Source organism: Paraliomyxa miuraensis, from assembly GCF_026337845.1.
Classification (GTDB): domain Bacteria; phylum Myxococcota_A; class Polyangia; order Nannocystales; family Nannocystaceae; genus Paraliomyxa; species Paraliomyxa miuraensis.
Window position 1 is genome coordinate 1 of the sequence record NZ_JAOVZF010000141.1, and the last position, 57,671, is coordinate 57,671.

A 57,671-nucleotide genomic window follows, 5' to 3' on the forward strand; every position below is an offset into this window, starting at 1 on the left:
TCCAGCGCCTCAAGGGCCTGGGTTACGAGGTCGAGCTCCGCCCGGCCGCTTGACCGAGCCTCCGACATCCGGTTTCTTGCTAGCGTGTCCGCCCCGCCCTCAATGCTCGTGCGTCCTTCGGGACCGTGCTGGATCCTGACGCTCGATGCCTCGACCCCGCGCAGCGCGATCGCGGTGGGCCGCGTGGACGTGGACGCCGGCACGCATGCGCGGGTGGCCAGCGACGACGAGGCGGCCGAGCAGGCCTCGGCGCAGCTGATGCCCCGCGTGGAGCGGGTGCTGGCTCGAGCCGGCATCACGCCGCGCGCACTGGCGGCGGTGGCCTGTGGGCGCGGGCCCGGCACGTTCACCGGGACGCGGGTGGCGGTGGCGAGCGCCAAGGGGCTGGCCTACGGCCTGGGAGTGCCGGTGGTGGGCGTGAGCACGCTGGCCGCGGTGGCCGCGAGCGCCGAGCACGAGGGCCCCGTGCTCGCACTGCTCGATGCGCGCAAGGGCGAGGTCTACGGCGGGCGCTTCGAGTGCGCGCGCCTCGATGGCGGCGAGGGGCTGCCGCGGGTGAGCGCCGTGGGAGACGAGCGGGTGGCCCCGCTCGCCACGCTCGTGGAGGCGCTCGCCCCGAGGTCGCCGACGCTGCGGGTGGTGGGCAGCGGGGTGGAGCCCTACCGGGACGCGCTGCCGCCCTCGCTGCTGGCCACGGCGCGCTCGCTCCCGGGGCCGACGTCGGCGGGTCTGTGGGCAGCGACCGTCGATGCGTGGGCGAACGGGCGGCTCGAGGACCCCGCTGCGCTCGAGGCGGTGTACCTGCGGCAGAGCTACGCGGAGATCGGCATCCATCCGCCCAAGCGGCCGTTCGTCAAGAGCCCGTTCGTGTAGCGCCGCGGCTCTGGTAGACCACCGGCATGCGCAAGGGACTGTTCGTCGCGATGGAGCTCGTCGACGGGTTCACCGCGCGTCGGTGGGTCACCCAGGCCGAGCGCACCCCGACCCGGGACCCGGACCCCGGACCATCTCGCCCTGCTCGGCGCCCTCGGCCGGCGTCGCCGTCGGGCCGTCAGGGCGTGAACATCATCGTGCCCAGGGTGCCGGTGCTCAGCAGCACGTCATCGGCTCCGTTGCCATCGAGGTCGGCGGTGGCGGCCCAGGAGATGCCGTCGTTGGTGGTACCCAGCAGGCCGGACACACGCGAGACCAGGGGACCAAAGGAACCATCGCCAAGGCTGGGCACGACGTAGACCTGCAGGTCCGACAGCGGCCCGCTGTTCTGTCGAACCAGGAGGTCCGCGAGGCCATCCCCGGTGAAGTCGCCGGTGGTCAGCAGGGTCGAGTAGCCGAGGTCGACCCCCACGTCGGTGATGACGATGGGACCGAACGTGCCGTCGCCGTTGCCGGGCATGCACATGACGTAGGGACCGCGCGCGACGAGCACGATGTCGACGATGCCATCGCCGGTGACGTCGACGACCTCGAAGTCACCAGACATCAGGTCGACGCCCATCGGCTGGGGCGCGCTGGACACGATCGCGGGGCCGAGGTTGCCCATGCCATCGCCGGGGAACGTGATCGCGACCAGATCCTCGGACGGGAACCCGCCCACCGAGTCGCCGGCGATGACGAAGTCGCCATGGCCGTCCCCGGTGACGTCCACGAGCGCGCTGGCCGAGGGACCGGAGAAGCTCGTTCCCATGGGGATGACGGCGGTGGCGGTACCGTCGGTGAACCCGCCCGCCCCGTCGTTGAGGAGCAGCGTGATCGGCATGTCCGCGTTGGCCACGCCCGACGTCCAGATCGCGCCCATCCGCATGAGCTCGGGGTACGTGTCGCCGTTCATGTCGCCCTCGACGGTCGAGAGGGAGCCGGGGTAGGCCGAGTTCGACTGGACCGGGGTGGGCAAGGGGTCGAATCCGTCGGTGCGCAGGTACACGAGCGTGATGCCCATGCCGCCGTCGACGATGATGTCGGCGATGCCGTCGGCGTTCATGTCGGTGACCCGCGGGATGACGTCCGCGACGTAGATCTGGTCGACGAGGGTGAATCCGCCGGCCCCGTCGCCCGCAAAGAACGACCACTCGCCGCCCGAGCGCGTCACCGCGTCGAGGTTGCCGTCGCCGTCGAGGTGGGCGAGCGCGAGCCCGTACACCCCCAGGCCCGAGGCATCGGGTACGAGGGTGGCGCGTGCGTGGCAGACGTCGTCGAGGATCGGCGTCTGCACGGGGTTTTCGACCCAGGGGCAGGTGTCCATCGCGTTCGCGACGTCGTCGAGGTCGGTGTCGATGACGAGATCGAGGTCCGGTGGAGTCTGCGCGAGCCCGAGGGCGGACAGCCGCGCTTGCAGCAGATCGTGGGCGCGATCGGTGTAGAGGGCCTGCTCGGCGTCGTCGAGCAGCTGCACGCGGGCCGGGTCGAGCGCGCCGTCGTCGGCGAGGTCGTTGGCCACGGTGTTGATGAAGGCTTGCAGCGAGCCGTCCATCCCGCCGCCGGGCCCGGCCTCGATCGCTGCGGCCTGGACCAGGGTCGCGCTCATGGCGAACAGGTAGGCGTTGGCGAGCGTATCGCCGCCGAGGAGATTCATGTGGATGCCGGCATCGCCTGGATCGATTCCTGGGGGTCCGATGTCGAGCGCGGTCACCAGTTCCTGCTCGGCCTGCGCGATTGCGGTGGGGAGGTCGGTGGAGTCGAGGAGGGCGAGGGCCCGGCGCTCGGTGAGGTGCGTGACGAGGTTGACGTAGGCCGGCTGCGTGCCCGCGACCTCGATGGTGTACACGGCCCGAAGGCTGATCGGCGCGTTGGAGACGGCACCGGTCAGCTCGTTGTAATAGAAGCCGTCGCCCACGAGCCCGACGGGGCCGGCGTGCGTGAACGAGACCTCGAACTCGCCGACGTCACTGGAGGTGACGGTCGGAAACACCTGGCCGGTGGGATTGCCCGCCTCGTCGAGCAGCGCGACCTCGACGGTCGATCCGATCACGAGTGGGCCCTTTTGGATCGCGCCGTCGAGCGTGACCTCCACCGGGGCGCCCGAGTCCTCGGTGTCCCCGGTGCTGTCGGGGTCGACCGTGCCTCCGGAGCTTCCCGTGTCGTCCGTGGACCCGGTGGTCGGCATTTCGGTCGAGCCCGTCGGGATCCCGGTCGAGCCCGTCGGGATCCCGGTCGAGCCCGTCGTCTCGGTGTCGATGGCGACCGCGCCGTCGTCCCCGCACGCGCCCATGCACGTGGCGAGGAGCACCAGCCCCCAGCACCCCCACCCCCACCACCCGCCATGGATCAGACCAACGCCCGCGCTCGGAATCCGCATCGTCATCCGTGCCTTGTACGCGATCCCGTCCGCGACGAGCCAGACAAGAGGGACAAGAGAGCCGGTGCACCCAGGATCCTCCATCGCGTCTGGCGCGCTCATCGCCGCGGCACCGCGGCACCGAGGACCCCCAATGTTGGTCGACCTGATGCTTGGGAGCAAGGCCGCGGTCCGGCCGCGGGCGGGCTCACGGCCGCAGCCCGAGCGCGGCCTGGAGCGCCTCGCAGCGCGCCCATACGGCCCGGGCGAACGCCGGATCGGTCGCCCGCGGATCCATGGCCTTGCGGAGCATCGAGTGCAGATAGACGTGCTCCTCCATCTCGAGCGAGGGATCGCAGGCCAGTGACACCACCGGAGCGGCCGCCTCATCGGGTGACCGGAAGAACGCATGCATCACCGGACGTAGCACCGGCATGATCCACGGCGGAGCCTCGCGGGCGATGTCGGTGTCGACCGGCCCCGGGCACAGCGCGTGGGCGCCGAGCCACGCCTCGCGGGGTCCATTCGGCTCCGTCGGCGATCGGGCTCGCTCCCGCAGCGCGGTCACCAAGGCGCACAGCAGCAGCTTGGTCGCGGCGTACTGTCGCATTCCATCGCGAACCCCATAGTCGACCCAGGTCGGCATGGTCGCCGGATCCACGCCGTCCGCGGAGCGATGCACCTCGGAGCTCACCACCACCACCCGCGGTCGTGGTCCGTCCCCTGGTCCACCAGGATCGGCCGGTCGCAGCACACCGTCGGCGAGCCACCGTGACAGCAACCGATGGTTGGCCACCACATGCACGCCTAGCATCACCTCCAGCCCTTGCGCGGTGGGCCGGGCACGCTTTGGCATGAGCCCGGCGTTGAGCACCACCACGTCGAGCCGCTCGCCGCGGCGGAGCAGCTGGTCGCACAGGGCATCTACCGTGTCGAGGTCGGCCAGGTCGACGAACAACCCCTCCACTTGCGGATTGCCGGTCTGCTGGGAGAGCCGTCGAGCGGTGGCTTCGGGCTCGGTACGACACGCCACCAGCACCCGAGCTCCACGCTCGGCCAGCGCTCGCGCGGTGGCCAGCCCCAGACCCCGATTCGCCCCGGTGACCAGGCACGTGCGTCCATCGAGCCGCACGTGCGATGGAACCGGTGACAGGGCCTCGCCGGTCCGATGCCGCACGAGATCCAGCAGTCCCGTTGCCGTGGCTCGCAGGGCATCGCGATGACCCAGGCCCGTCGTCGTCGAGTGGAGGGGCGCGGCGACCGGGGCCCGGGGGGTCATCGGGGCGCTCGCTGGCTCGGGAACCAGAGCGCGCAGGAAGCCGAGCTCTCGATCGACGTCGGCCCGCGTGAGCCCAAAGTCCTCCAGCGCGTAGCGGTGCACGCCGTGTCGGTGCTGTACGTTGTGCGCGTCCGCAGCCTGCATCGCCGCCCTGGCTTGGGCCGACAGCGGCCCGCCCAGGTGCGCATGGATCCGCTCGAGCTCTCCGACTGGATCCCCCACCAGCGCCTCGTAGCCCACGTCGCAGAAGCGCTCGGGATGGCGTTGCCGGGTCGCCACCGCGCGCTGCCCCATCCGCCGTACCTTGCGGAGCCAGTGCCGACCCACCTCGTGGGGGTCGACGTGGTCGCTGAAGACTCCGCGCCCGTGCGCCACCATGCTGCAGAACGACGCCATGGTCTGCCGCGGGTCGCGATGCGTCTGGATCACCGTCGTGTCCGGGAAGATCTCGAGCAGCGCGTCGAGGTGCTCGAGGTGCTCGGGCGTCTTGAGTACCCATCGCCGACCAGGCCGCTGCCAAGTGAGCACCTGTAGCAGACGACGCAGCAGCGCATAGGCGGGGCGATCGTCCTGGGCCTCGAGCCAGCGCGCGTAGCTCGGCACGTGCATCGTGGCCTCGGGGGTCTGGCTCATGAACGACAGGTCGAGCAGCAGCACGTCCTCCTCGGGCTCGTCGGTCTCCACCGGATGCACGGCGAGGAAGTCGGGCGCGAGGTAGCGCAGCGCGGCCTGGGCCAGCCGCGCGCGCCGCCGCCGAAGGTGCCCCTCGCCTCGGGCCTCGCCCGGGCGGGGGAGCGGATCGAGGGCCTCCCACGAGCGCAGGGCTCGGGTCTCGGGATCGGCTGCGAGCAGGCGGTGGAGCTTGGTCGTGCCCGAGCGCTGAACCCCGGCCACCACCACCAGCGGCGGAACCGGCTGCTCGACGATCTCCGGGTAGCGCTCCAGCAGCGCGCGCAGCCGCAATCGGGTGCACAGCGCCTCCACGAGGCGTGCGTGCTGCACCACGTGACCGGTGGGGGACAAGCGTGCCTCGTCCCGGATCGACGCGAGCAGCACATCCAGCGCGGGCACGAATCCCTCATCGTCGAAGTGCTGGAGGCCGGTGCGGCGTTTGGCCGCCTCGATCAGTGCCGAGGTCTCGAGCGGGCGTAGGCGTGCCGGAGCACCCGTAGCCTCGCCCAGGCGATCGAACCATGCGATCGCGCGCGGCCGGTAGGGACGGGCATAGTCCCTCGATGTCTCACGCCGCGGATCGCCGTCGGCCCTCCGTCGCGTCATCATCGAACCTCGGACGTGGGGGCGGACGTGGTCTCGCGCAGGGCTTGCAGCTCCGCCATCGTCACCACTCGAGTACGTGGCGTGGGGTGGTGCTCGGCGCGAACCCAGCGAAAGCACATCGTGCCCGACTCGTGCCCCACCGTCTCGATCCAGTTGGGCAGGCCCGGATCGCGATGCGCGACCACGATTCTGACCGAGCCATCGGGCTGCCGGACCGCGGTGTGCTTGTTGACGTGGATCCGGTGGTGGCGATAGTCGAGTGATTCCATCCAATAGTTGTTGAGCTGGAAATTCCAGTGCTCGCAAGGCGGTGGTTCGGTCTCGATCACCAGCGCATGCTCGGGGGGCAGCGCCCAGTGGCTGTGGTAGTACGCGATGTTGGGATCTCCGCCGGCCCGGTTCGACGTCTCCTGGTCGAACCGGGGGAGCAGGTTGGAGTGCTCTTGAAAGTCACGCGCCCACTTGGCGAACAGCAGCGACGCTCCGGCCACCAGCGAGCTGGTATTGCGCAACCCTTCCACCAGGTCGCGTGGGGTCAGGTGACGCGCCACGGCCTCTTCGCTCGTGCACATGATCTCGAGCTGCGCCGGTACCTCTCGCTCGCGATCGAGGAAGGTCTGGCGCACGATGAGGGTCCCCGTCTGCTCGGTCATGGGGAGCCAGTTGCCTCCCTCCTTGCCGTCCTCCTGCTGGGGTGGCTCACGGGCCGACAGCGTGATCTCGAAGCGCCCCTCCGCGTCCATCCGCAGCTGCGAGCCCTCGAGGTATCCGGTCGGCGGCAGCCCTCCATTCTTCCCGTAGTGCCCGTGCTGGGTGCCGAAGCCGAGGTAGTGCACCGTGTTGCGCCGCCCCGTGATCCGATACTCGAGCCGCCCGTCGAGGCGCGCCGTCAGATAGTAGTTGTCGGGGTTGTCGCTGCCCATCTTGACCGTCTCGTGCACCACCCGGTGCAGCACGGGCGCGGCCGGGTCGGCGTGCTCGACGAACGCCTCGAGCCCGGCCCGGGTCAGCCGGCTGAGGTAGCGGATCCCCTCGGCTCGATCGAGTACGGTGCGGGGCGTGCCGGGAAACGACAGCGAGGCACCGGCGGCCTTGAGGGCGTCGCAGAATTCCTCCCACGCTCGCCCGCTGACGACCTCCGCCTCCGCTTCATCGTCCGGGCTGGGGCCCCAACGCTCGGCCCACCACTGGGTGGCGCGGCGATAGGCATCGAGCGCGGCGAACATTCCCTTGCGCATGCGGGATGGTCTACCAGAGCCGAGGCCCTGGGCTCCACCGGTCGAGCAGAGCCGGGTCCCATGGGGGCGTCGAACGAAGCGTCCGGGAGCAAGAACGCGTGGCTCTGCGCCCATGCGCTTTGCCAGGGCTGGTCGTCACCGATATCGCTCGCGGGTCCCGGCGTGGCTCATGCCGGTGATGCATGCGCTCTTGCGATCCCCCGACGAGGCTGCCGCTCCCGCAGAGTTGCTGGCCTGCGACCGTGTTCGAGGCCGAGGAGCACGTCTACCTGCACCTGACGCAGCGCAATGGACTTGGGTCCGCAGGTGGCCGATCCCGCGTTCGCCGAGCCGTGTGGGCGCTCCGAGGCGTTCCATGCCTCGTTCGGGCTGCGTTCCTGAAAGTGGCCGTGACCGAGGCCGGCGGGCTTGCCCAGCGACGCAGGAACCGATGTTCAGTGCACATGCCGCGTTTCCCGGGCAACGACGCTGATCTAGAGTAGGGGCTGGCACTCATGAAGTTTGGTTGGCTCCACATCTCGGACCCTCACCTCGAGCCCCACGATGACTACGGGCGAGACGTCGCGCTGCGCCATCTCGTCCACGCGGTCAGACGAGAACGTGAGAGAGGACGGGAGATCGATGCCATCTTCATCACAGGAGACATCATCTCGGGAGGACGCTTCAAGGCATATGAGCAAGCGACACGCTTGCTGGACGACCTACTGGACGCAGCGGGTCTGTCTCGAGACCGACTCTTCGTCGTGCCGGGCAATCACGACGTGGATCGCCAGCAGGGGATATTCCTGGCGCGAACGCTGTCGAGCATCGAGGAGTGCGATCGATACTTCGATCACGAGCAAAGAAAGTATCACTTCGATCGATTATCCCGATATTCGGAGTGGTATGATGAATATTTCGAAGGAATTCGGAGCTTCTCGCGTGACACGACCTGTGGTCCGGTCGAGACATTGTCGGTGCGAGGAAGGAGCATCGGGGTAATCCCCATCAACACTGCCCTCTTCTGCTGGAAAGACCCCGACCACGAGAAGCTATGGATCGGGCGGCGGTGCATCGATCGGGCGATTGATGCTCTCCAGGGTATCGCTCCCGACCTGGCGATCGCCCTTATGCACCATCCTCTGGAGTTCCTCCATACCGAAGACCGAGTAGCCATCACCCGTCGGTTGGAGGGGGCAATCGACATCGTCTTGCGAGGTCACCTCCACGACAATGGTACTCACGAGGTCACGAGTGCGCGCGGACGACTGATCCATCTGGCAGCGGGGGCCGCCTACCAAGGGGCCCGCCGTCGTCAGCTCGCACTGTTCGGCCGGGTCGATCGACAAGATGTGTACGTCCTGCCCTTTCAGTACTACGCGCATACCGAGGCTTGGCACGAGGATCCCTCGCTGTTTCCCGAGAGTGCCTCGAAGGAAGGACGTCTACCGCTGTCCCGCAGGGGCGCGCGAGTGTCCGCATCGGTGGGTCGAGTTGCCCCCTCGACGGCGACCAAGGCTTCCGGTGGGAGTTCGGTCGCGCTTGAACGCGAGCATTCCGTCGACACCCTCGCCGACCGAACTGCTGCCTCGGTGCGGCACGACAAGTCCATTCTCGGTGCGCTGGTGGCCATCACCGGTCTCCCCCCCGTGGGGGTGAAGCGTCACATCGCTCGTGCCGATGGGCGGGTCCGCCTGCGGAATCTGTTCGCCCACTGGCCGCAGTCGTCGCCGTCGCCCGAGGCCGATCCCGTGGCGCTAGGTAAGTGCACCGTCGCCTCGGTACGGCACGACAAGTCCTCCATCGCGGCTATCGCCTCGATCACGGGACTGGGGGAGTCCACGGTCGCCGACCAGCTCGCGCAGCAGGACGGTCGCTATCGCCTCCGGACCGTCTTCTCCGATCAGTGGCCCGACACGCAGGCCGATGATGAAGATGAGGAGGAACAAGAGGAATCGAATGTCTACTCGGCGGAGGAACTGGCGAGCAGGACCGTCGCTTCCGCCCGCGACGAGGACGACGTGCTTGATTCCCTCGTGTCGATTACCGGCCGCTCGCTTCGCAGGGTAAGGGAAGAGCTGATGGTGTCCGACGGCCGCAGCCGTCTGCGAACCGTGTTCTCTCGTTGGTGGCCCGAGCCGATCCAGACCGACGCGACCGAGCTCGACCTGGAAGCTTTGGGCTCGCTCAGGGCCTCCTGGGCTCGTGACGATGATGCGACCATCGCTGTCATCGCAGGCGTCACCGGTCTTGCAGAACGGACGGTCTCAAGCAAGCTCTCACGGGCTGACGGTCGATACCGCGTTCGGACCCTGTTTTCCCATCGATGGCCGGACGGTGCTGCGGAGGCGTCTTATGACGACGAAGAGGAGGACGACAACGAGCGTCTCGGAGCCGAGGAACTGGCCGAGTGGACCGTCGCGGCCGCCCGCGAGAACGACGACGCGCTCGAGTCCCTGGAGGTGATCACGGGCCTTTCGCTTCGCAGCGTCAAGCGCTGGCTTGGCGAAGCCAACGGTCGCTCGCTGCTGCGGAACGTGTTTGCCGATCGCTGGCCGGAGGACGAGGAGGACGAGGAGGACGAGGAGGACGAGGAGGACGAAGAGATCTCGTACTCGGCCGAAGACCTCGAGAACTGGAGGGTGGCGAGTGCTCGGAACGATGACGATGCCGTGCGGTCGCTGGCGACGATCACTGGCATCGCCCCTCGTTGGGTGAGACGCCACCTCAATGCGGCAGATGGACGGGTACACGTTCGCAGCCTCTTCTCCGATCGCTGGCCGAGGAAGGCCGATGAGCACGACCAGCTCGAGGAGGACGATGGCTACTCGGCCGAGGATCTGGCCGAGTGGACGGCCGCGGCGGCACGTGCCGACGAGGACGCGCTCGATGCCCTGTCGGTGATCACGGGAATCTCTCGGCGCTGGGTGAAGCGCCTACTCAACGCCGCTGACGGTCGGACTCACGTCCAGAACGTCTTCGCCACTCGCTGGCCGCAGGCAGAGGATACGCAGGATCTGGGCTCGTGCACCATAGCCTCGGTTCGCCGCGATCCAACGCTGAGCGCGGCCGTGGCCACCCTCACCGGCCTGAGTCCGCGGGCCATCTCCAGGCGGATCGAGACAATCGACGGGCGCTTCCGCGTACGAACCGTCTTTCGAGACGCATGGCCTGACGAGGGTTCGGAGGACGACGATGAGGATTCGTACTACTCGGCCGACGATCTAGCGGAGTGGACCGTGGCTGCCGCACGAAGCGACGACGACGTGGTCGATTCCCTGGTTACCATCACCGGCCTACACCCCCGGTGGGTGAGGCGATATCTCAACGGTGCGGGAGGCCGGACGCTGTTGCGCAACCTCTTCGCCGACCGCTGGCCGAGCGATGACTGAAGCAAGCCCACCCGGGCGGGTACGGACGGAGTGCCGGAGGGTACGGACACCATCGGTCTCGTCGTAACCATCAGCGGAAAGTGCTCGCTGCACACCGAGCGTACGGTGCGCGTGCCGTGTGTTGCTCGCTCCTGGTAACGCCTCGGACTGGGTGAAGCCCTTTACCTGCGTTGTCCGGGCCCCTGGGCGGCACGGGGGCTTGCCCTCGCGCGCCGCGTCGACCAACGTTGGGCCGTGAGCGCCGTACGCATCGAGACCTCGCCGCCCGTGACCACCGTCATCCTCTCGCGCCCCGGAGTGCGCAACGCGGTCGACCGACCCACCGCGGAGGCCCTCGCCGACGCGTTTCGGACGTTCGAGACCGACGAGGCGGCCCGAGTGGCCGTGCTGTGGGGGGAGCACGGCACGTTCTGTGCGGGCGCCGATCTCAAGGCGATCGCCCGCGGCACGCCCAACCGCGTGGCCGCCGATGGCGACGGACCGATGGGCCCCACGCGCATGCGACTGGCCAAGCCGGTGATCGCGGCCATCGCCGGGCACGCGGTGGCCGGAGGGCTCGAACTGGCGCTGTGGTGCGACCTCCGCGTGATGGAGGAAGACGCGGTGCTCGGCGTGTTCTGTCGCCGCTGGGGAGTGCCGCTCATCGACGGGGGCACGGTGCGACTGCCTCGCGTGATCGGGCTGGGGCGCGCGCTGGATCTGACGCTCACGGGTCGACCCGTGCACGCCGAAGAGGCGCTGCGGATCGGGCTGGTGGATCGCGTGGTGCCCCGCGGACACGCCCGCACGGCCGCCGAGCGACTCGCTGCGGAGATCGCCCGGTTCCCGCAGACGTGCATGCTCGGCGATCGGGCCTCGATCTACGACGGGCTCGGGCTGGAGCTCGAGCCCGCGCTGCGCGTCGAATTCGAGCACGGGCTGCGGGCGCTGACCGATCCGGCCCTCCGCACGGGCGCGGGGCGCTTTGCCGATGGCGCCGGGCGTGGCGGGTCGTTCGAGTGAGGCGGTCGCCTCGACACGGGCGAGCGGGTGAGCGCGGACGGGCTCGAGCGGCCGTGAGCTCGTCACCGTTGGACCACTCCCGAGTGGAGCCGCGGACAGGAGTCGAACCTGCATTCGTTTCGGGTTGCAACCGAATGCCCAGCCATTGAGCAACCGCGGCGAGGGGCTCGTCGGGCACGACGAGACCAGCGACGCACGTGCCCCTCGGCAGCGGTCGTGGCGACGACGTGACGACGCAATCGGTCCCTGGTCGACGGTCGCGGCCGCGTCTCTCGGGACCTGCCAAGACGCGGCTAGCGGCAGCGACACTGCGGTTGGCACGGCTGTCCGACGACGATCGCGACGATGCCCAGGGAGACCCCGGTGGGCAGCGCGGCGACGATCTCGGAGCGCGTGTTCACGATTCGTTGGTGATAGCACCCGATGGGGCGCTGTCCAGCGCCGAATTTCGCAGACGACGACGTTTCACCCGCTCGACGATCGACTACGGCGATCGCTCGCGCAGGAACGCCTCGACCGCCGCGCGCAGCTCCGGCCGACGACCGAGATCGTCGTGCCCGGCCCCGCTCACGAGCTCGAGTCGCGCGGGACCGCCCCAGGCGTCGACCAACCGGCGACCGTGCGTGGGAGGGATGAGCGTGTCCTGCTCGCCATGGACCACGAGCAGGGGGTCGGTGATCGAAGGGGCATCGGCGATGGTGTCGATCTCGTGGCGGAACAGCAGGCGAACCGGCAACCACCAGTAGACGTCGCCCGCAATGGCGGAGAGACGAGCGTAGGGCATCGAGAGCACGGCCCCGGCCAGCTCGCGCTCACGAGCCACCCGGGCCGCGATCCCGGAGCCCAGCGAGTTGCCCCATGCCACGATGTGGGTGGAATCCACGTCGGGTCGCGCGGCGACGGCATCGTGGAGCGCGACGGCGTCGGAGAGCAGCGCCGCGGCCGAGGGTGATCCGGTGGAATCGTCGTAGCCGCGATAGGACACGAGCACGAGGTTCCAGCCCAGTGCCATGACCCAGCCGCGATCGCTGGCACGCTGGCGCACGCGCTCGGCGTTGCCGCCGAAGTAGAGCACGGTCGGTCGCGGCCCCTCCCCCACGCCGGGCACCAGGATGCCGCGGAGCACCGCGCCGTCGACGGGGATCTCGAGGGGCTGCGATGATGCGGTGGACTCACGACCCGTGGCATCGGGAGCGGTGCCATCGAGCGTGGTGGGGTGGAAGAGCATGCCTTCCTGCAGGAAGAACACCGCGGCGCAGATCGCCGCGTAGAGCGCTGCGAGGGCCACGAGCGCCCGTCGGAGCCATCGCCATCGCGCCGAGGATCTCGAAGGAGCGTCCATGGCAGGACTCTACTCCGATCCGGAGGCGGCCAGGCGGATCGGCAGACGCTCGAGGGCCCGGGGGAGCTCGGCGAGCGCGACGACCTCGCCCACGAAGGGCTCGTCGAGGTCGACCATGCGCATGAGGTTGGTGCCCTCGCCGATCGGGGGCCATGGGGGTGGCGGCGCGCGGTAGATGCCGTGCTCGTCGAGCATGTGGCTGCGATCGGTGGCGAGCGTGCGACGGTAGAGCTCGGCCTCGATCACGCGAAAGCGAGCGGCGTAGGGCTCGGGGAAGCCCTCGGGATAGCCGAAGCTGGCGCGCAGGTAGACGGCGAGCGGCAGCGGCATGCCGAGGGTGCAGTCGGGATCCCAGATCGCCCAGGTGGGCGAGGCGGGCTTGGAGAGGCCGTAGGCGGCGAGCACCACGTGGTAGTCCCATACGATCGGAACGCCGGGGCGCGGCGCGGCGCGCTGATGGGCCACCGCGACGGTGCGGGTGGAGTTGGAGATCACGAGCGCGGCACGAGGGAGCCCGCGGACGCGGGGGTCGACGCAGAGCTGCCAGACGTTCTCTTCGCAGTAGTAGGGAATCGCCTCGGGACCGCAGGGAATCATTCGAACTTCGCTACGGCGCCGGGGGCCGCGATCCGCGAGGATACCACGGGGGCAGCGCATCACGCGGTCGCCCGGGGCCCTTCCGCCTCCGCTTCGCCCGGTACCGCCGGGCTACGCGTCTCCCCGTCGGAGCATCCACTCCGCGACGCGGGTGTCGACGTCGTCGCCTTCGAAGCCGAAGAGCGCTCGAACGGGGATGTCGTCCACGAAGCGACGCTCGGCTCGCACCTCGGCGCTGATCTCCGCATCCGCCGCGCACACCGTGTGCGCCTCGACGAAGGGAGCGATGGTGATGGTGTGGTTGTAGGCGACCCAGACGGTTCCCTCCACGCGGACGCCACCGAGCGCGATGGTCTCCGTCTCGACGCCGAACAGGTCGCGGGCGTGGATCGTGCCGGCGACGTGGAGACACGGATACTCGCCCTGGGCGACGTACGCTCCGTCGATGCGGAGGTCGCCCAGTACGGTGAGACCGACTGCATTGATCAGGTTGCCCTGCACGTGGAGGTCACCGCGAACGACGGAGCTCCGCTCGAGCTTCGTCGCCGGCCACGCGTCCCCGCCGGACGAGACCTCGTCGGCGGTCCGGTGGCGCAGGTAGTCGAGGGCGAGCACGCGATAGAGCGGGTCGCTGCACCGGTTCACCTCCCACCGCAGGATCGCCTCGAGGGCCGCGTCCTCGCCCTCCCGCTGGTCGAGCGCATCGAACATCACGAGGAACGCCCGTTGTCTCTCCTCGGACTCGGCGAAGTACGGCAGACCCTCCAGGCGCCGCTGCTCCCGCTTCACATACGCACGATAGCGATCGGATCCGGCCACGCCCGCATTCTCGCACGATGGATGGCCCTCAGGTGCCCCAGGTGGCGCACTCGCTGCCGAGCAGCCCGCTGCACGGGCCCGCGTTCCGCATGCAAACGCCGAGATCCTCGAGCCCGCCGGGCGCGGTCCCGGGCGCGAAGAACGGCATGCACGTGGGCTGATTGGGCGAGCCTTGGTTCCAGATCCCCGAGACGTACTCGCGGCACTGGTTGGGGTCGCCACCGATCGTACACCACTTGGTCTGGCACGAGTCCCCGCCGTCGAGGCACTGGACCGAGCCGAGGAAGTTCGGCGGCACGAGCGACTCGTCCGGCAGGCACGGACTCTCGAGCGGGCAATCGCACATGTAGCCGTAGGACGTGGAGCAGCCGAGCACGTGGTAGTTGCACGTGAAGCGAGTCCCCGGGTCGTCGAGCCGGCACACGAGCGTCTGCGCCGCGAACGGCGGCTCCACGCAGCTCGCCGCGGAGCGAGGATCGCAGCAGCTGTCGTCGGGCGCCCCACCGATCCCCGGCGAGAAGGGGCACGAGTCGCAGGCGTCTCCCCAGGCATCGGCGTCGCCGTTGTCCTGGGTGACGTTGGCGTCGAACGGGCAGTTGTCGTTGGCATCGAGGATGCCGTCGCCATCGGAGTCGACGTCGCCGCCCCCGCTGGACATGCCCGAGGCCTCGCCGGTGTCGCTCGACGAGGAGGATCCGGGCCCGGACGTGCCACCGGACGATGCGTCGGTGTCGGAGGTGGAGGCGGTTCCGGTGTCGGAGCTCGTCCCCGCCGTCGTCCCATGGTCGGTCTCGGTGGACGTCTCGCATGGCTCGGGCTCCTCCGGAGGAAACCAATCGCACGCGCCAAGGGCGATCGCGAGCAGGGAGAGCAGCACGGGCGGGCTTTGGCGAGAGGCATTCGGCATGGCCAACCACACGGGCATCGCCACCCCGAGTTGCCGACCGCGAGCACACCTCGAGGCGATTCCCGACGCCGAATTCCTGGAAGCCGCAGCGCTGCGTGGACCCGCCGTCGACCAACCCTCCGGGCCTCGGGTTGCGCTATCGTCGCTCCCCATGAGCGACAGGAACGTACTCCGATTCCCCCGCGACCAACGCGACGATCGCTGGTACGAGACCTCGCCGGTGGTGGTTCGCTGGGATGCCAGGCTCGAGCACGAGCTCCCGGTGGTGCGAGCCATCGGTACGATCCTGGTCGCGCGCGACCAGCCTCTCGATCGGCCCCTCGAGCCGCCTCTCGACGCGGACGACGAGGACGCGCACTACGTGAAGGTCGGCGAGATCCACATCGCCAAGCCGTTCCTCTGTGGCGCGGACGCGAACATGGCGATGGATGCCCTGACCTCGGATCACGAGTACCTCGCGAGCGCGGTGCTCGACGGCAACGACTACGACGAAGCGTTCCATGAATGGTTCGAGGACGAGTTCGGCCTGATGGCCAGCGGGGATCCGGTGTTCGTGCTCGACCTCGAGCTCCCCGAGGAGCACCGGGATCCCGACGGACTGGTGGCTGCGCACGCCGCCCTGGCCGCGCTGGCCACGTTCGGGAGCGGCAGCTCTCCGCTGGTGACCTTCGACGTCCAGGGAGTCGACCCCGAGCTCCGCCAGCGGCTGCGCGACGAAGGACTGTGGAGCTGGGTCCATGCGCTCCGAGCCAAGCGCTGGAAGCACGTCTACGTCGCGGCTCGGCCTTGAGTCCGAGACGACGCGGCCGGTCGCATCAGTCGCATCAGTCGCATCAGGGGACGAGCACGACCGGTCGCTGCGCCCGGATGGTGAATGGCGTCTCGGGATCGACGCCATCGTCCCAAAACCCCGTGGCCACGACCTCGATCGTGTAGTCGCCGGGTACGAAGGGATCCCCGAATGGCTGGCCGGTGTCGGAGGGTCCGTCCCATTCGTAGGCGAACCACTCGAAGCCGTCGATGGTCTCGCCGGGCACGAGCGTGGTTGGCGACGGCGTGGGCGCGGGACAGAGGCCGACGTCGCAGACGCAGTGGCGCTGCTCCGCGGAGAACACCCGCCACTGCACGTGGATGCCGCCCCTGGGGGTCTCGAAGCAGGCCTGGCCCGACTCGACGCCCATCAGCGCATCGGTGACGTCGATCGTGTACGAGGTCTCGACCCCGTCCTGGGCCTGCGCCAGCGAGTGTGCGCAGGGACTGTCGATCTCGATCGTGACCCCGGGCAGATCGGACTCGAGCACGGTCTGACAATCGATGTCGGGCACGTCCGAGCCAGTGGAGCTCGAGTCGGCGGAGCTCGAGCCGGCGGAGCTCGACCCGCTGCTGCCGTCGCCCTCGTGGGTGGTGCTCGTCGGTGAGATGAGCGTGGTGTCCCCCGTCCCGTCGCTCGACCCTCCCCCGCTCGACCCTCCCTCGGGCTCGCGGGTCGGACCACAGGCCACGGCGAGGACCAGCGCCAGGCAAGTCGACGACGTGCGCACCGCGGTGGTCATTCGAAGGACCTCCAGACGGTCTTGCGATGGGTGTCGCCCATCAAGGGGTGGATCTGGCCGCGCAGGCGGGCGACGTGGTCGGACGCCATGTGTGCTTCGTAGGCCAGCTGATCCTCGAACTCGGCGTAGACGACGAACGAGGTCGGCTCGTCGTCCTGCTGGAGGACCCGATAGAGCAGACAGCCGGGCTCGTTGGCGCGCAGCTCGGCGGTGTAGGCCTCGAGGATCGTACGGAGCTCGTCGATGCGATCGGCAGCGACGCGAAAGGCATTGGTCGTGCACACCTTCATGGGCTCATGGATGGTTGCACGGTTCTCGGGGATCCGCCTAGGCGTCGAGGGGGCCCGACGCGAATTCGAGGATGCGCGGGAGCCATCACGAAGAGCGCACATCTCGCTCGAGCCCGTCGTCGGCCGAGCGGGTCTCGAAGCGACCACTCGTGCCTGCGACGAGCGGCTCGTCGGGGTTTCACCGCAAGAGCGAGCACCTCGGGCTCGCGACGTGACCAAGCGCAGCGCAGAGCCTTCGTGCACCTGGCGAGGATGCACGTCATCTTCGTAATCCGACGCGCCCATCGGCCGTCCCCCTTGGAGTAGCCATGTCGAACTTCGATGGTCTTCGTTCCCGTGTTGCTCGTACCCCTTCCAATCCAGTGATGGACGCACTCGGCCGAGCCGGGTGGCGCTCGTCACTGCTGGCCGTTGCAATGGCTTCGTTCCTCGCCGGATGCGGCGACGACTCCAGCAGTCACCCACCTGCGTCCACCGATGATCCGAGCGCTTCGACGGCGTCGGAGGACTCGGGTCTCGATGGCTCGACCACGAGCGGAGCCGACGAGAGCAGCGCCAGCGGCGACGAGTCCGGCGATCCGTCACTGGCAGACTTCTCCCGGGCCTCGCCCGAGCTCGTCGAATTCGCGATTGGCACCGGTCTGGGCCTGCGCACGAGCGACGCCTACTCGGCGATCATGCAGGGAGAGGTCCATGGCGAGGCCACGCAGGGCCAGTGTCCGATCCGCGACTACATCGGCGACACCATGACCCTGACCGGCACCGGGTGCACGACCGACGACGGCTACACCTACGACGGCATGGTCTCCGCCCAGAATGCGATCACCCTGCGCGATCTGCTGGGGTCCCCCACCTACGACGTCTCGCGGCCGATGGTCCTGCAGTTCGACGCGCTGTCGATCGCCAGGCCCGGAGGCGGCCGCGCGTTCGAAGGGCGGGTCGAGCAGTCGAGCCCCATGGCCGAGCACTACACCTCGCACTCCACTCTCGCCGCCGACTACGGTACGCGGCGGAGCATCGAGGACCTCGAGGCGAGCTGCACGCTGGTCGATGGCGAGCGCCAGTGCACGATCACCAGCGGCTCGGCCATGATCGACGGGCTCGGGGAGTTCTCGATCCGCGGCATGATCGGCTCGGCCAACGCTCGCTTCTTCGGCTGGCTGGAGCTGGTCGGGCAGCAGACCCTGCGGGTCGACCTCGATGCCGTCGACGCGGGGTGCCACCCGTACGCCATCGATGGAGAGCTGGCCGGAGAGGTCTGCGTATCGAGCCCCGAGCCCCCACCGCTGACGCTGGACCTCGGCTACGGCGCGGGCTGCCTCGACGAGCAGCTACGCCTCGAGGGCTACGTCGATGCCGACGTGGACGCGATGTCGATGGAGGTACTCGGCCCGCAGATGGTCACGCCGCTGCGCACGCCGCTGACGAACCCGACGCCCACCGCCGACGGTCAGTGGGCGTGGTCGGCGATCGCGAGCATCGACGGGATCCCGTGGAGCTGCGACGAGCTCGGCGAGACGACGTTTCGGCTGATCGCACGGCTCGATGGAGAGCGAGCGTGCGACGCGTGGGGGCCGGCGGCGAGCGCTGCTCCGGCGGATTGCGCCGACTGGTAGCGTCCATGGCCACCGGGGCGGAGCGCCGGCTCGAGCGCGGCGCTCCGCCCCCGGGGTTGCATACGGTCCGGCTCATCGCCGGGCTCGAGCGGCCGGAGCTCGAATGCGGAACACCACCGCGTAGAGCACGGGCACCACCAGCAAGGTGAGCAGCGTGGCAAAGCCCAGCCCGAACACGATGGTGACCGCCATCGAGACGAAGAACGCATCACCGAGCAGCGGGAGCATGCCGAGCATGGTGGTCAGCGCGGCCATGGTGACCGGCCGCACGCGGCTGGCCGCGGCCTCGAGGATCGCCTGGTGCGGATCGTTGCCGTCCCGAATGCGAAGGTCGCACTCGTCGACGAGCACGATGGCGTTCTTGATGAGCATGCCCACCAGGCTGAGCATGCCCAGGAGCGCCATGAAGCCGAAGGGCTGCTCGGTGAGCAGCAGCCCCGCGGTGACGCCCACGATCGACAGCGGAACGCACGAGAAGATCACCAGCGGCTGTCGCAGGCCGTTGAACAGCACGATCACCGTCAGCACCATGAAGACACCGAACAGCACCACGCTGCCCGCGAGCGCCTGCTGGGCATCGCTCGAGCGCTCGTGCTCGCCCCCGAGCTCGAGCGCATGGCCCCGCGGGAGCTCGAGCTCGGCCAGCCGCGGCTGGATCCGCTCGAGCAAGGCCGACGCGGTTCCATCGGTCTGGTCGGCGTGCACGGTGATGGTGCGCTTGCGATCCCGTCGTGCGATGCGGTCGTCCACCAGCGCGATCGGAAACCCCGCCACCACCTGCCGCATGGGGATCCACTGGTCTCCGGTGGTGCTCCAGACCAGCAGGTTGTTCAGCTCCGACACGTCCTCCCGCTCGTTGGGGACGGCCCGGGCCACCACGGGCAGCAGTTCGTCGCCCTCGCGAAACACGCCCACCGGCGCGCCCTCGAAGGAGGCACGAAGCATGCGCGCGATGTCGGGGCGATCGAGACCGTTGCGCCGGGCCTGGTCCTCGGAGATCTGCGGGACGATGGTCTTGACCCGCTCGCGCCAGTCGTGACGGATGCCGCGCGCCCCACCATCGTCGTACAGGATCGTCTCGACCTCGGAGGCCAGCGCACGCAGCACGTCGGGGTGGTCGCCCGACAGGCGCACCTGGATCTTGCCGCCCTCCCCCGGCCCGAGCAAGAAGCGCTTGGTGTTGGCCATGCCGTCGGGGAACAGCCGCGGGAGCTCGTCCTGCAGCGTCTGCATCAGCGGTGAGATCCGCTCGAAGTCGTCGACCGAGACGATGAGCTGGGCGTAGCCGTCATCGGCCTTCTCGGGGCCGTAGGTGAGCAGGAATCGCGGAGCCCCCTGCCCCACCGTGCTCGCCACCTGGGTGACCCCCTCCTGGGCCATCACGTAGTCCTCGACGCGCTCGATCCGAGCGACGGTGTCCTCGATGTGGGTTCCCCTGGGCATCCAGTAGTCGACCAGCAGCTGCGGTCGCGTGGAGTCGGGAAAGAAGCTCTGCTCGACCCGGCCAAAGCCGAGGATCCCGATCGCAGTGACGACCGCGACGACCAGCACCGAGGTCCAGCGTCGGCGGATCATCCGCGCGAGTCCGTGCTGGTAGCGCAGCAGCCACGAGGTGCGAGCCGGCGGGGCTTCGCTCCCCTCGGCCCAACCGGACATGGCTCCGGACATGGCCCCGGGCTTGGGCCGGGGCGGCCGCAAGAACATCACGCACAGCACCGGGGTGATGGTCACCGCGGTGACCCACGAGAGCGTCAGCGACATCCACAGCACGGAGAACAGCGAGCCGCAGTACTCGCCGGTGGAGTCGTCCGAGGTGCCGATGGCGGCGAAGCCGAGCACCGCGACCACCGTGGCCATCAGCAGCGGAGCCGCCGTCTGCTTCACCACGCGGCTGGTGGCCTGCGTGGGCTCCATGCCGCGCCCGAGGTTCACCAGGGTGCCGTCGACCACGACGATGGCGTTGTCGACCAGCATGCCCAGCGCGATCACGAGGGCCCCCAGCGAGATCCGCTCGAGGGCCACCTGCTCGACCGCCATGAGGATGAAGGTGCCGGCGATGGTGAGCACGAGGTTGCCCCCGATGATGAGCCCGCTGCGCAGCCCCATGAACACCAGCAGCACCACGATGACGATCGCCACCGCCTCCACGAGGTTGACCAGGAAGCCGTCGATGGCCGCCGTCACCGCCCTGGACTGAAGGGCGATCACGTCGAACTGGACGCCGTAGGGCCGTAGGTACTCGAGCGCGCGAGCCCGGCGCTCGATCGCCTCGCCCATGGTGACCACGTTGCCGCCCGACACCGTGGAGATCGCCAGGCCGATGGCCGGTCTTCCGTCGATGCGCAGCAGGGGGCTGGGGGGGTCTCGATAGCCGCGTCGGATCTCGGCGACGTCACCCAGCCGGATCAGCGCCCCCGACTGGGGGTTGCCCAGCACCAGCGACTCGAGCTGGTCGACGCTGGTGTGCTCGCCGCTGGGCACCACGGCCAGGTACTCGGGACCCACGTGGATCCGCCCGGCGTCCGCGGCCAGGTTCTTTTGGCGCAGCGCCTCGAAGATCGTGGCGGGGGAGATGCCCAGCTGGGCGAGCCTGCCTCGAGCGAGCTCCACGTAGACGACCTCGCGCTGCTGGCCGAACAGCTCGACCTTGGCGACGTCGTCGACCAGCGACAGCTCTCGCCGCAGGCGCTTGGCGTAGGCATGGAGGTCGGCCTGGGACAGCCCCTCGCCCGAGATCGCCACGAACACGCCGTACACGTCGCCGAAGTCGTCGTTGACCAGCGACGGCCCGGCCCCGGGGGGCAGCCGCCCCTGGGCGTCGCCCACCTTGCGGCGCAGCTCGTCCCAGACCTGCGGCAGCGCCTCCCGGTCGTACTGCGTCTTCATCTCCACCTCGACGATGGACAGCCCGGGCTGGGAGATGGACTCGACGTAGTCGGTCTGCCCCAGCGACTGGGCGGCGAGCTCGAGCTCGTCGGTGACCTCGCGCTCGACCTCCTCGGCGGACGCGCCCGGGTAGGGGGTGATCACCACCGCGGTCTTGATGGTGAACTCGGGATCCTCGAGCCGGCCCAGCCCCTGGTAGGCGATGAGCCCCCCGACCAGCAGCACGAAGGCGAAGACCAGGGTGACGGTCTTCCCGCGGATGGCGGTCTCGGCGATGTTCATGAGCCCCGCGCCGTTTCGAACACCTCGTCGAAGTCGGTGACCGCGAGCCCCTCGCGCAGCTCGTGGGCTCCAGAGGTGGCAATGCGATCACCGGCGGCGAGCCCCGAGAGCACCTCGATGGTCCCGTGGCGGAGCTCTCCCAGCGTCACGTCGGCCCGGTGTACGGTCATGGTCGCGGGCTCGAGCCTCCACACGTAGGCGCCGCCCTCGTCGTCGGCCCCGAGCACGGCGTACGAGGGCACGAAGACCCCCGAGGGCTCGCCGGGACGCTCGAAGTCGGAGAGCACGATCTTGGCCGTCATGCCGGGGAGGATCCCGACGTCGGACGGCGGAACGAACCCCCAGGTGACCTCGTAGGTCCGGGTGATCGGGTCGGGCACGGTGGCGATCTCCTTGAGCTCGGCCGGGAGTTCGCGGCCGGGCAGCGCATCGATGCGAACCTTGGCCGAGATCCGCGCGTTGCGTTCCTCGATGGTCAGCCCGGGCCGGGCGGCGGCGAGGTCGCGCTCGGGCACGTCGGTGACGATCTGCAGGCTGGAGGCGTCCTGCAGCACCAGGATCGTCTGCTTGGCCTGCACGCTCTGGAAGTTGTCCACGAGAACCTTGGCGATGGTGCCGGTGAACGGCGCCCGCAGCTCGGTGTCCTCGAGCGCCTTGCGTGCCTCTTGCACCGCGGCCCCGGCCACGTCGAGCATGCGCTCGCGTGCGTCGAGCTCGGACTTGGCGACCACGCCCTGGGCCACCAGCTCTTGGTCGCGCCGGTACTCCAGCCTGGATTGCTTGAGCGTGGCCTGCTGGGCCGAGAGGCGGGCCTCGTAGTCGGTGGCGTCGAGACGGCCGAGCACCTGCCCCTTGGGCACCGTGGCCCCTTCCTCCGCGTCGAGCACCACGAGCTTGCCGGGGACGTCGAACGAGATCTCGGCGTTCTGCGAGGGCTCGACGCGGCCCGGCCACTCGCGCCCGGCGTCGACCCCTTGCCCGCGCACGGTGAAGATCTTCACCGGCCGGGGATCGGGGCTCGCCGGCGGGGGGGAGGTCGGCTGGCAGGATCCCAGGGCCAGCAGCAGCCATGCGGCCCCCCGCCGGCTCATGACCCACGCAGTCGTTGCTCGATCACGACCCACGGCCTCGTCCTAGCCCGCGCGCGTGGGTCCGCACGCGCTCGCGCGCTCGTTCGACGGCGAGCCCAGGCGCGAGCAGCCCTCCGTCGACGAGGACCTTGGCCATCGCGCTGCCGTAGGACGCGATCGCCTCGGCTGCATCTTCGACCGCAAAGGTCTCCGAGAGGCCCGACCACACCAGCGCCTCGGTCGCGACCTCGAACAGCAACGACTCGGCCCGAGCCACCCGCACTGGCTCCACGCCCTCGCTCTGGTAGACGTGGCGATAGTGATCGGTCCACTGGGCGCGAGGGTCGTCACCCACCGGCGGGCCGGTCACGTCGACGCGCGCGGCATGACCGTGGCCGACGACGCGGATCACCAGCGCACCATCGAGTGCGTTGTGGACGGCGGCCTCGACGAGCGCTTGGCGAGGATACGGGTACCGGTCGCCGATGAGGGCCTGGGCCGACATGGCGGGGACGCCCGCATGGCGAAGGGCCACGGCCGTGCGCTCCTCGAACCACCCGCGTCGGTCCGCCGCATTGCGCCACGCGCCCACCACCAGGAGCCTTCGGAGGGACACGTGCGCCTGGGTTCGCCAGACCTCGGTGACTCGGGTGTAGACGCCCTTGGTCGTACAGCCCGGGACGGCCAGCAGGCCCGCCACGGCTCCGAGGAACGATCGTCGCCCGATGGGTGATCGCGGGAGGACGGAGGCACGCGCTCGCGATCGGGCTCGGACTGGGATCATGGCGAGCACGTCCTAGCCCGCGGCAGCGATGGGTCGACACGGCCACGGACGGTGGTAGGCGGGTCATGGGATCATGACCGGTATTCACATGCGCGGCGTCTCGATGGGCGCCCTGCTCGCCATCATCATCGCGTGCAAGGCCGGCGGTCGATCGGGCAGCGACGCCCCGGGCGAGGGCGTCACTGCCCGAATCCAGCAGATCGCCGCCGGGGTCGGCTACACGGTGATCCTGTTCGACGACGGGCACGTCCGCATGGTGGGCTCGCCCCTGCCGGGAGAGGAGGACGAGGGGCCCCGGGACGTCGACTTCGGCGGGCGCGTGGCCGAGGTGGCCGCGGGCGTGGGCCACATGTGCGCACGGCTTCGCTCGGGCGCGGTGCGCTGCATGGGGCGCAACGCCTGGGGCGCGCTGGGCAACGGGAGCACCGACCCCGTGCGCACGGCCGAACAGGCCAGCAACGTCGACGTGGGCGGCGAGGTCGTGGAGCTCAGCGCGGGCCACGGCCATACCTGTGCACGGCTGGCGACCGGCGCAGTGCGCTGCTGGGGCACCGCGCAGGGCGGCCGGCTGGGCTACGGCAATCGCGAGGAGGTGCACGTGCCCGCACAGGCGGGCGACGTGCCCGTGGGCGGATCGGTGCGCGCGATCGAGGCGGGCCCGATGGGCATGACCTGCGCCATCCTCGATGACGGTGCGCTGCGGTGCTGGGGCCAGTCGACACAGGGTGGGCTCGGCCTTGGATCGACCCGCGACGTGGGGGTGACCGACACGCCCGCGTCGGTGGGCGACGTGCCGCTTCCGGGCCTGGTCGTCGACGTGGCGGTGGCCGGCGCCCACGTCTGCGCGTTGCTCGACACGGGCAAGGTGCGCTGCTGGGGCTTTGGTGCGGAGGGCCGGCTGGGCTACGCCAGCGACGGCCGCAACGTGGGCGACGACGAGACGCCGTTCGACGCCCCGGACGTGGACGTGGGCGGTCCGGTGGTGCAGCTCGAGGCCGGCGGCAGCCACGTGTGCGCACGGCTCGAGTCGGGCGCGGTCCGCTGCTGGGGAACGGGTCCGCAGGGTCAGCTCGGCTACGGCGAGCGAGTGACGACGGTGGGCAAGACACAGACACCGGCCCAGGCTGGCGACGTGCCGCTCGGAGGTCGTGCCACACGGATTGCGGTCAGCCGTACGCATGGCTGCGCCCTGCTCGAGTCCGGCGAGGTGAAGTGCTGGGGACGTGGTTTCGGCGGACACCCGGCCTCCTCGACGCCGACCCACCTGGAGCTGGGAACGAAGAGCCGCTAGGATCCATGCATGCAGTTCGTATCGACGATGTCCTTGGGAGCACTTCTCGTGGTGGCCGGTGGCTCGTTGGCGCTGGGCGCCTGCGGTGACGATGAGACGCCGGGAACCGGCGATGGCTCGAGCACCGCGGCGATGGACGACAGCACCAGCACGCCGATGACCATGACCACGATGGGGAGCGTGGATACCACGCAAGGGACGGGGACGGTCGGGCCGACGACCGACCCGACCACGAGCGTGGACACGACGATGGGAGAGACCAGCGCAGACACCGACCCGCCGCCGGTGGCGTTGCAGGCGTATCGGTTCACGTCGATGTACGTCCGCGACCCGCACTTCTTCGTGCTGGGGCTCGGCGTGCTGTGCATCGACGTGACCGACGACGTGCCCACCGGGGATCCGTCGATCAACGAGCAGTTCAACACCGCCATCGAGAGCGACGACCCCATGGATCCGGACGGGAACCTCGACCTCAACCTCATGCTGCTGTTCCGGCCGCTGGATCAGTCCGATGGGGCCAGCGCCGACATGGAGTTCGCCAACGGCGTGTGCACGGTGCCGCCGATCGAGTGCGACCTCCAGGCGGGCACCAACCCGTTCCCCACGGGCTACCTGGTGATGCAGGCGGGGACCTGCCTCGAGCCGGATCCGGCGCACCTGTCCTCGGAGGGCTACAACCCGCCGCCGGGCACCACGACCGGTCCCTGCTTCGTCAGCGAGGCGACGGACGTGGAGATCGTGACGGGCGACTTCACGCTGCCGCTGGCCGACGCCATCATCTCGGCGCAGCTCTCCGGCGACCCGGCCGACGACCTCGTCGAGGGCACGCTGCGGGGGTTCCTGTCGACGGCGGACGCCGAGAACATCCAGCTGCCGCCGGACATCCAGATGCAGACCGGGGCCTCGACGATCTCGGAGCTGCTGCCCGGCGGCAACGGCAACTGCGCGGGGCATGACGACACCGATGGCGATGGGTGGTGGTTCTACGTGGACTTCACCGCCACCCGGGCGCTGTGGGTCGGGGCGTAGGCTACCCGAGCGGCAGCTCGCGGCTGTGCGCCAGGTTGCCGCTCTTGGTCAGGAACTCCACCCGCACCGCCCCTGCGCCCTCCCCTGCCCCCGGATCGAACGTGATCAACGGCAGGTGTGCCTCCGATGATCGCCAGGGGAACTGCGCCTCGGGGAGCTCGTTGGCCAGCGGGTTGCTGTTGCCCGACGTGACGCAGACCTCCCACATCGACTCGCCGGGCGTGGCCGGGTCGAGCTCGACCTGCCCCACGTAGCACATGTGCACGTCGCCGGTGATCGTCACCGGCTCGAGCGAGCCCTCGGGCAGCGCGGTGCGCACCCGCCCCAGGAGACTGCGGGCGGTGAAGCCCGGCTCGGCCTCCCCGGCGAAGAGCCCGTACTCGTAGGGCTCGCCCGCGCGCAGGCCCTCGACCGCGAGCTTGAAGAAGCCGCGCGGGTCGGGCATCACCACCTGCTCGAACGCGAGGTGGACCTCGCCGGCGAGCGCGGCGGGCTGCCACACGCGCACGGTGATCGCCTCCGCCGTGGCCACGTGACCCGCGATCCAGAACGACTCGGGCTTCATCTCGCCGGCCATCGGCGTGCGCGGGAACAGCTCGACGGACTCGGGCACGGCCTGCGGATCGAACGGGATCGACGGCTCGCCCGGCAGGTCCGGGGGCGAGCCGCCGGTCGAGTCCGCGGTCGGATCGGGCGGAGTCCCGGTAGAGCCCTCGGACGAGCCCTCGGTGCCGTCATCCATGCCCGCGCCCTCGTTGCCGCAGCCGGTGGTCAGGCTGAGCACCGCCCCGGCCGTGACCCCGAGCATCTCTCGCCGCGACAGCTGGGCGGCGGGCTCGGCCTCGGGGTCACGCATCGAGGTCGGCGAGATCGGCGAGGACGGTGGGTCTTGCTTGGGCATGGGCGATCGAACCACGAGGCCCGGCCGGCGCGCAACGCCAAAGCTCGCGCCCGCCCGCTCGCGCTCACCTGCGGACCGCAATCGACAGGCTGCGCCGCCCTGCCATGTCGAGCGGCACCACGTGCAGGCCGTCGATCCCCGGTGCCGCGGTCACGGGCATGCGCTCGGCGGCGGCACGCACCTCGGTCGAGACCGTCTCGCCGCCCGCGAGCCAGCGCAACTCCACGTCGACGGGCGGCTCGAGCCCGAGCTCGAGGGTCTGCGCCGCGTCGAGCCCCTCGATGCGCAGCCCGGCGTCGCGGATCCGCAGCGGCTTGGTCCTTCGTCCCACCCGACGCGCCCGCAGGCGGACGACCTCGAAGAACGCGTAGTGCTCGCGATCGATCGCCTCGGTGAGCGCCCCCGTGTGCAAGGCAGCGATCGCCGCCCAGCGCTCGCGCGACCACAGCGGTCCCCGGTGCACGAGCCGCAGCGCCTCGAACAGCTCGCGCACCGCCGGGTCCTCGATGCTCGAGGCGTCACCGCTGCGGAGCGCGTCGACGTAGCCCTCGGGCAGCGGCCGCGAGAGGTGGCCGGGCCTGAAGTGGATCCGTCGCAGGGTGGGCAGGCGCGCGAGCAGGGGATCGCCGAGGGCAAAGCCATCGACCACGTGGATCGAGGGATCGGCAAAGAAACCGTAGTAGCCCATCGTGCTGAACACCGCGACGCGCGAGCCATCGTCGGGGCCGGCCTCGCCGAGCTCGCGCCAGCGGTGGCGGGGCAAGGACGTTCCCGGCGCCCAGGCCCACAGACTGGCCGCGGCGGCGTAGTGCGCCCGCTCGTCGGCGATGCCATGGCGCGGTCGCGGCGGCTCGGCGTGCACGCTGGCCGGACCGGTCGCAAGCGGCGAGCGGGGCCCGAGCAGGCCGAGCACGAGCAAGCCGATGCAGCCGAGCCTCGAGCCGCGCGGGCGCATGCGCCACCGCGAGCACCCGAGCACCACCAGCCAAAGCGGCGCGGTGAGGAAGCGTCCCGCCATGAAGTCGCCGCCGATGGAGAGCACGTAGAGCAGGTACAGCACCGCCCCCGCCGCGAGCGGCCGCGTGAGGCGTCGCAGGCCGCACCCGAGGATGCCGCCCGTCAGCACCACGGCGGTGACGGGATCGCCGGTGGCCGACTCGATCAAGTAGCGCCCGCCCTGGATCCAGACGTCGCCGGCGGGCAGACCGGCGCCGAGCTTGGCCAGCGCGGTGTTGGGCACCAGCGCCCCGTAGTAGACCAGCGAGAACGACTCCCACGCGAGCACGGGCAGCATGCCCAGGCCGAGCGCCCGCACGCTGCCACCCCGCCGACGCGCCTGCCACCCCGCCGCCAGCGACAGCGGCACCAGCAGCAGCGGAGCATCGGGGCGGCACAGGAACGCGAGGCCGGTGAGCACGGCGATCCGCACGAACGCGCGGCCGCGGTGCACCTCGCCGAGGTAGACCCACACCGCCATGGCCACCACGAGGTGGGTCAGCGGGTTCTCGAGGCCGGAGGTCGAGTAGTCGACGAACGCCCGCGAGCCCAGCAGTGCCACGGCGGCGAGCCCCACCGCGCCGGCCCGCGCAATGCGAGCCAGGCCCAGCCACAGCGCCGCCGCGCTGGTCACCACTCCGCATGCGACCGCCGCCAGGAATCCCGAGCCCAGGCCGCCGTAGACCACGGCCAGCACGGCCAGCCACGCGGGGTGGGTGTACACCTGGACGCGCCACCCTTCGTTGAACACCAGGCCGCGCCCGGCCCACGCGTGATCGGCCACGCGCAGGGTGATGAAGGCGTCGTCGCAGACCCACGCGTTTTGGATCACCACCAGGGTGACGAGCACGACCCAGGGCCATCGCGCGAGGGCGGCACCCGAGCGCGGGCGGGACGACGGCACGGCGGCCATGGTACGACTGCCTGGTTCGCCCGATGAGCAACCGCGGCACGCCCCCGGATTCCGCGGCCATGGAGGCCGACGCACCCGCGGCTCGGATGGACGAGACCTCGGGCTGGGCGGGTGGTCTGCTCGCGGTGCTGGCCGCCGTGGGCCCGGGCCTGGCGTGGTGGGCCGCCTCGCGCTCGGACCCGAAGGGCTGGCTGACGAGCAACGCGCTGCTGGCCTCCGACGGCAGCCGCATCGCCCCCCTGGGGTGGGCGCTCGGATCGGCCGTGGTGGTCTTCGCGGTCGCGCTGGTGCTGCGCCGCCGCGGCTTCTCGACGCCGCAGCTGCTGCGGATCGCGGTGCTCCCCGCGACCGCGCCGCTGTGGGCCCTGCTGACCGTTCCCGGGCTCGAGCGAGACGCCACCCGCCTCAGCCTGGCGCTCATCGCCATGGTCGCGATCGCCAGTGGTGTGAGCGCGAGCGCGGCGCTCGGACCCGGGCTCGATCGCCTGGCGGCCCGCGGTTGGCCGCCATGGTGGTCGCGCCGCGTCCCCACCGCGCTGGTGGTCCTCGCCACCGTGGCGATGGCCACCATGCTGTGTTCCCTGGGGCTCTTGCGCCACCACGATCTGGGCTCGCGCAACTTCGACCTGGGGATCTTCGACAACCTGCTGCACCACGCGAGCCTGGGCCGCTGGCAGGTGACGACCTTCCTGCGCGGCGACACCTTCACCTCGGCCCACGTGTCCCCCGTGATGCAGCTGCTGGGCCCGCTCTACTGGGTGGCGCCGGGGCCAGGGACCTTGATCACCGTCCAGTGCGTGTGGCTGGCCAGCGGGGCGATCCCGGCCCACCGCCTCGCCACCCACGTGATCGGCAGCGACGGCTGGGGCCGCCTGGTCGCGACGAGCCTGGCCCTGGCCTACCTGATGCACCCGTCGCTCCATGGCACGGCGCTGTTCGATGCGCACGCGCTGGTGCTGAGCGCTCCGCTCGTGCTGTGGTCGCTCGACGCCCTGCACCGCGGCCAGTGGCGACGCTACGCCGTGTTCGTGACGCTGCTGGTGTTCGTGCGGGAGGACGTGCCGTTCCTGGTGATGGGACTGGGCTTGCACGCGGCCCTGACCCTGCGCGAGCGCCGGGTGGGCGCGCTCACCTTCGCGGGCGCGGTGGCGGGGCTGTTGGTGATGAAGCTCGGGCTGATGACCCACCCCGATCTGTTCATGCCCAACGCGGACGACAGCTACCGCTACGCCAACCGCTTTGCCGAGGTCATCCCCGATCCCGAGACGGGCGGGGCCACCGACGTGCTCGTCACGCTCCTGGGCAACCCGGGCTTCGTCGTCGAGCATGCGCTGACCAACTCCAAGCTCAAGTTCCTGTCGGTCATGGCCGTGCCGTGCGTGGGCCTGTGCTTCGTGCAGCGCCGCGCGTGGCTCCCGATGGCGTTCGGCCTGCTGTTCGCGCTGCTGAGCACCGGCGGCAACCTGCACGATCCCTACCTGCACTACACCGTGTTCCTCTACCCCGCGATGATCGCCGCGGCGGCCGAGGGCGCGCGCGTGCTCATGCGACGCTGGAGCGGTCGGGCTGCCGACCCGGGCACGGCCGCCGCGATTCGGAGGCGTTCGGCGGTGGGCTTGTCGGTCGCGATCGTGGTGGCCGCGGTGCTCACGGGCGACCTGTTCGGCGCCCTGGGCGACAGCACGCGCTTCAAGGCGGGCTACGTGGGCCTCGTGCGGGAGCAGAGCGAGGAGTCCAAGCAGCGGCTCGCCTGGGTGCGGGCCCAGGTGGAGCGCATCGGCCCCCACGCATCGGTGGCCGCCTCCGACAGCATGGGACCGCACGTCTCCACGCGCGATCGGGCGTATCACTTTCCCCACCGCACCGAGGCCGACTGGCTGCTGCTGCGCATGTCGGACCTGTCGAAGAAGGACGAGGCGACGCTCCGCAAGGTGCTCCGCAGCGGCCGCTACGAGCGCGTCGACGACTGGCAGGACGCGATCGTGCTGTGGCGGCGCAAGCCCGAAGGGAGCGCCTCGCCGTTCGACGACGGCTGACGAGGGCACCGCGTCGCGGCCGCGATGGTTTCCACGCTCCGCGCAGCCGTGCTAGACCCGTTCCCACGTCCCCTCGAGGTTCGTCGTGGAGCTCGCCCCCATCATCCTCGGTGCCCTGGTCGCGTTCTTGCTCGTCGTCGCGATCGTCGATCGCCTGCAGACCTCGCACTCGATCAAGCGCAACTTCCCGATCGTCGGTCGCTTCCGCTACTGGTTCGAGCGCCTCGGCAGCCCCCTGCGCCAGTACATCGTCACGAACAACGACGAGGAGCGGCCGTTCTCCCGCGATCAGCGGCGCTGGATCTACGCCTCGGCCAAGCGCGAGAACAACTACTTCGGGTTCGGCACCGACAACGAGCTCGAGCTCACCTCGGGCTACGTCATCATCCGCCACTCGGTGTTCCCCGTCTCCGCCCCCGTCGCGGGGCAGCCCGGCTACGACCCCGAGTACGCGGTCCCCTGCGCCAAGATCCTCGGCGGCCACCGCAAGCGAGCCCGCGCGTTTCGTCCAACCTCCATCGTCAATACCTCGGCCATGAGCTTCGGCTCGCTGTCGAGCGCGGCGGTCCAGGCGATCAACCGCGGGGTGAAGCTCGCGGGGGCCCTGCAGAACACGGGCGAGGGGGGCATCTCCGATCACCACCGCCACGGCGGCGAGCTGGTGTGGCAGATCGGCACCGGCTACTTCGGCTGCCGCGACGACGCGGGCAAGTTCTCGCTCGAGCGCTTCATCGAGACCGTCGCGTCGGCCCCGGTTCGGGCGATCGAGATCAAGCTGTCGCAGGGGGCCAAGCCCGGCCTCGGGGGGGTGCTCCCGGCGAGCAAGATCACCCCCGAGATCGCGCGCATCCGCCTGATCCCGCTCGGTCGGGATTGCATCTCGCCCTCGGCCCACACCGCCTTCGGCGACGTGTCGTCGATGCTCGACTTCATCGAGCAGCTCGCCGAGGCCACGGGGCTCCCGGTGGGGATCAAGTCGGCGGTCGGGGAGCTCGGCTTCTGGCAAGAGCTGGCGCTCCAGATCGAGGGCAGCGGCCGCGCGCCGGACTTCATCACCATCGACGGCGGCGAGGGGGGGACCGGAGCCGCGCCCCTGGTGTTCTCCGACCACGTCTCGCTGCCGTTCAAGCTCGGCTTCACCAGCGTCTACCGCGTGTTCGCCGAGCGCGACGTGCACGAGAAGGTGGTGTTCATCGGCTCGGGTCGGCTGGGCTTTCCGGCCACGAGCCTGCTGGCGCTGGGCCTGGGCTGCGACCTGGTCAACGTCGCACGCGAGGCCATGCTGGCGATCGGCTGCATCCAGGCCCAGGAGTGCCACACGGGCCACTGCCCCACCGGCGTGGCCACGCAGAACCGCTGGCTCGTGGGCGGGCTCGACCCCACCAGCAAGTCCGCGCGCCTGGCCAACTACCTCCTGAGCCTGCGCAAGGATCTCCTCGCCCTGGCCAACGCCTGCGGCGAGCACCACCCCAGCCTGGTCGACCTCGACCGGATCGACCTCATCGACGGCTACCAGCGGCGATCGGCGCGCGAGGTGTTCGCCTATCAGCCCGGCTGGGGGCACCCCACGCTCGCGGAGCGGGCCGAGCTCCTCGCGCTGATGGAATCGATGCGGGCCGAGCGAGCCTCGGCCCGCGAGGCCGAGGCGGGGCACTGACGCCGACGCACGGGGCCCCGTTGCGCGCTCACGAGGCTCGCCGTGCGTCGAGCCCTGCGATCAACGCGCGAAGGACCGCATGATCGGCCGGCTTGGTCAGGTGATGATCGAAGCTGGCCTCGCGGGCCCGGTGGACGTCAGCGGGCTGCCCGAAGCCGGTGAGCGCCACCAGCCTCATCCCCGCGCCCGGACCCGTTGCACGCAGCCGACGGGCCGTGGTGTATCCATCGATGCCCGGCATCGCGATGTCCATCAGCACCAGCTCGGGCGGATCGACGCACGCGACCCGCAGGGCGGCTTCACCATCGTAGACCGTGGTGACCTGGTGGCCCCACGCCCGCAAGAGCTCGGTGAGCATGTCCGCGGCGTCGTGGTCGTCGTCGACGACCAGGATGCGGTGCGAGGCGCCTCCCGTTCGCGAGGGGGAGACCGGCACGGGGCCCGGTGCGCGGGGTGCCGACGAGATCGGCAGCCGGATCGTGAACGTGCTGCCCTGTCCCTCGCCAGGGCTCTCCACGTCGATCGAGCCCCCGTGCAGCGCCAGGAGCTCGCGCACGACCGTGAGCCCAATGCCCAGGCCCGAGGACGGTCGCTCCTCCGGCCGATGCTGCTGGAACATCTCGAAGATCTTCTCCCGCATCTCGGGGGGCACGCCGCACCCGCTGTCGACGAACCGAAGCGCGACCGCGTCGGGCAGGATCCGGCCTTCCACCCTCACCGAGCCGTGGTCGGGCGTGTACTTGCAGGCGTTGTCGAGCAGGTTGGCGATGACCTGCTCGAGGCGCACCCGATCGGCGTGGACCTCGACCTCCTCGGCGGGCAGCTCGATCCGCAGCGACTGCGACTTCGCGGCGAACGCTGGTCGCTTGGCTTCGACCACCTCGCGCACGGTCTCGAACAGGGGCAGGCCGACCTTGCGCAGCTGGATCCGCCCTCGCGTGATGCGTGAGAGGTCGAGGAGGTCGTCGAGCAGGCGCGCCTGCTGCTGGGCCTGACGCTTGGCGATCGCGAGCGCGCGGAGCTCACGGGGCCCCTGCTGGGCGCCGAGCTCCAGCACCGCCAGAGCGTTGGAGATTCCTCCCAGCGGATTGCGAAGCTCGTGGGCCAGCATCGCCAGGAATCGGTCCTTGAGTTCGTGCGCCTCACGAAGGCGCTGCTGGGCCAGCTTGGCGGTCGTCACGTCGCGCCCGGCCGACTGGAACCCCACGAGCCTGCCCTCGTCGTCATAGAGGCCGATGATGGTCCACTGCGCCCACATCGTGCTGCCGTCGGCCCGGAGGATGCGGTTCTCGACCACCTGGGGTTCACCGGGTCGGATCTTGGACAGGCAATCCCGCACCTGCTGCCGATCGTCGGGATGGATCCTCGGGGTGTAGTCGAAGCCGGCGAGGTCCTCCTTGGTGATCTCGAAGGTCTCGAGGTAGGCCCGATTCGCAAAGGTGACCGTGCCGTCGGGGGAGAAGCGACAGATCATCTCGGCTTGCTGGTCGATGATCTCGCGAAACAGATCTTCGGAGGCTCGGCGCGCCTCGACCGCCGCGGCGCGCTCGGTCTCTGCACCCGCGCGCAGGGCGAAGGCCTCGAACAGGGCGAGCTCGGCGTCGCTCAGGCTCAGGTGCGTGGTCGACAACGCCGCCAGCAGCCCGGACGGGTGCCCCTCGGAGTCGAACATGGGACACCCGACATAGGAGACGAAGCCGCCGTCCTCGAGGAAGGCATCGTGCGGGTATCGCTCGACGACGTCGCCCTCGAAGTACCGGATCTGCGCGCCCACGACGTGGGCACAGGGGGTGTCGACCAGATCGTAGTCGATGGCGGGCTCGAGCTCACCCATCCGCGCGCTGGGCTCTGCGTGGACGCTCCGCGCATCGTCGGACAAGCGGCCGATCACCACGAGGGCCCCGTCCAGCAGCGTCGAGAGCCCGACCGCGAGCCGATCGAGGAAGGCGCGACCCGACAGTCGTCGAGTCTGCTCCAGCAGCTCCTTCATTGCGGCCAAGGACGTCTCGGCGGCCGAGCGTGATCCGGTCAAACTGGGGCCTCGAAGTGGCTCACCTTAGCACGGAGGCGAACGAAGCAAGCGGCGAACGTCGCAAGACTCGGCGGTCCGGACGGACGAGCCGGACGGAGCGCCGGGACCAGACGCACGCTGGGGCGCACGCTCGGGCGCACGCTCGGGCGCACGGAGCCTCACCAACACAGGCACAGGATCGCGGCCGTGGAGTTGCAGGCCTGCAGATCCGCCGGGAGCCACGATCCATCGGTGACGTGCTGGCTGCCGATCGTCCCGAACTCCCGGCTCGGGGCCACCATCCCCGCCGTCCACTCCATGCAGTTGGGATCGCTGGGCTCTCGCCCTCCCGTCCAGAACGGCACCGCGTTGCCCACGAAGATGCTCGGCGTCTCGATCAGTGGCTGCTCGGGCCCCGACTCGATCCAGGTGTCGAGATCGACGGCGACCAGGTCACCCGCGGGGCTCCGAATCGGTCGCGTGGTGGGGACTCCGCGTGCGACCAGATCGTCGATCATCCGCCCCGACGACCGCACGAGCGATGCGGTGCGCTCGGCGCTCGAGCACAGGTCGGGAAAGGTTGACACCCCCGCGGCCACACAGGACACTCGGGCCGGGTCGAGCCCAGAGTCAGGGGACAGGGTGGCGATGCCGCCGTGGGTGACCGGCCCCTGGTAGACGAACACGGCGTGGTCCGTGGGAGCATCGGTCTCCGATGGTGACCCCGTGGTGGTCGAGCCGTCGTCGGCCGTCGGGTTCGAGGTCTCCGAGTCGGGCGAAGTCGCGCCCGCCGGGCCGCCCGACGGATCGCCCCCGGCCTCCGACGCGGTGACCGTGGGCCCATCGCCATCGGTCTCGACCCCGACCGACTCGGTGTCGCCGAAGGCAGGATTGGGGCGGGAGCAGCCCATGGTGGCAAGCGAGACCGCCACGACCGTGCTCCGAACGACCATCGAGACGACGGTAGCACGGGCTCGAGTCCTCGGGGTGGAATGACGCAGAGTGCTCGCGCATCATCGACGGGTCACCATGGGCCAGTCCATCCTCCGACGCGGGCTCGCGCTCGCGCTCCTGCTGGCCGCCTGCACCTCGGCCACGCCGCCCCCGGCCGAGGAGGCCGTGCCCACGACCACCGCGTGGTCGATCTCGATCGAGACCCACGCCTGCCTCGACGACGTGTGCGCGCGCTACGACCTGTGGCTCGACGCCCGCGGCGATGTGCTGTGGTTCGGACGCGACAAGGTCGACGAGCCCGGCGCCACCCCCTCGGTCGTGCTGCCCGAGGTCGCGGAGCCGCTGTGGCTGGAGCTCGCGGCGCTGCGCACCGAGGCCCTCGTGTCGACCGAGCGCCCCGAGCTCCCCGAGCGCCCCGAGCAGGAGATCCATCGCGTGGGTGGAGGGGGAGACGTTCGCTACCGCCACCGCTTCGAGATCACCGAGGCCGGCAAGCAGCAGGCGTTCGAGCTGCACGTGGAGCCCACCGTGGAGGACCCGGGGCCGTGGCTGTCGTTCATGCGACGCATGGAGCTGATGGCGGGGCGCTACCGCCTCGATGGCGAGCAGCTCTACTGCCACCACGCCGCTGGCTCGGATGGGGTTCCCGATCCCGAGTGCATGCGCAGCGCCGACCGATCGGCGTGGTGGATCGAGCGACGCTGAGCCGCTCCCGTCCTTTCCAAACGCCGCCAAGCCAACGGGTACACCGTTCCGTACCCCTCCAGGCGTTTTTTCGCTGTCAATCGCCAGCGTCTGCGGTACTTCGGGCAAGCGACCACGCCCATGCGTACCGCCCTCATTGCCAATCGCTCCCATGCAGCCTTCGACACCATCGCGGCCGCCGTCGATGCGGCGGGGACGTTCTACGGCCCGCCGGAGCTCGCGCCCGGCGATCGGGTCGTGGTGCTCCTGGGCTACGACGACGTGGGCTCGGCCGACGCCCGCCTGGCCTCGACCGAGCTGCCGCCGAGCACCGAGGTGCTGCTGGTGCGCCCGGACTACGGTCCGCGAACGCCCTACGCGGAGAGCTGCGCCCGAGCGGCACACAAGGTCGGCGCCACGTCCATCCTGCGCCACGCACCCCCCACGGAGCTGCTGCTTCGCGCGCGGGCCGGGGTCCGGACCAACGGGATCCTGAGCCTGCCGCTTCGCGGCGCAATCCCGTTCGTGGCCTGGGCGGACGTGGCACAGGCCGTGATCGGCTGGACCCGCTCGGGCGGCCCTCGCGACATCTCGCTGCACGGCCCGCGACGCTGCGACGGCCCGAAGCTGGCCGAGGATCTCGGCCGCCTGCTCGTGGAGACGCTCGACCCCCATACCTTCACGCTGCTGCGCATGCGCGAGATGGACCGGGAGGGCAAGGGGAGGATCGAGGTCGCGAAGGTCGTCCGCTTCCTCACCACCATGGGCACGCCCCGCGAGGAGGCCGAGCGCGTGGTCCGGGCGGCCGACCGCGATGGCGACGGCGCGATCAATGCCTCCGAGTTCTCGGCGGGACTCGACGAGCTGCTCGAGGACACGCTGGCCAGCGTGCCCCGCAAGGTGTCCTATCTCCCGCTGCCCCCCGCGATGATCCGGCGGCAGTGGGCCGAGGCCGGCGTGCCCTATCGGCGCGCCGCCGCCGAGTCTGCGCACCTGCTCAAGACGGAGTCGGTCGACAGCGATCCGGTGTGGCAGGGTCGGCTCGATCCCCTCGACTCGCTGCGCGAGCACGCGCTCTCGTTCGTCAACCTGTTCATCCTGCCCGGGCGTGGCCTGCTGACCATGCACGAGACGTACTTCGGGGATCCGGACTACCAGACGCTGCGCTGGCGCCCGAGCGACGAGCTGTTGGCCAAGCCGGCCACGGTCAGCCGCCTGCAGACGATCGACGGCGGCGAGCTGCACACGCGGCGCACCCAGGACGGCAGCGCGGTGGAGGCCCGCTGGGCGCTCAATGGTGCCACCGAGATGATCGCGTTCAACCGCGGCGACGAGCAGCGCACGCTCGAGCTGTTCGACGGCCGGCTCATCGGGCTGGCGTGCCGGGGCCAGTGGGAGGGCATGCGCGGGGCCATGGGCGACCTGTTCCGGCAGCGCCGCCTGCACGCATGGGAGCGCGCGCTGTTCCGGGAGCTCGGCACGCTCGAGCCGCACCAGGCCAACGAGGCGGGCGAGCCCGACGAGGTCGTGTGCAGCTGCGCGGGCGTGCGCCGCAGCACGCTGCTCGAGGTGATCGAGCAGGGCTGCCGCAGCCTGCCCCAGATCGTCGACCGCACGGGCGCCACCGCGATCTGCGGCGGCTGTACTCCCGTGGTCGAGGAGATGCTCGGCTCGCCCAAGCTCCACGTGGCCGAGGTGCTGGCCCTGGAGACGCTGGCGCAGCGCTTCGTGCGGCTGCGGGTCGTCCCCGTGGAGAGCCCTCCGGTGGCCTCCCGCGCGGGGCAGCACGTCGTGCTGCAGGGGCGGATCGAGGGACGCTGGGTCACGCGGGCGTACACGCTGGTGAGCCCCGGGGGCCAGATGGGCCCCTACGAGGTGGTGGTCAAGCGCGAGGAGCTGGGGCTGTTCAGCGGCTGGCTGGCCGACCAGGCCAACCGCGAGTCGCTGCTGCGCGTGTCGGAGCCGGCCGGCGAGTACCACCTGCGCGACACCGACGAGGGGCCGATCTACATGTTCGCGGGCGGCATCGGCATCACGCCCGGCATCGCGCTGGCCCGCACGCTCGTCGCCGATCCCCGGCGCCGTCGCCTGCACATCGACTGGTCGGCGCGGCGGCCCGAGGACTTCGTGTTCGCGCGGGAGCTCGAGCAGCTCGACGAGCGCCACGATCACATCAGCTGGACCCGTCGCTGCACCTCCCAGGGCGGCCGCCTCGGCCGCGACGTCGTCGCTCGGTACTACGGGTACGTACCGGGTGCGGTGGCCTTCGTGTGCGGGCCCGAGCGCTTCCTCGACGAGGTTCGCGGTCATCTCCGCGACGCGAGGTGGCCCGACGAGGCGGTCCGCGTGGAGGTGTTCAGCTCCAACGTCAACGACGAGGGCGAGGTCCTCGACCTCGAGCGCAAGCGGGGCAAGGCCGCCTCGGAGCCGGTCGGCGATCAGACCCGCGTGCAGCACGACTCGTTCTTCCTCGATCTCAGCGGGCGCTGGCCGCTGCTGCGCGAGGCGGAGCTGGCGCTGACCCAGATCTACGAGGAGACGGGGCGAGCCGACGAGCTCCCTGCCCGGCTCGAGGAGGTTCGCAAGGAGGTCGCGACGACCGGGACCTACCGGCACACCATCGAGGAGCTCACCCACGGCGCACGCCTGGCCTGGCGCAACTCGTCGCGCTGCATCGGGCGGTTCTTCTGGGAGGGCCTGCAGGTCCGCGACATGCGACACCTGCAGACCGAGGAGCAGATCTTCGAGGCGATCGTCGAGCACCTGCGACGGGCCACCAACGGCGGCGACCTGCTGTCGGTGCTCACCGTGTTCCGCCCCGGCCCGCCCATCATCCGGCTCTACAACAGCCAGCTCCTGCGCTACGCCGGCTATCGACAGCCCGACGGCAGCTTCATCGGCGATCCCGCGAACGCGGAGCTGACCGAGATCGCCATGGAGCTGGGCTGGCGGGGCAAGGGCACGCGCTTCGACCTCTTGCCCATCATCATCCGCATCGGCGATGCGCCGCCCAAGTGGTTCTCGCTGCCGCACACCCCGGAGGTCTGCCTCGAGGTGCCGATCGAGCACCCCACCCTGCCGTGGTTCGCCGAGCTGGGGCTGCGGTGGTACGCGGTGCCGGCCGTCAGCGAGATGTCGCTGGACCTCGGCGGCGTGCACTACCGCGCCATACCGTTCAACGGGTTCTACATGGGCACGGAGATCGGCGCCCGCAACTTCAGCGACGTCGATCGCTACGACATGCTGCCCGTCATCGCCGACCGGCTGGGCCTCGATCGCAGCCACGCGTCGACGCTGTGGCGCGACCGCGCGCAGATCGAGCTGAACGTGGCGGTGCTGCACTCGTACCGCAAGCACGGCGTGCGCATGCAGGATCACCACTCGATGGGGGAGTACTTCCTCGAGTTCGAGAAGCAGGAGACGGCCGCGGGGCGCGAGGTGTTCGGGGACTGGTCGTGGCTGGTGCCCCCCATCGCCGGTTCGGCCTCACCGCTGTTCTTCCGCGACGATCTGCAGAACAAGGTGTTCAAGCCGATGTACGGTTACCAGGCCAAGCCCTGGCACGAGGACGAGGCGGCCCCCGACCACGAGGGGCCCGTGCCCCCGTGCCCGCTGCACGCCAAGCGCCCCCGGGCGCCCCGCGTGGTGTCCTCGCCGGCCTTCAGCAAGCCCAGCGACGTCGCGCCCGTGGTGGCCACGCCCAAGCCGCCCAGGCGGAGCTTCACGGCGGAGCTCCCGGCGACCGCGGACGAGCTCGTCGCCGGGGAGACCCACGAGCTCGATCCCAGCGAGTTCATCGAGGAGTTCGAGGACCTGGAGGCGACGATCACCGTGCGTCCGCCGAGCAAGAAGCTCGAGCGCAAGGGGCTCGTCGAGCAAGCGGAACGCGGCGCACGACCGCAGCCGCCCGCCGGTCCGGTGACCCAGGTGGCTCCGGCTCCGGCTCCGGGCCAGGGCCAGGGCCAGGGTCAGGGCGCTCCGGGACCGCGCGCCGACGCAGGGCCGGGAGAGCTGGATCGCACGGTGGTGTCCAAGCCTCAGCCGACCGCCCAGGCCGCTCCGGCGCCGGTGGCCGACACCGGCGATCCGAACCCGGACCGGACGATGGTGGCCCCCGCGCCCCAGCCTCCGGAGTCCCACGAGTGGGACGGCTCCGTGCCGGGGGTGATCCCCGTGCGGCTGGTGATGCTGGGGTGGCGGGGCGAGCCGGTCGCCGAGCGCCGCGTGGAGCCCTGGTCGTTCCTCGACATGGGGCGCCAGCCAGGCGAGCACTGGCCCGACGATCCGGACGCCGTGCATGCCCGGATCTTCCCCGCGGCGGGCGGGGTGGTCGTGGACGACTTCGGCCGCCCCAACGGCGCGCACGCCAAGGTCACCGGCACCGTCGCGGTGCAGGACGGCACCGAGATCAAGATCGGCCAGGCGCGGCTCGTGCTCGGGCGCGCCACGGGCGTGGCCCATGCGTGGGGGCAGCTGGCCATCTTCCGCCACCAGTCGCCCACCCCGGAGGTGGTGCTCCTCGACCGCGACGTGCTCACCATCGGTCGCGAGCAGGGGGACATCGTGTTCCCCCACGATGCGTTCGTCTCGGCGCGGCACTGCCGGATCATGCGCGAGGGGAGCACGGTCTATCTGGAGGACCTCGGCAGCTCCAACGGCACCTTCGTGCGGGTCCGACCCGGGCAGTGCGTGCCGTTCGGTGGGCTCTTGATGGTGGGCAACGTCCAGCTGATGGTGCTCGCGGGCTGAGCGCCAAGAGCCGCGCGGGCCATCGTGCGGCGAGCGTTGGGCTCGGCGAGGTCAGGCCCGGCGCCGTCGCAGGCCGAGCAGGGCCACGAAAGCGAGCCAGGCCGGAGGCTCGGAGCCACCCAGGTGGCATCCGCGCTTGGTGCTGGTCACCGGGGGCGGCTCGGGTGCCGCGGCGGGCGGCGGTGGAGCTGCGGCCTGCTCGGCCTCGTCGTCCTCGTCCTCACTCTCCTCGTCCTCGCCGTCCTCGCCGTCCTCGGCCGGTGCTTGCTCCTCGGGCTCCTCCGGCACCGAGCTGGCCAGCAGCGTCAGCGGGCTCTTGGCCCACTTCACCGTGCGGCCCGCGACCTCCTGCACGAACGCGATCTCGACGGTCTGGCCGGGGGCGAAGCCATCGTAGCGCTCGAGCGTGAGATCGATGTCGACGTAGCGAGCGCCATCGTAGTCCGGGTACTCCTTGCGGAAGGCGACCAGCTGCGTGCCGTTGCGCTCGCGGTAGATCTCGACGTAGAGCGGCCCCACGGCGGCGCGCTTGTCCATCTGCGCGTGGAGGTGCATCGACCACGCCTCGTTGCCGGGCGCCGCCTCGACCTCGGTGACCGCCGCGGCCCGGCCCGCATCGGTGAGCTTGCCCGAGCCGTCGACCTCGAGCGGCTCGACCCCGATCTTCAGCTCGCCCGCCCAGACTCCGCCGCTGGCGAGCAGCATGGCGACCACGGCGAACAGTGACAGCCAGTTCGCGATTCGCATGCTCGACAGTGTACCGCGGGGCTCGGCCGACGCGGAAGTCAGCACCCCACCACGTGCACCCGCTTGCCGCGGTGCTCGACCTCCCGCATCGTCAGCCGCTCCGCCCAGCTCGCCGTCGAGCGCAGGTCGAACATCACCAGCCAGCCTTCCTCGAGCCCGAGCCGGTCGAGGTAGTCCGTCACCTGGTCGAGCGCTCGTTCCTCGGTGACCGTCCCCCGCCGGATCTTCACCTCGATCGCATGTCGCTGCCCCCGCCACTCCACCGCCAGGTCCAGCGCCCGTCGCCCGAGCCCATACTCGCGCTGGATCTTCCCGCCGCCGTTGATCACGCGCTGCAAGAACGCCATGAGCATCAGGTGCGGCCCGGCCTCGCGGTAGCCAAAGCCCTCGGCGGCCAGGTGCCCGTCCTCGCGCCAGAACACCTGCCAGTCGGCCATGAGCCGGGGCAGATCGAGCGAGCCGTCGGGTCGCACGAAGGCGCTGGGCTCGAGGTAGATCTGCCCCTGGCGTGCAAAGGTGAGCGCGCGCGGGACGACCTCCCGATAGATGGGGTTGGCGATGACCCAGTGCCCTCGCTCGAGGCGCACGAGCCCCAGTCCCAGCACGTAGGCGAAGTCGTCGTCGAGGGTACCGCCCTCGACGGAGCCGCCCGCCAGCATCGGCGCGAGGATCCGCCGTACCCGATCCTCTCGAAGGCGGGCCACCAACGAGTCGATGTGGGTGCGGCGCTCGAGGATGATGGTTTCCTTCGCCGCCTCCACGTGCTCGGCCGTGATCTCCACCGCGCGGTCCTTGACGTCGCGTCGCACGATCTGATCGGCGAGCGCGTTGGTCAGCCACGGGTGCCCACGGCCCAGCTCCCAGATCCGGTCGATCGCCTCGGGCAAGAACCGCTGCGCGGTGGTCGTGGTGTGCTGCTGCAGCAGCTCGCCGACCTCCGCCTCGGAGAACGGCCCGAGCGTGGTGGCTTCGGCGGTGATGTTGAACGGCGAGGTGGTCCCGAGCCACGTCAGGGCCTTGCGGTCCTCCTCGTGCAGCGCGTAGTCCCGCACCTGCCGCTGCCCCACCAGCACCACGCTGGCCGGGAACGGCACCTTGCTGCGCTCGATGTAGCCGTGGCGGAGCTGGGTGAGGAACGAGACCATGGCCTCGCCGACCAGCCCGTCGGCCTCGTCGAGCAAGAGCACCAGCGGCAGCGGTGAGCGACCGGCGAGGTGGGTGAGGTAGGCGAGCAGCGCGCTCTTGGGCGTGGACAGCATCGCGGCGCGCTCGTCGGCCTCGGGCCGGGGCCGCTGCGGGTGGCGAAACGCCAGCGCACGCTCGAAGGCCGCGAGGATCGCCGTCATCGCCTCCGTCACGTCGGGCGTCTCGCGGGCCGTCTCGAGGTCGACCCACAGCGCGTGCCAGCGACCGCTGGCCTCGAGGTGATCGGCAAGCCACATCGCGCTGGTGGTCTTGCCGGTCTGGCGCCCTGCGTGCAGGGTGAAGAAGCGCCGGCCTTCGATGAGCTCGAGCACGTGCTCCAGCCTCCGCTCGGGGGGCAGCATGTAGTGCTCGCCGGGGATGCAGGGGCCGGAGGTGTTGAAGTACGGGAGCATCGAGCGCTCGCGTCGCGTGCGGCCTTGGGGCGACGGCCCGACCGGATGATACCGCACGGCGAGGCGCGCATCGCTCGCGCGGCCATGGGACGGCCTCGTCCGGTCGATGCGCTCAATGCCCCGCCGCTGGCGAGCCGCGCGCTCACGCGAGCGTAGCGGTCGCGAGCCACGAGGGTAGGCGTCGTGCTCGTGCACGATGAACGCGTCGTTCTCTGGGACCGTCCTGCGCCGCTGGGTCGAGAACATGCGCGCCGCGGAGACCCGCGATCGTCGAGCGCGACGAGAGGCGCCGTTGTCTCCCGCCGAGTCATGGCGGCGGGCATGCGAGCTGCTGGCCTTCGGGTGGCGCCTGGGCGCGCCGCCACCCGACGATGACGAGGCACGAGTTCAGGCGACCTGGGCCGCACTGCGGCGAGCACCTGGAGCGCCGTGTCAGAGTCCCAGCTCCTGGTCGGTTGCGCTGTGCTCGTACTTGTCGGACGGCGGCCAGGGGCGGGAGCGCCAGTCGGGCTCGAACGCGAACGACGAGCGCGAGCGTCCCGGGAGCAGCGCGCCGTTGCCCGCTCCCTTGGCGTAGTCGTAGTAGAGCTTGACGATCTGCTCCTTGCCGACCTGCTGCGTCGACGGATGCGCCAGACAGGCGTCGACCCACTCGCGCACTCGCCCAAAGCGGGGCGCGTCGGGCAAGGCGAAGCCCTCGTAGTACTCGAGGAACCAAAAGCGCATGAACATCGGCGTGAACACCACCTCGGCCCAGCCGAAGGCCTCGAACAGGAACGGACCGGCGGGCGCGTGCTCGGCGAGGAAGTCGCCGAGCCGACCGTACTGCTCGAGCATGGCCTGCTCGAGGGCCGCGCGGCGGTCGGGGTCCTGGTTCATCAAGAAGCGGTAGCCCTGCGTGGTGAAGTCCCCCTCCATGCGCACGAGCATGCCCTCCACCGCGCGTCGATACGGGTCGCGCTGGGCGACGGGAGGCTCGACGTGCACGTCCTCGAGGTACTGGAGGATGACCAGGCTCTCCTTGAGGATCCGCCCGTCGCTCGTCTCGAGCACCGGCAGCGCGGTCGTGCCCCGGGTCTTGTCCAGCAGCCACTGCGGTCGCGGCTGGGTGATGTCGACGACGTGAAAGTCCACCTCGTCACGCCGCCCCTTGAGCTCGAGCAGGATCTCCAGTCGCTGACAGAACGGACACACGGGGATGTGGAACACCGTCGGCTTGGCCATCGCCTGGCGAGCCTAGCCTACTCTCGCTGCGCCTTCGGGATCGCGAGGCTCGAGGGCACCCAAGTGCGCCGCCACGGCCGCCGCGACCGGCTCGGGATCATCGAGGTGAACGTGGTGCCCGCCCGGAACCTCGACCATCGTGGCGTCGCGCAGCGCCGCCACACGGGCGCTGGCCGCCGTGGGGGCGAACGGGTAGCCGTCGCCGCAGCGCACCAGCAGCGTGGGGCACTCGATCGCTCGCAGCAGCACCAGCACCTGATCCTCGGTCAAGCGTACCCGCGAGGGAAGCCGCAGCCGCGGATCGCTGCGCCAGGTGAAGCCGCCCTCGACCTCGCGAAGACCGCGAGACACCAGCGTTCGGGCGCTCTCGTGATCGATCCGGGTCATCGCGGCCCGAAGCCGCTGCACCGCGTCCTCACGGGTGCGGTGGATCGTCGTCATCCGGCCGCGCTTGCGCGCCTCGTCGCGCAGCGCCTTGGTCAGGCGCTCGGCGGCGTGCTTGGGCTCCTCGGACAGCGGCCCGAGACCCTCGATGAGCGCCATCCGCTGCACCCGCCCCGGCATCGCCCCCGCGAGCACCGAGGCGATGGCCGCGCCCAGCGAGTGTCCCAGCAGGCAAAAGCGCTCCCAGCCCAGGGCCGTCAGCGCACCATGGACGTGCCCCACCATGTCGATGAAGGCGTAGCTGCCGCCCGCGGGCAGGTGCTCGGAGAGCCCGTGACCGGGCAGATCGAGGCACACGAGGCGCAAGCCCGGCAGCCGCGGCGCCAGGCCGTCGAACGAGGCCGCGTTGTCCAGCCAGCCGTGCAGCGCCAGCGTGGGGATCCCGTCGGCGGGCCCCCACGCGCGCGCGGCCAGCCGCAGCGCGGGCGTGACGATCTCGATCTCCTCGGGGGCGGCGGTCTCGTTCGTGCTCGGGCTCATGATCGGACTCATGATCGGGCCGGCCTCACGCTACCCCTCGTCGCGCACCCGGGGCAACCGCAGGCAGAAGCGCGCTCCTCCGAGCGACGAGCCATCGATCCAGATCTCGCCGCCATGATCGAGCACGATCTTCTTGACGATCGCCAGCCCCAGCCCGGTGCCCGACTTGCGCGAGGTCTCGTAGGGCTCGAACACCCGCTCGCGCCGCTGCAGCTCGATCCCCGGCCCGTTGTCGTCGACGTGCAGCACGACCGAGCCGGCCTCCACCGACACCCCCACCGCCACGTGCACCTGCCCCGGGGCGACCTCGCGGGCGGACAGCACCGCGTTCTCGACCAGGTTGACCAGCGCCTGCTTGAGCAGCTGCCGATCGGCGGCGATCACCACGTCGTCCCTGGGCATCTCCACGTCGAGCCGGCCGCCCTCGTCGTCGTGCAAGTGCCCGTAGGCGCGCTCGAACTCCCGCAGCACCCGCGACACCGGCTCGGGCTTCGGGCGCACCTCGGGGACCTTGGCGAACTGCGAGAAGCTGCTCACCATGCGCCGCAGGCCCTCCACCTCGTCCTCCACGATCTCGACCGACGTGCGCAACAAGGCCGAGAACCGCGGGTCGAGCCCGGGATCCTTGTCGCGCAGCTGCTGGACCGCGAGCTGGATCGGGGTGAGCGGGTTCTTGATCTCGTGGGCGATGCGCCGCGCCATGCCCTGCCAGGCGCCGATCCGCTGCAGGTAGGCCACGCGCACCTGCGCCTGCGCCAGCTCGTCGAGCATGAGGTTGAACGCCCGCGCCAGCGAGGCCAGCTCGTCGCGGCCACGGGCCTGCGCGCGCACCTGCAGGTCGCCCTCGGCCACGCGCGCCATCGCCCGGGACAGCGCGGTCGCCTTGCGGGTGGTGGCCCGGGCCACCAGCGCCCCGGCTGCGATCGCCAGCAGCAGCACCAGCACCCCGGCGCCCGCGACCACCTGGACCACCGCACCTTCGAGCTCGGCCTGCGAGCTGCGCTGCTGCCCGATCTCTCGCTTGCGCTCGCCCAGCGCCTGGTAGCGGCGATCGATGGCGGGGTCGATGTCGAACTCCACCCGCAGCCGGGCGCCCCTGCCCTGCTGGGGCACGGGCACGAGCACCTCGTAGGTCTCGGGCGGGTCATCGTCGGCGGTCGCGAGCGGCCGCCCGACCTCCACCGGCGCCCGATCGGGCCCGCTCAGCCCGAGGGCGCGCACGTCGGGCTCTCGCTCGAGCCGGTCCTGCAGCGCGGCCGCGGGCTCGGGGGAGGCCGGCAGGCTCAGGGCAAAGACCTGGGCGCGCGCCTCGAAGGCCGCGATGTGAGCGTCGACCAGCTCGTGGTGCACGGGCTCGACCTCCTCGGCCAGCTCGCGCGACTGCTCGAGCGCCTCGAACAGGCGGGCGTCGAAGTACTCGACCGACAGCCGCGCCAGGTAGAGCGAGGCCCCCACGCTCACCACGCCCAGCACCACCAGCGCGACCGTCACTCGGACTCCGAGGCGGCCCCACCAGGGGATCGGCGACAGCAGGCGGGGCTCGTTCATCGCGGCGACTCGCTCATCGCGGCAGCAGGAAGAAGGGGTTGGTGCGCACGTGCACGACCTGCTCGGCCCGCGCACGCTCGCCGGCCAGGGTCTCGACCAGGCGGCGGAACCACTCGGCATCGCGGCCCTGGCCGCGGCGGGTCTCGGTGCCGCCCCCGCCGCCACGCTGCACCCGCAGCGGGTTGCGCATGGCGAGCACCTCCACGAAGTAGAACGGGCCGGCCTCACCGCCGCGCTCGAGCAGCGAGGCCGAGCACACCTTGACCCCGTCGAGGGTCACCGCGGCCTCGATCGCCTCGGCGCGCTCCGAGAAGCTGCGCTTGATCCAGCCGGTGCTGCCCTTGGTGCGCAGCAGGTAGTTCTTCTGCCACGGGTCGCGGCGCAGCTTGACCACGATGGTGCGCGTGGCCACGAGCTGTCGGGTGCCGTGCTCCCACACCTTGAGCGTGGTCTCGATGGTCGTGTCGAAGCCCGAGTCGATCGAGGCCAGCGCCTCGAGATCGTTGTCGCGGATGAGCGTGGGCAGGGCCAGCGTCATCTGGATCGAGTTGCCGATCTCGGCGAACTCGGCCGAGCGCTGCACCAGCGTCTCCGGACGCGCAAACCCCAAGAGCGGGGGCAGCAGCGGGGCAAGCGGCCACGCGGCGGCCGGCAGCCCCAGCACCCCCCGCAAGAGCGTCCGTCGCCGCACGCCCCGGCTCAAAGCGGCGTCCTCCGCAGCACGTTGCCCACCGAGATGCTGAAGGTGCCCAGCGCCGTGTCCAGCCGCAGCCCCAGATCCCCGGCCGCGCCCACCGGGGCCACCCGCTCCCCCGCCTCGCGTCGACGCGCACGCTCGGCGTCGTCGCCCACCAGCGTGAACACGCCCAGCGAGAGGTAAAGGTCGCCCCCGTACACCCCGCGGGTGCGGGTGCGCCGAAACAGCGGCCATGCGTACTCGAGGTCGACCCGGCCGAACAGGTTGCCGTACTCGCGCGCGTCGATGCCCGTGCCGAACACGTCGATCGGGTTGCGCGTGGAGTAGCGCAGCCCCTGCTCGCGCCCCGGGGTCCACGCCGAGAGGTCGCCGGAGTAGAAGCGCTCGAACAGCGGAGCGTGCCCCGAGATCTGGCCTCCCGAGACGCTGGGGGTCAGCCAGTGGCGCCAGGGCAGGCGCAGGCTGTAGGCGCCGGCGGCCACGATCTTGATGTACTCGTACTGCGAGCCGGTGGCCGGCGACGAGGCCTGCACGTCGATCGCGAAGCGTCCCCCCTTGCCCACCAGGAACAGCTCGTCGCGGCCGTCGTAGGTGAGGCCGAAGTCGACCGAGGTGTGGCGATGGGTTCCGTCGCGCATCGCGAGCTCGAGCGCGTGCAGCCGACCGGACTCGTCGACCCGCATGGGAGCCGAGGGCAAGAATGCGGTCACGCGTTCGAACGTGTAGTCGCCCGCGAGCTCGAGCCGCGGCGTCACGGGGAAGCTCACCCCCACCTGGCCGCCGATCCGATCGTATTCGAAGGTCCGAAACAGCGCGGGATCGGGATCGTCCTCGGCTCCGGCCACCCGATAGGGCTCGCTCGCCGAGATGAACCATCCGCTGGCCAGAAGCCCCAGCGGCGCCGACAGCAGGCGCGGCGCCTCGGCGAACACCTTGTAGGCCTGCTGGCGTCGCGACCGGTCGACCCGCGGCTGCGTCCCCCAGATGAGCGCCCCGCCCAGCAGCACCCCGCGGCCCAGGAAATTGCGCTCGGTCAGGGCGATGCCGCCACGAAACGGGGTGAGCCGAGAATTGCCGAGGTACACGTCGGCGACCGAGACCGTGCTGCGCTCGACCACGTCGACGTAGAGGTCGACCCGCTCGTCGCTCCGTGGCCGCGGCTCCACGCGCAGGGTGACCCGCTTGAAGTAGCCGGTGGCGCGCAGGCGGTCGCGGACCCGCTCGACGCGCTCGTCCTCGGGCCACAGGAGATCCGTGCCCGCCACCAGCCCCTCGCGCTCGAGGATGGTGAGCACCTGGCGCTCGGAGACCTGCTCGCGGCCGGTGATCACCACTCGGTGGATGCGGAGCACGCGAGCCTGGTCTTCCACCGGCGAGGGCTCGAGCTCACCGGCCCGGGCCGAGCCCAGCCCGAGCCCGCCTCCCGCGAGCGAGATCGCCAGCCCGAGCCATGTCGACCTCCGGGCTCGGCGCGCACGAGATCCGTCGTCGGCGGGGGATCCCGGGGCCGAATCGGCCTGGCAGCGGCGGGGGCGAGCGCACACGAGCCGCCAAGGATACTCGACCATCGGGTCGTACACTGCGGTCCACCGCACGTCGCGCGTCCAGGGGCTCGGGCACCGCAGGACCCGCCTGGGCCGGTCGCTTGGTATCATGCGCGCGCGAGCCGATGCGCATCGTCTACGTCGAGGACAACCCCGCCAACTTCGTGCTCGTCCGCAAGGTCCTCGAGGCGCACGGCGACTACGTCGTGGAGCAAGCCACCTCGGGCGAGGCCGGCTGGGCGATGATCCAGGCCGACCCGCCGGCGCTGGTGCTGCTCGACCTCGATCTGCCCGCGATGCCGGGCCTGGAGCTCGCCCGCATGCTCAAGGCCGACGAGCGCCTGCAGGGCCTGCCGATCGTCGCCATCAGCGCCAGCGTGATGAAGGACGAGCGGGCCCAGGCGCTCGAGGCGGGCTGCATGGCGTTCATCGAGAAGCCGTTCGACATCCAGGAGCTGCGCCGCGTGGTGGCCGAGGCGACCCGGGCGTCCGCCCGCCGGCGGTAGCGACCACGACTCAGCCTCGGGCGCGCGCCGCCGCCTCGAGCTCCGCGAGCTGCTGCGGCGTGTTGACCCCCGCCGCCTCCAGCGGATCGATGCGCAGCGCCGCCACCTCGCCCCGCGCCGCGGCGAGCTCGACCAGATCGGTCAAGTAGATCTCCCCCTGGGCGTTGCTCCGCTGCACACGGGGAAGATCGGCGCGCAGGTGCTCGAGCCCGACGGCGTAGGTCCCCGCGTTGCACTCGCCCACCGCTCGCTCGGCCAGGGTGGCATCGCGATGCTCCCGAATGGCCACCACGCGCCCGTCGGCATCGCGAAGGATCCGGCCGTAGCCGGTGGGATCGGGCGGCTCGAAGGTCGTGAGGGCCAGCCCCGCCGCGGTCGCCTCGCAGCGCTCCACCAGCGCGCGCAGGGTCTTTTCGCGCAAGAGCGGCACGTCGCCGCTGAGGACGAGCGCGGTGCCGTCGATGCCCTCGAGCGCCGGCAGGGCGCACATCACCGCGTGCCCGGTGCCGAGCTGCTCGGCCTGCGTCGCAAAGCGCAGCCAGCCCTCGTCCACCGAGAACCGCTCGCCGACCTCCTGGCGCACCAGGGCTTCTCGATAGCCCACGACGAGCACGACGGTGGACGCACCGACCTCGCGCGCCGCCCGAATGGGGTAGGCCACCAGCGGCTCCCCGGCCATGCGGTGCAGGACCTTGGGCAAGTCGGAGACCATGCGGGTGCCCTTGCCCGCGGCGAGGATGATCGCGACCGGCGTCGTCATGATGGGCATCCTAGCCGAGCCCATGGTGGTGGTACCGCCGGAATCGATCCGCCGCGTGCCGGGCTGACCGCGCGATCGCGCCCCCGGCATGCTGCCCCGTAGCGCAGCTCCGAGGCACGCCTCCGCGTTTCGGCCGTCGATCGTGCGAGACTCCACGATGCATGACCACGCCTGCGACACTCGATCGCCTGTTGCTGGTCCCTCGAGGGAGCGGCCACGAGGACAGCGACTACTACCCGTGGCTGCGGGCCGAGCTGGCCGAGCGCGGCGTGCTGCCGCAGCGTGACGTGGCGCCCCTGCAGCCGCCGAGCGCCCCCGATCTGCAGGCCACCGTCGCCGCCGTACGCGAGCGCCTCCACCCCGAGCACCGTCCCGAGCGCACCCTCGTGCTCGGCCACAGCGTGGGCGCCCAGGCGGCGATGCGGGCGATCGCTCAGCTCCCGACCGGCACCACGGTCGGCGCGCTGCTGCTGGTCGCGGGATGGTGGTCCGTCGACGAGCCCTGGCCCTCCCTCGTGCCCTGGATGGAGACGCCCTTCGACTGGGATCGGGTGCGGACGGCCGCCCGCCGCCGCATGCTGCTGGTGTCCACCAACGATCCGTTCACCGCGAACGCGACGACCACCGCGCAGCAATTCGAGCAGCGGATCGACGCCGAGGTACGGGTCGTGCCGGACGCCAAGCACTTCAATGCCGCGCAGGAGCCCGCCGTGCTGCAGGCCGTGCTCGCACTGCTCGAGCTCGACCCGCGCTGAAGGAGCCCGGCCCCGGTGCAATCGATCGACGGCGACGACGATGCCACCATCGTCACCGAAGGCAGCGACACCGACCTGCCCGCGCTCTCCCCCTCGGCCCGCTCCGAGTGGGACGAGGAGCTCCGCTACGTCGACCGCTACCTCCTGCTCAACCGGCTGGGCCAGGGCGCGTTCGGGGTGGTGCGGGCGGCCTACGATCCCGAGCTCGATCGCAAGGTCGCCATCAAGCTGCTGCGTCGCCACGGCACGGGCACCATGGGCAGCACCACCCACGATCCGCGCGTGCTGCTCGAGGAGGCCAGGATGGCCGCCAAGCTCGCGCACCCCAACGTGGTGGCGATCCACGACGTGGGGCCCCTGCACGCGACCGACGGGCGCCCCCTCGACGGCCTCTACATCGTGATGGAGCACCTGGGAGGCCCTGCGCTCATCGACTGGATCGAGGACCCCGCCCACCACCGCGGCTGGAAGGAGGTGCTGCCGGTGTTCCTCGCGGCGGGCCAGGGCCTGGCCGCGGCGCATGCCCTGGGCATGGTCCATCGCGACTTCAAGCCCCAGAACCTGCGCTTTGGCGACGACGGCCGCATTCGCGTGCTGGACTTCGGCCTCGCCACCTTGCTCGACCGCCTGCACGGCGACGGCGAGCCCCTCGTGGGGACTCCGGCCTACATCGCGCCCGAGCAGCACCTGAGCCAGGCGATCGACGCCCGCGCCGATCAGTATGCGTTCTGTGTGTCGCTTTGGCGGTGTCTCTACGGTCATCACCCCCACCACGGCGCATCGATGAAGGAGCTGGCCGCGGCCAAGCTCGAGCGCCCCAGGGTGCCCGCCGATCCCTCGGTGCCGGCCTGGCTGGGCGCCCGGATCGCCCGCGGGCTCGAGCCTCGACCCGAGCACCGCTACCCCGACATGGATGCGCTGCTTCGGACGCTGGCCGACGATCCGATCGCGCGCCGGCGTCGCTGGCTGATGGGGGCGGGTCTGACGGTGGGGCTGATGGCGGGCGGCTACGGCATCGCGGTCGGGGTCGGGGCCGGGGCCCGCGAGGACCCGTGCGCGCTGCCCCCGGATCACTTCGTCGGCACGTGGGACGACGACGTGCGCGCGCGCGTGGCCGCGAGCTTTGGGCGCAACGAGCGACCATTCGCCCGCCCGGCCCTGCGCGAGGTCGAAGACGGGCTCGATGCCTACCTGCGCCGCTGGGCCGAGCAACGCGGCGAGGCCTGCCGCGCCTCGCTCGACCGGGGCGAGCGCTCGATCGACCAGGCCGGCGCGGCGCTCGAGTGCCTCGACCGCCAGCTCCGCCGCGTGACCGCGGTGAGCACGAGCTTCCAGCAGGCCGACGACGCGGTGATCCTGCATGCGGCCGAGCTCGTCGCCGCGCTGCCGCCCCCGGCCAGCTGCCTCCAGCCGCAGCGCCCCTCGGGCGGCGAGCTCGTCGTCTCTCGCGAGGCTGCGCTCGCGCTCGAGGGCCGCGTGGCGCAGGCCGAGACCCTGGCCAAGGTCGGCGACTTCTCCGGGAGCCTGGCGCTCATCGATGGGATCGTGGCCGACGCCGAAGCGCTCGGCGATCCCACCAGCCTGGCCCATGCACGCCTGGTCGAGGCCCAGGCCGCGCTCGACGATCGCAAGTACGAGCGCGCCGAGCAGGCCGCGCTGGCGGCTCACGCCCTGGCGCTCCGGCTCTCCGATCCGTCGGGCGCCGCACGGGCGCTCACGCTGCTCATCGCCAGCCACCGCGTCCAGGGCCACTTCGACCAGGCCGAGCTGCTCGTACGCGTCGCCGAGGGTGCGATGGAGCACGCCAGCCCGCCGGTGCAGGTGGACCATGCATTCCAGGTGGGTGCGCTGGCCCAGGACCGCAAGCAGTGGGACGAGGCATTCGAGCGCCTGGCCAAGGCGCGTGCGCTGGCCGAGTCGCTCTATGGCCGAGATCACCTGCAGGTCGCCGACATCGTGATCGTGCAGGGGATCAACGGCTCGGCCTCTCGCCGCGACTTTCCCGGGGCGCTGTCCCACTTCGAGCATGCGCGCGAGATCTATCGCTCGCACTATGGCGAGCTGCACCCGCGCGTCGCGAGCACCTACAACAACATCGGCGGCGTGTATGCCCGCCAGGGCGACTGGGACCGTGCGATCGTGGAGTTCGAGCGGGCCGTCGAGATCTACACCGCGGTCCACGGGCAGGACCACCCGCTCACCCTGCGCGCGCTGACCAACCTGGCCCCGGCCATCTACCAGCGCGGCGACCTCCCGGGCGCGCTCGCGGTGATGGAGCGCGCGCTGGTGCTGCGCGAGCGCACGCTGGGCAAGGACAACCCCGAGTACGTCAGCGCGGAGCGCAACCTCGCGGTCATGCTGACCCAGGCCGGGCAGCCCCGTCGCGCGCTGTCGCTGCTGCGCCACGTGCACGAGCGCACCGCCGTGATGCACGGCGAGCATGCCCCGCAGACCCTCGCCGAGGCGGGGATGACCGCGACCGTGGCCGCCATGCTCGGCGAGTCGGAGCTCGCCGCGCGCTACGGAGCGATCGTGCGGGCCGGGGTCGCCGGGGTCGCCGAGGACGAGCCCCAGCTCCCCGTCATCCTCGAGTACGCCGCCGATGCTGCCGACCGGGCCGGCGACCGACCGCAGGCGCTCGAGCTGCACGAGCGACGCGCAGGGCTGCTGCCCGACGCGGTCGAGGCCACGCTGGCGCAGGCACAGATCGCCGACACGCTGCTGGCGCTCGGACGCGCCGAGCAGGCCCACCAGCGCCTCACGACCGCGCTCGCCGAGCTCGAGGCCCGCGGCGACGTGGACCCCCCGCAGCTGGTGCCGCTGCTGCGGGTGCTCGCCGAGGTCGAGCGATCGCTGCGGCACCCCGACGCCGCCCGCGAGCACTACGAGAGGGTCGTGCAGGCCCTCGAGGGCTCCGATCGCAACGGCTACGATCTCGCCCTCGCCCACCTCGCGCTCGCCAAGCTGGCCTCCACCCCGGACGACCGGGCGCGCCACGCGAGCGCCTGCGTCGAGCTCCTCGAGCCCACCGGCTACGCGCCCGAGCGGCTCGCCGAGGCCAGGGCCCTGCTGCCTGCACCGTGAGCCCGGAGCACCGCCCGGCGCTCACACCTCGGCGTCGTTGGGACGCGAGCCCAGCTCCACCCGATCTCGCCCCAGCGCCTTGGCCCGGTAGAGCGCCTCGTCGGCCGCAGCGAGGAGCGAGCGCTCCGACAGCTCGACCTCGAGCACGTCCGAGGCGGAGATCCCCACCGACACCGTCTGCGGCCCCACGGTGCCGCGCACGGCCGTGCGCGCGCGATACTCGAGTCGGATGCGCTCGGCGACGGCCCGCGCTCGCTCCCCGGTGGTCTCGGGCGCGATCAGCAGGAACTCCTCGCCCCCGTAGCGGCACGGCAGATCCGAGGCTCGCAGGCCCTCGCGGAGGATCGTGCCGAACAACGACAGCAGGTCGTCTCCCACGAGGTGGCCGTGGCGATCGTTGATCTGCTTGAAGTGATCGAGGTCGAACATCAACAGCGCCAGCGGGCGCCCGTGACGACGCGAGCGGGCCACCTCGGCCACCAGGCGCTCGTCGAAGACCCTCCGGTTGCCCACGCCGGTCAAGGGGTCGGTCCTGGCCGTCCGCTCGAGCTCGCGGGTCTTGTCCTCCAGCGCGCGCGTCAGCGCCCGGATCCTCAGCATCGCCTTGACCCGCACGCACAGCTCGAGCGCATCCACCGGCTTGGTCAAGAAGTCGTCGGCCCCCGCGTTGGCGCACTGGGCCCGGATCTCGGCCGTGCGCAGCCCGGTGAGGAACACCGTGGGCACGTAGGACTGCGACTGCTCCCGCAGCAGGCGGGTGAGCTTGAGCCCGTCCATGTTGGGCATCACCGCGTCCATCAGCACCAGATCGGTGGCGAGCGGATCGAAGGCCCGCAGCGCGTCGGTCCACCGGTGCGCCACCGTGACGTCATGACCGAGCTCGCGAAGGATCGCCGCCGTGCTCTCGGCCACCACGGGCTCGTCGTCCACCACGAGGATCCGGGCGTGCTCCAAGTCTTGCAGGGGCTTCATCGGGGGGCTGCGCGGATCGTCTCACGAGCCGCGCAGCGACGTCACCCGTCGCTGCTAGCTCGACGACGGCGCGGCATCGGGCTCGTGCAAGCCCTGCCGCCACAGCCACCGCCCGAAGATCCACGCCTTGACGTCCTCGCGCCCGAGCACGACCCACGCGAACGCAGACGCCCCCACCAGACCCAGGGAGGTCACCAGCGCGGTCAGGCCCACGGCGTCGCGGGGAGCCCAGGTCAGCACCCCCAGCAGGATCCATGCGTCGATCGCCATCCCGGCCGCCGCCGCCGTGCGCAGCAGCGTGCGGGTCACCTCGTTGGCCCGCGTCAGCATCCCCAGCACCACCGCATCCACGACCAGGGCCAGGAGCTCGAGCGCCGTGGTCATCGGGGTCTGCGGCTCGCCCAGCGCCAGGGTGGCCAGGTCGACGACGAGCTGGGCTCCGAGCGCCAGCAGCAGCCAGCGCAGGGCACGGGGCATCACCGGGGGCTCCATGGCCAACCCCGACGCCCACGCGCCTGCCAATGTTCCCGGCCGTTCCCGACCGTTCCCGACCGTCCCCGGCCCGCCGCAGAACGCCGGTGGGCTCAGGACCGGCCTACGCGGACCAGCCGCCCGGGGCGCTCGCCGGTGAGCACGCCCTCGCGCGCGACCACGCGCCCGGCCACCAGCGTGGCGCGGTAGCCATCGGCCCGCTGCATCAGCCGTCGTCCGCCCGCGGGTAGATCCTTCTGCATCTGGGGCGTGCGCAGGCCCAGGCGCGGAAGATCGATCACGTTGAGGTCGGCACGGCGGCCCACCTCGATCGTGCCACGGTCGTGCAAGCCGATGAAGCGCGCGGTGTCCTGGGTCTGGAACTGGACCAGCCGCTCGAGCGGGATCCGCCCCCGCGGCCGATCGCGCCCCCAGTGCGACAACAGGTAGGTGGGGAAGCTGGCGTCGCAGATCGTGCCCACGTGGGCTCCGCCATCGGACAGGCCCGGCAGCGCCAGCGGGTGGGTGAGCATGGTGTGCACGGCCTCGAGGTCGAGGCCCGTGAAGTTGTAGAGCGGGAAGTAGAGCAGCGCCCTGCCCTCGTCCTCGAGCATGGCGTCGTAGAGCACCTCGAGGATGCTGCGCCCGGTGGCCTGGGCCTCGGCCCACAGGCACGTCCGCGGGTCGGGCTCGTAGTCGGGGCGCTCGCCCTCCTTGCCGCCGAGGCGATAGAGCCGCTTGGCCACCATGTCGATCTGGGCCAGGAGGATGTCGGCCAGCGGAGGCAGCGAGGAGCCGTCTCCCGCGACCTTGTCGGTCTTCTCCGACAGGATCCGCGCGCGCCGCTGCGGATCGCGAAGCGCCGCCACCTGCTCGGCCAGCGGGAGCGCCGAGATCTCCTTGTAGGACGGAAACCCCATGAACGGGTGGAACGTGGCCCGCAGCCCCAGCATCACCCCGATCGGCCGAGGGGCGACCTGCAGCCGAATCGTGGTGCCAGCAGCCTGCGCCCGCTCGGCACGCTCGATGATCCACCGCCACTGCTGCGGCGACTGATCGCGCTGCATCAGCGAGATCGAGGTGCCGTGCCCCGGTGCGGCGGCGGCCATGCGCTCGATCACGTCGAACTCGTCGTGGAAGCGGTCGTCGGACACCAGCAGATCGAAGTCGGAGACCGCCTGCAGCACGCCGTGGCCCAGGCCCTCGAAGGCGCCGGCGATGCCCGTCAGCTCGCGCACGGTGGCCTCGGACGCGGGGGTGGGCTGTCCCTGCGCCGTGCGGTGGTTGTCGGTGCGCCCGGTGGAGAAGCCCGCTGCCCCCGCCTGCAGCGCCTCGCGAACCAGGGCCCGCATGCGCGCGATGTCGTCGTCGGTGGCGGCCTGCCCCGCGACGGCGCGCTCGCCCATCACGTACACCCGCAGCACGTCGTGGGGCACCTGCACCGCGAAGTCGATCGCGTGCGGGAAGCGGTCGATGGCGTCCATGTACTCGCCGAAGCTCTCCCACCCCCACGTGATGCCCTCGGCGAGGGCCGAGCCGGGGATGTCCTCCACCCCCTCCATCAGCTCGATGATGCGCTGGCGATCCCTGGCGTGCACCGGGGCAAAGCCCACCCCGCAGCTGCCCATCACGCAGGTGGTGACCCCGTGCAGCGACGACGGGGCCAGCTCGGGATCCCAGGAGACCTGGCCGTCGTAGTGGGTGTGGATGTCCACGAAGCCCGGGATCACGATCGCCCCCTGGGCGTCGAGGACCTCGTCGGCCGAGCCCTCGCAGTCCCCCACCGCGACGATCCGGCCGTCCTTGATGCCCACGTCGCCGCGCTGGCCCGCGCGACCGGTGCCGTCGATGATGGTGCCGCCTTCGATCTTGAGGTCGTAGGTCATCTGCCGTGTGCGCTCCGCTGCGGCGATCTCTACCACGAGATCGCCGCGCGGAGCGGCCGGCCCGCGACCATCACTCGCTGCGGAACACGATCCGCACGCTGGCCGGGATCGAGAGCTCGCCGGGCAGCGTGGGCGTGGGTACGGCCCCG

Annotated in this window: 42 protein-coding genes and 1 tRNA gene (1 of these 43 running past the window's edge); 14 read left to right on the plus strand and 29 right to left on the minus strand. The window is 70.9% G+C overall.

Translation table 11 applies throughout. The features are described 5' to 3' along the window. The first annotated feature begins 108 nt into the window (after positions 1-108). A complete protein-coding gene (gene tsaB, locus OEB96_RS08750; RefSeq protein ID WP_266215041.1) occupies positions 109-873 on the plus strand; it encodes a tRNA (adenosine(37)-N6)-threonylcarbamoyltransferase complex dimerization subunit type 1 TsaB in 765 nt (254 codons plus the stop codon). Positions 874-1,051: 178 nt separating this feature from the next. Here tsaB and OEB96_RS08755 read toward each other — a convergent pair whose 3' ends face one another. The 3 genes from OEB96_RS08755 to OEB96_RS08765 all read right to left on the minus strand — a co-directional run bounded on the left by OEB96_RS08755 (position 1,052) and on the right by OEB96_RS08765 (position 7,066). Further along, a complete protein-coding gene (locus OEB96_RS08755) occupies positions 1,052-3,292 on the minus strand; it encodes an FG-GAP repeat domain-containing protein (RefSeq protein WP_266215042.1) in 2,241 nt (746 codons plus the stop codon). A gap of 187 nt (positions 3,293-3,479) precedes the next feature. Next, positions 3,480-5,621, minus strand: coding sequence for an SDR family NAD(P)-dependent oxidoreductase (locus tag OEB96_RS08760; RefSeq protein WP_266215043.1), 2,142 nt, complete (start codon positions 5,619-5,621; stop codon positions 3,480-3,482). 206 nt (positions 5,622-5,827) lie between these two features. Continuing rightward, positions 5,828-7,066: a DUF1214 domain-containing protein gene (locus OEB96_RS08765; RefSeq protein WP_266215044.1), complete on the minus strand. Its 1,239-nt coding sequence runs from the start codon at positions 7,064-7,066 to the stop codon at positions 5,828-5,830. A gap of 494 nt (positions 7,067-7,560) precedes the next feature. On the opposite strand from OEB96_RS08765, the gene OEB96_RS08770 reads away from it, so the two are divergent. Continuing rightward, complete coding sequence (locus tag OEB96_RS08770; protein WP_266215045.1) at positions 7,561-10,437, plus strand: metallophosphoesterase family protein; 2,877 nt, start codon at positions 7,561-7,563, stop codon at positions 10,435-10,437. A gap of 234 nt (positions 10,438-10,671) precedes the next feature. Further along, positions 10,672-11,439 carry a crotonase/enoyl-CoA hydratase family protein gene (locus OEB96_RS08775; protein WP_266215046.1) on the plus strand — a complete coding sequence of 256 codons (768 nt, stop codon included), beginning with the start codon at positions 10,672-10,674 and terminating at the stop codon, positions 11,437-11,439. A gap of 84 nt (positions 11,440-11,523) precedes the next feature. Here OEB96_RS08775 and OEB96_RS08780 read toward each other — a convergent pair. The 5 genes from OEB96_RS08780 to OEB96_RS08800 all read right to left on the minus strand — a co-directional run bounded on the left by OEB96_RS08780 (position 11,524) and on the right by OEB96_RS08800 (position 15,104). Beyond that, positions 11,524-11,599, minus strand: a tRNA-Cys gene (locus tag OEB96_RS08780). 324 nt (positions 11,600-11,923) lie between these two features. After that, positions 11,924-12,781, minus strand: a complete 858-nt coding sequence (locus tag OEB96_RS08785) for an alpha/beta hydrolase (protein WP_266215047.1) — start codon at positions 12,779-12,781, stop codon at positions 11,924-11,926. 9 nt (positions 12,782-12,790) lie between these two features. Then, positions 12,791-13,378, minus strand: a complete 588-nt coding sequence (locus OEB96_RS08790) for a protein N-terminal glutamine amidohydrolase (RefSeq protein WP_266215048.1) — start codon at positions 13,376-13,378, stop codon at positions 12,791-12,793. A 111-nt stretch (positions 13,379-13,489) separates the two neighbouring features. After that, positions 13,490-14,197, minus strand: a complete 708-nt coding sequence (locus OEB96_RS08795) for a hypothetical protein (protein WP_266215049.1) — start codon at positions 14,195-14,197, stop codon at positions 13,490-13,492. A gap of 28 nt (positions 14,198-14,225) precedes the next feature. Continuing rightward, complete coding sequence (locus OEB96_RS08800) at positions 14,226-15,104, minus strand: thrombospondin type 3 repeat-containing protein (protein ID WP_266215050.1); 879 nt, start codon at positions 15,102-15,104, stop codon at positions 14,226-14,228. A 151-nt stretch (positions 15,105-15,255) separates the two neighbouring features. Here OEB96_RS08800 and OEB96_RS08805 point away from each other — a divergent pair, with 151 nt between their 5' ends. Then, the gene (locus OEB96_RS08805; protein ID WP_266215052.1) at positions 15,256-15,894 is read left to right on the plus strand and encodes a hypothetical protein; all 639 of its coding nucleotides are present in this window, start codon (positions 15,256-15,258) and stop codon (positions 15,892-15,894) included. Between the two features lie 43 nt (positions 15,895-15,937). Here the strand turns inward: OEB96_RS08805 and OEB96_RS08810 are convergent, their stop codons facing one another. Next, the gene (locus OEB96_RS08810; RefSeq protein WP_266215053.1) at positions 15,938-16,657 is read right to left on the minus strand and encodes a hypothetical protein; all 720 of its coding nucleotides are present in this window, start codon (positions 16,655-16,657) and stop codon (positions 15,938-15,940) included. Then, entirely contained in the window at positions 16,654-16,947 is a 294-nt protein-coding gene (locus tag OEB96_RS08815) for a putative quinol monooxygenase (RefSeq protein WP_266215054.1), read from the minus strand. Before OEB96_RS08815 ends, OEB96_RS08810 begins: the two co-directional genes overlap by 4 nt. Before the next feature lie 362 nt (positions 16,948-17,309). On the opposite strand from OEB96_RS08815, the gene OEB96_RS08820 reads away from it, so the two are divergent. Next, positions 17,310-18,563, plus strand: coding sequence for a hypothetical protein (locus OEB96_RS08820; protein ID WP_266215055.1), 1,254 nt, complete (start codon positions 17,310-17,312; stop codon positions 18,561-18,563). A 72-nt stretch (positions 18,564-18,635) separates the two neighbouring features. Here OEB96_RS08820 and OEB96_RS08825 read toward each other — a convergent pair whose 3' ends face one another. Genes OEB96_RS08825 through OEB96_RS08835 form a run of 3 tightly spaced genes read right to left on the minus strand, consistent with a single transcriptional unit; the run spans position 18,636 to position 23,501 of the window. Continuing rightward, positions 18,636-21,731 carry an efflux RND transporter permease subunit gene (locus OEB96_RS08825; RefSeq protein WP_266215056.1) on the minus strand — a complete coding sequence of 1,032 codons (3,096 nt, stop codon included), beginning with the start codon at positions 21,729-21,731 and terminating at the stop codon, positions 18,636-18,638. Continuing rightward, positions 21,728-22,822, minus strand: a complete 1,095-nt coding sequence (locus OEB96_RS08830) for an efflux RND transporter periplasmic adaptor subunit (protein WP_266215057.1) — start codon at positions 22,820-22,822, stop codon at positions 21,728-21,730. Before OEB96_RS08830 ends, OEB96_RS08825 begins: the two co-directional genes overlap by 4 nt. Before the next feature lie 22 nt (positions 22,823-22,844). Beyond that, on the minus strand, positions 22,845-23,501 hold the full coding sequence (locus OEB96_RS08835) for a hypothetical protein (RefSeq protein ID WP_266215058.1): 657 nt from the start codon (positions 23,499-23,501) through the stop codon (positions 22,845-22,847). Positions 23,502-23,658: 157 nt separating this feature from the next. Between OEB96_RS08835 and OEB96_RS08840 the strand changes: the two genes are divergently transcribed. Next, the gene (locus OEB96_RS08840; RefSeq protein ID WP_266215059.1) at positions 23,659-24,876 is read left to right on the plus strand and encodes an RCC1 domain-containing protein; all 1,218 of its coding nucleotides are present in this window, start codon (positions 23,659-23,661) and stop codon (positions 24,874-24,876) included. Positions 24,877-24,885: 9 nt separating this feature from the next. Then, positions 24,886-25,905 (plus strand): hypothetical protein, encoded by a 1,020-nt coding sequence (locus OEB96_RS08845; RefSeq protein ID WP_266215060.1) that lies wholly within the window; start codon positions 24,886-24,888, stop codon positions 25,903-25,905. A gap of 1 nt (position 25,906) precedes the next feature. On the opposite strand, the gene OEB96_RS08850 is transcribed toward OEB96_RS08845, so the two are convergent. Next, the gene (locus OEB96_RS08850; protein ID WP_266215061.1) at positions 25,907-26,806 is read right to left on the minus strand and encodes a hypothetical protein; all 900 of its coding nucleotides are present in this window, start codon (positions 26,804-26,806) and stop codon (positions 25,907-25,909) included. A 64-nt stretch (positions 26,807-26,870) separates the two neighbouring features. Then, positions 26,871-28,706, minus strand: coding sequence for a hypothetical protein (locus OEB96_RS08855; RefSeq protein ID WP_266215062.1), 1,836 nt, complete (start codon positions 28,704-28,706; stop codon positions 26,871-26,873). Positions 28,707-28,738: 32 nt separating this feature from the next. On the opposite strand from OEB96_RS08855, the gene OEB96_RS08860 reads away from it, so the two are divergent. Next, the gene (locus OEB96_RS08860; protein ID WP_266215063.1) at positions 28,739-30,751 is read left to right on the plus strand and encodes a DUF2079 domain-containing protein; all 2,013 of its coding nucleotides are present in this window, start codon (positions 28,739-28,741) and stop codon (positions 30,749-30,751) included. A gap of 85 nt (positions 30,752-30,836) precedes the next feature. Next, the gene (locus OEB96_RS08865; RefSeq protein WP_266215064.1) at positions 30,837-32,408 is read left to right on the plus strand and encodes an FMN-binding glutamate synthase family protein; all 1,572 of its coding nucleotides are present in this window, start codon (positions 30,837-30,839) and stop codon (positions 32,406-32,408) included. Between the two features lie 28 nt (positions 32,409-32,436). Here OEB96_RS08865 and OEB96_RS08870 read toward each other — a convergent pair whose 3' ends face one another. Both OEB96_RS08870 and OEB96_RS08875 read right to left on the minus strand, forming a co-directional pair. Then, the gene (locus OEB96_RS08870; protein ID WP_266215065.1) at positions 32,437-34,398 is read right to left on the minus strand and encodes a hybrid sensor histidine kinase/response regulator; all 1,962 of its coding nucleotides are present in this window, start codon (positions 34,396-34,398) and stop codon (positions 32,437-32,439) included. Positions 34,399-34,598: 200 nt separating this feature from the next. Then, a complete protein-coding gene (locus OEB96_RS08875; protein WP_266215066.1) occupies positions 34,599-35,372 on the minus strand; it encodes a hypothetical protein in 774 nt (257 codons plus the stop codon). A 76-nt stretch (positions 35,373-35,448) separates the two neighbouring features. Between OEB96_RS08875 and OEB96_RS08880 the strand changes: the two genes are divergently transcribed. Then, complete coding sequence (locus tag OEB96_RS08880) at positions 35,449-36,078, plus strand: hypothetical protein (protein ID WP_266215067.1); 630 nt, start codon at positions 35,449-35,451, stop codon at positions 36,076-36,078. Between the two features lie 120 nt (positions 36,079-36,198). Further along, positions 36,199-40,806 carry a nitric oxide synthase oxygenase gene (locus tag OEB96_RS08885; RefSeq protein ID WP_266215068.1) on the plus strand — a complete coding sequence of 1,536 codons (4,608 nt, stop codon included), beginning with the start codon at positions 36,199-36,201 and terminating at the stop codon, positions 40,804-40,806. Positions 40,807-40,857: 51 nt separating this feature from the next. Here OEB96_RS08885 and OEB96_RS08890 read toward each other — a convergent pair whose 3' ends face one another. From OEB96_RS08890 to OEB96_RS08920, 7 genes are all read right to left on the minus strand, one after another. After that, positions 40,858-41,553: a hypothetical protein gene (locus tag OEB96_RS08890; RefSeq protein ID WP_266215069.1), complete on the minus strand. Its 696-nt coding sequence runs from the start codon at positions 41,551-41,553 to the stop codon at positions 40,858-40,860. Between the two features lie 38 nt (positions 41,554-41,591). Further along, positions 41,592-43,151, minus strand: a complete 1,560-nt coding sequence (locus OEB96_RS08895; RefSeq protein ID WP_266215070.1) for an ATP-binding protein — start codon at positions 43,149-43,151, stop codon at positions 41,592-41,594. A 432-nt stretch (positions 43,152-43,583) separates the two neighbouring features. Continuing rightward, complete coding sequence (locus OEB96_RS08900) at positions 43,584-44,375, minus strand: glutathione S-transferase family protein (RefSeq protein WP_266215071.1); 792 nt, start codon at positions 44,373-44,375, stop codon at positions 43,584-43,586. Positions 44,376-44,387: 12 nt separating this feature from the next. Then, on the minus strand, positions 44,388-45,299 hold the full coding sequence (locus tag OEB96_RS08905; RefSeq protein ID WP_266215072.1) for an alpha/beta fold hydrolase: 912 nt from the start codon (positions 45,297-45,299) through the stop codon (positions 44,388-44,390). A 30-nt stretch (positions 45,300-45,329) separates the two neighbouring features. Beyond that, the gene (locus OEB96_RS08910; protein WP_266215073.1) at positions 45,330-46,847 is read right to left on the minus strand and encodes a sensor histidine kinase; all 1,518 of its coding nucleotides are present in this window, start codon (positions 46,845-46,847) and stop codon (positions 45,330-45,332) included. 13 nt (positions 46,848-46,860) lie between these two features. After that, positions 46,861-47,538 carry a hypothetical protein gene (locus tag OEB96_RS08915; protein ID WP_266215074.1) on the minus strand — a complete coding sequence of 226 codons (678 nt, stop codon included), beginning with the start codon at positions 47,536-47,538 and terminating at the stop codon, positions 46,861-46,863. 8 nt (positions 47,539-47,546) lie between these two features. Continuing rightward, positions 47,547-49,088 (minus strand): BamA/TamA family outer membrane protein, encoded by a 1,542-nt coding sequence (locus OEB96_RS08920; protein WP_266215075.1) that lies wholly within the window; start codon positions 49,086-49,088, stop codon positions 47,547-47,549. Positions 49,089-49,213: 125 nt separating this feature from the next. Between OEB96_RS08920 and OEB96_RS08925 the strand changes: the two genes are divergently transcribed. Next, positions 49,214-49,594, plus strand: a complete 381-nt coding sequence (locus OEB96_RS08925; RefSeq protein ID WP_266215076.1) for a response regulator — start codon at positions 49,214-49,216, stop codon at positions 49,592-49,594. Between the two features lie 10 nt (positions 49,595-49,604). On the opposite strand, the gene OEB96_RS08930 is transcribed toward OEB96_RS08925, so the two are convergent. After that, positions 49,605-50,354 carry a sugar phosphate nucleotidyltransferase gene (locus tag OEB96_RS08930; protein ID WP_266215077.1) on the minus strand — a complete coding sequence of 250 codons (750 nt, stop codon included), beginning with the start codon at positions 50,352-50,354 and terminating at the stop codon, positions 49,605-49,607. 161 nt (positions 50,355-50,515) lie between these two features. Between OEB96_RS08930 and OEB96_RS08935 the strand changes: the two genes are divergently transcribed. After that, the gene (locus OEB96_RS08935) at positions 50,516-51,109 is read left to right on the plus strand and encodes an alpha/beta hydrolase (protein WP_266215078.1); all 594 of its coding nucleotides are present in this window, start codon (positions 50,516-50,518) and stop codon (positions 51,107-51,109) included. A 15-nt stretch (positions 51,110-51,124) separates the two neighbouring features. Beyond that, the gene (locus OEB96_RS08940; protein WP_266215079.1) at positions 51,125-54,193 is read left to right on the plus strand and encodes a serine/threonine-protein kinase; all 3,069 of its coding nucleotides are present in this window, start codon (positions 51,125-51,127) and stop codon (positions 54,191-54,193) included. 21 nt (positions 54,194-54,214) lie between these two features. Here OEB96_RS08940 and OEB96_RS08945 read toward each other — a convergent pair whose 3' ends face one another. The 4 genes from OEB96_RS08945 to OEB96_RS08960 all read right to left on the minus strand — a co-directional run. Continuing rightward, positions 54,215-55,165 carry a diguanylate cyclase gene (locus OEB96_RS08945; protein WP_266215080.1) on the minus strand — a complete coding sequence of 317 codons (951 nt, stop codon included), beginning with the start codon at positions 55,163-55,165 and terminating at the stop codon, positions 54,215-54,217. 54 nt (positions 55,166-55,219) lie between these two features. Continuing rightward, positions 55,220-55,645: a hypothetical protein gene (locus OEB96_RS08950; protein WP_266215081.1), complete on the minus strand. Its 426-nt coding sequence runs from the start codon at positions 55,643-55,645 to the stop codon at positions 55,220-55,222. A gap of 104 nt (positions 55,646-55,749) precedes the next feature. Then, positions 55,750-57,522: an N-acyl-D-amino-acid deacylase family protein gene (locus tag OEB96_RS08955; RefSeq protein WP_266215082.1), complete on the minus strand. Its 1,773-nt coding sequence runs from the start codon at positions 57,520-57,522 to the stop codon at positions 55,750-55,752. A 70-nt stretch (positions 57,523-57,592) separates the two neighbouring features. Then, positions 57,593-57,671: the 3' portion of an SIMPL domain-containing protein gene (locus tag OEB96_RS08960; protein WP_266215083.1), read on the minus strand. Its footprint extends 551 nt past the window's final position; 79 of the gene's 630 nt are visible here — the last part of the coding sequence; its start codon lies beyond the right edge, outside the window; its stop codon occupies positions 57,593-57,595.

Excerpts from the sequence above, each read along its gene's own strand:
- OEB96_RS08815 (WP_266215054.1), bottom strand. The coding sequence starts at position 16,947 with ATGAAGGTGTGCACGACCAATGCCTTTCGCGTCGCTGCCGATCGCATC.
- OEB96_RS08785 (WP_266215047.1), bottom strand. The coding sequence starts at position 12,781 with ATGGACGCTCCTTCGAGATCCTCGGCGCGATGGCGATGGCTCCGACGG.
- OEB96_RS08905 (WP_266215072.1), bottom strand. The coding sequence starts at position 45,299 with ATGAGCCCGAGCACGAACGAGACCGCCGCCCCCGAGGAGATCGAGATC.
- OEB96_RS08925 (WP_266215076.1), top strand. The coding sequence starts at position 49,214 with ATGCGCATCGTCTACGTCGAGGACAACCCCGCCAACTTCGTGCTCGTC.
- OEB96_RS08945 (WP_266215080.1), bottom strand. The coding sequence starts at position 55,165 with ATGAAGCCCCTGCAAGACTTGGAGCACGCCCGGATCCTCGTGGTGGAC.
- OEB96_RS08755 (WP_266215042.1), bottom strand. The coding sequence starts at position 3,292 with ATGCGGATTCCGAGCGCGGGCGTTGGTCTGATCCATGGCGGGTGGTGG.
- OEB96_RS08870 (WP_266215065.1), bottom strand. The coding sequence starts at position 34,398 with ATGAAGGAGCTGCTGGAGCAGACTCGACGACTGTCGGGTCGCGCCTTC.
- OEB96_RS08830 (WP_266215057.1), bottom strand. The coding sequence starts at position 22,822 with ATGAGCCGGCGGGGGGCCGCATGGCTGCTGCTGGCCCTGGGATCCTGC.
- OEB96_RS08805 (WP_266215052.1), top strand. The coding sequence starts at position 15,256 with ATGAGCGACAGGAACGTACTCCGATTCCCCCGCGACCAACGCGACGAT.
- OEB96_RS08890 (WP_266215069.1), bottom strand. The coding sequence starts at position 41,553 with ATGCGAATCGCGAACTGGCTGTCACTGTTCGCCGTGGTCGCCATGCTG.
- OEB96_RS08850 (WP_266215061.1), bottom strand. The coding sequence starts at position 26,806 with ATGCCCAAGCAAGACCCACCGTCCTCGCCGATCTCGCCGACCTCGATG.
- OEB96_RS08770 (WP_266215045.1), top strand. The coding sequence starts at position 7,561 with ATGAAGTTTGGTTGGCTCCACATCTCGGACCCTCACCTCGAGCCCCAC.
- OEB96_RS08790 (WP_266215048.1), bottom strand. The coding sequence starts at position 13,378 with ATGATTCCCTGCGGTCCCGAGGCGATTCCCTACTACTGCGAAGAGAAC.
- OEB96_RS08765 (WP_266215044.1), bottom strand. The coding sequence starts at position 7,066 with ATGCGCAAGGGAATGTTCGCCGCGCTCGATGCCTATCGCCGCGCCACC.
- OEB96_RS08810 (WP_266215053.1), bottom strand. The coding sequence starts at position 16,657 with ATGACCACCGCGGTGCGCACGTCGTCGACTTGCCTGGCGCTGGTCCTC.
- OEB96_RS08955 (WP_266215082.1), bottom strand. The coding sequence starts at position 57,522 with ATGACCTACGACCTCAAGATCGAAGGCGGCACCATCATCGACGGCACC.
- OEB96_RS08930 (WP_266215077.1), bottom strand. The coding sequence starts at position 50,354 with ATGACGACGCCGGTCGCGATCATCCTCGCCGCGGGCAAGGGCACCCGC.
- OEB96_RS08860 (WP_266215063.1), top strand. The coding sequence starts at position 28,739 with ATGAGCAACCGCGGCACGCCCCCGGATTCCGCGGCCATGGAGGCCGAC.
- OEB96_RS08900 (WP_266215071.1), bottom strand. The coding sequence starts at position 44,375 with ATGGCCAAGCCGACGGTGTTCCACATCCCCGTGTGTCCGTTCTGTCAG.
- OEB96_RS08840 (WP_266215059.1), top strand. The coding sequence starts at position 23,659 with ATGACCGGTATTCACATGCGCGGCGTCTCGATGGGCGCCCTGCTCGCC.
- OEB96_RS08935 (WP_266215078.1), top strand. The coding sequence starts at position 50,516 with ATGACCACGCCTGCGACACTCGATCGCCTGTTGCTGGTCCCTCGAGGG.
- OEB96_RS08800 (WP_266215050.1), bottom strand. The coding sequence starts at position 15,104 with ATGCCGAATGCCTCTCGCCAAAGCCCGCCCGTGCTGCTCTCCCTGCTC.
- OEB96_RS08910 (WP_266215073.1), bottom strand. The coding sequence starts at position 46,847 with ATGAACGAGCCCCGCCTGCTGTCGCCGATCCCCTGGTGGGGCCGCCTC.
- OEB96_RS08825 (WP_266215056.1), bottom strand. The coding sequence starts at position 21,731 with ATGAACATCGCCGAGACCGCCATCCGCGGGAAGACCGTCACCCTGGTC.
- OEB96_RS08895 (WP_266215070.1), bottom strand. The coding sequence starts at position 43,151 with ATGCTCCCGTACTTCAACACCTCCGGCCCCTGCATCCCCGGCGAGCAC.
- OEB96_RS08845 (WP_266215060.1), top strand. The coding sequence starts at position 24,886 with ATGCAGTTCGTATCGACGATGTCCTTGGGAGCACTTCTCGTGGTGGCC.
- OEB96_RS08875 (WP_266215066.1), bottom strand. The coding sequence starts at position 35,372 with ATGGTCGTTCGGAGCACGGTCGTGGCGGTCTCGCTTGCCACCATGGGC.
- OEB96_RS08880 (WP_266215067.1), top strand. The coding sequence starts at position 35,449 with ATGGGCCAGTCCATCCTCCGACGCGGGCTCGCGCTCGCGCTCCTGCTG.
- OEB96_RS08885 (WP_266215068.1), top strand. The coding sequence starts at position 36,199 with ATGCGTACCGCCCTCATTGCCAATCGCTCCCATGCAGCCTTCGACACC.